Genomic DNA, 57324 nt, shown 5'->3' with positions numbered 1-57324 from the left:
TCTATTCAATCTATTGAACTTGCTGAATCTTTAGGGATGAAAGTGAAAAATTTAGAAGAAGTAGACCGTATAGATATTTGTATTGATGGTGTTGATGAAATAGATAAAGACTTTAATGCTATTAAAGGTGGAGGTGCAGCTTTATTTAGAGAAAAAATAGTTGCTGATATTGCTGAACATGTAGTATGGATATATGATGAGTCTAAAGATGTGGAAAAATTAGGAGCCTTTAATTTACCGGTTGAAATTTTACCTTTTGCTTATAATCATACTATAAGAAAAATGGAAGAATTAGGGCTAAAACCTGTATTAAGATATAAGGATGATAAAGTTTTAGTTACTGATAATGGTAATTTTATAGTGGATTTACATCTTGGTTATGGATTTGACATAAAATCTGTAGAAAATAAACTGGCTAGTGTAGTAGGGCTTGTTGAGCATGGTCTCTTTTTAAATACTTGTAAACACTGTATAAAAGGAACTCCTGATGGACCGATAATAATAGAAAATCCAAATAAATAATAGATAATTAGAAGGGTATAAGTCCCTTCTTTTTTGTTGGAATTTTATGTTTAATTAAGATTACTAGAATTTTGAAAAGATATTTGATATAATAATTACTTGTTATAAAAACAGCTTAATTATATTTATAATCAGAAAGGACATTTAAAATGTTAAAAGAATTTAAAGAGTTTGCTTTAAAAGGTAATGTATTGGACTTAGCTATAGGGGTAGTAATTGCAGGTGCTTTCGGGAAGATTGTTTCATCATTAGTTGCTGATATCATTATGCCACTAATCATGTTATTATTCCCAACGAGACCAGATTTTACATCATTGGTATGGAATGGAATTACATATGGTAAGTTTATCCAAGTTTCAATTGATTTCTTAATCGTTGCATTTGCGATTTTTATGTTTGTTAAAGCTATTAATACAGCTAAAGCTAAAGTTTCTAAAGCTGAAGAAGAAGTGGAAGAAGAAGTTGATTCAAAAGAGGAATTATTAAGAGAAATTCGTGACTTATTGAAAAAGTAGCCTAAAGGATGATATAAAGGCTTTTTCAAAGTCTTAAAATCAAAATAATATAAAGGAAACATAAAAAATAACTATCTTGTGGGGTTGAGTTAGATCTTAAACCATAGATAGTTATTTTTATGTTTAAATTTTGTAAAAATACTCTAAAATAAATGGACTAGTTATTAAGTATCTTTGTTAAAACCCCATACCTTTTTATTAAAGAATTTTGAAATATGATTTTAATCTTCGCCTAAGGTATCGAGATACTCCAATCCCCAAGTTTCAACAGCATCTAAAACAGAACGAAATTTTTCGCCGATCTCTGTTAAACTATATTCCACTCTAGGTGGAACTTCTGCGTAGATTTTACGGCTGACAATATAATCTTTTTCTAATTGTCGTAAATGTCTAGTTAGAACAGTTTGCGTAATCTCTGGAATTAATTTTTGAAGTTCATTAAAACGTTTGGTCCCTGTACTTAGGTGATAAATAATCAGTAAACTCCACTTCCCTGTTAGAACGGTTTGGGTTGTAGCAAAAGGGCAAATTCTATATTCGTTAGTTTTTTTCATTTATTTCTCCTTTAATTTACAACAAAAGTATCGATTATGATACCTACTAACGCAAAATTACGTACTTGTCTTATTTTTTATTTCAATTATAATTATATCATATCAAAAAATTTAAAAGTAGGAGGACATATCATGTCGACAAATTTAGAAATTTTTCATTCTTACAATAATGCCTTAATAGAAGGGGACTTCCCAGCAGTTTTTGAAACAATGGCTGATGATATTATCTGGCATCAACCTGGTAATCATTCAACATCCGGAGTTAAAGTTGGTAAAGAAGTTCTTGGAGCACACTTAGCAAGTTTTGCAGAAAAAACAAATGGAACATTTAAGGTGGTAACTAACTGGGTATCAGCTAATGATAATCTTGTTGCTGCGAATGTAACGTTTCTTGGAACTAGAACAGATGGTGAAGGGTTAAATATGAGTGGTATAGATCTATTTCGTATTGAGAATGGTAAAATCAAGGAAGTTTGGTTATTCTCCTCTGACCAAGAAGTTGAAGATGCTTTTTGGGGATAGTTAGTTTTTCGTCTATCAATAGAGTAATAATTAAAAAGCACAATAAAAATGTGAGAAAAAGTTGATCTTTTAAGTGTTAAGTACTAATTATTTCATATTGTACATTTAACAGAAAAGTAAATAAAATCAGTTTTCTGACATCAGAATGCTGTATTGTTTGAATGATTTGATTTTTTAAAAAAACTTTTGTTGCGTAAAGTGTTTCGTGGTGTATTGAAAAAATAAGAAAATTTTCTAAGTAGCCTGTAAGGGTTACTTTTTTTATTTGTATTTTTATGCTATATTAGAGTAAATGTAGAGATAAAGAGGAGGATTATTTTTTTGAGAGAATTAGAAGCGGTTATTTTTGATTATGATGGGACCCTAGTAGATACAGAAGAAACCTACTATGAGGTTATGGAATATTTGGTAAAGAAATATACGGGAAAACAATTAGAAAAATTAAGTTACATTAGAAATGTATCTGGTACTAGTGTAGAACAGTGCAAAAAATACATAACAGAAACTTTTTCTATGACAGATGAAGAATATGATGTTTTAGAAGATGAATTAAGAGAAGGTATGGGAGAGAAATTAAAACGATCAGCCTTATTGCCTTATATAAAAGAAGTATTTGAATTGCTGAAGGAAAACTCTATAAAAATAGGGATCGCATCTAATGGACTGAAGAAACATATTGAATCTGGTTTAAAATATCATGGTTTATATGAATTGGTTGATGATATTGTTACCAAGTATGATGTAGATCGAGCTAAACCAGCTCCAGATATTTATTTGAAATCAGCTGATAGATTGGGTGTAAATATAAAAAATTGTGTAGCTGTTGAAGATTCTAAACCTGGAGCTACTGCAGCAGCAGCTTCAGGAGCTTATCTAATATTGCAAACAAATAGTATAACTAAACATATAGATTTTTCTGGTGTGAAATATAAGGAAAGAGATGTTAATCTATACGAAAGAATTGAATCTTTCCTAAAGGGAGGGATAGAGAATGTTTAAAGCTAAATCCAGTTTAAGTGAAGGTTTTGAAGTGTCGGCCTACAGTACAAATGATAATAATTATAAATTATTTTTTGGAAAAGAAAAAGATGGGCCTATGGACTTGTTTACAGTTGCCTTTTCTGCCTGTATACTTATGTGTGCTAAGGGATATTTTGTAAGACGTTATAATGATAGAAGTGTAGAGATCGACATTGAGTTAGATGTAGATTATGAAAAAAGGTTGTGTAATTCCAAATTAATAGTTAATTATCCGAATTTATCAGAAGGTGATGAGAAGGGAATATTAGAAAATATAAAGTTACGTTGTAAAGTATCTCATTTTTTATCTGATGATATTGAAAAGAATTATAAAATAGTAAAAAAAGAAGAAGTATAATCTTCTTCTTTTTGTTTTTGGATATTATTTGATTTATTTTCTATTATTATAATATAATAGAGTCAGAGTCTAAAGAATTTTTATATTTTACTTAAAAAATATAAAAAGACCTTGCATTAAGTTATGTAATAGTGTATAATAATAATGTTGGTCTTTACCAAAAGACTTGCGATGAAGCGAAAGGTTACTGACACGCCCGGCCGCTTTGCCATGGCATGGCGTTGCTGGAGAACTTTCGTGGAGAAGTCATTGCTATGACGATGGCGAATATACATATATAGGAGGAAAATGATGGCAAAACAAAGAATACGTATCCGTTTAAAAGGATATGATCACAGATTAGTAGACCAAAGTGCAGAAAAAATCGTTGAAACTGCAAAACGTTCAGGAGCAAAGGTATCAGGACCAATTCCGTTACCAACTGAAAAAGCAGTATACACAATCTTACGTTCAGTTCACATCTATAAAGATAGCCGTGAGCAATTTGAACAACGTACTCACAAACGTCTAATAGATATTATTGAGCCAACACAAAAAACAGTTGATTCTCTAATGAGTTTAAACTTACCATCAGGTGTTGACATCGAATTAAAATTATAAAAATCAGGAGGTGACTTTCGATGACTAAAGGTATCTTAGGAAGAAAAGTTGGTATGACTCAAGTTTTCGCTGAGAACGGAGAATTAATTCCAGTAACAGTAGTTGAAGCTAAAGGAAATGTCGTACTACAAAAGAAAACAGAAGAAGTAGAAGGATACAACGCAATCCAATTAGGATTTGATGACAAACGTCCTTACGATAAAGAACGTAAAGATCGTTTGGTAAAAGTAGCTAACAAACCAGAGCAAGGACATGCTGCAAAAGCTAATACTGCTCCAAAACGTTTTGTTCGTGAAATTAGAAACGCTGATTTATCAGCATATGAATTAGGTCAAGAAGTCCAAGTTGATATTTTTGCAACAGGAGACTTAGTTGACGTAACAGGAGTAAGTAAAGGTAAAGGATTCCAAGGGGCAATCAAGCGTCACGGACAAAGTCGTGGACCTATGGCTCACGGTTCTCGTTACCACCGTCGTCCTGGGTCAATGGGACCTGTAGCACCTAACCGTGTATTTAAAGGTAAAGCATTACCTGGACAAATGGGTGGAGTTACAGTAACCACTCAAAATCTAGAAGTTGTAGCTGTAGACGTAGAAAACGGAGTTATCTTAATCAAAGGATGTATCCCAGGATCTAAGAAAGGTTTCGTGAAAATCCAATCAGCAGTGAAATCTGCTAAATAAGAAATACACGGAAGGAGGAAATAGCACATGACACAATTAGATTTATTTAAACAAGATGGTACTAAAGTAGGTGTGGTTGAAGCTAATGATGCAGTATTTGCAATCGAACCAAATCAACACGTATTATTCCAAGCTGTTACATTGCAAAGAGCATCACTACGTCAAGGTACTCACAAAACTAAAGGACGTTCTGAAGTTTCAGGTGGTGGTCGTAAACCATGGCGTCAAAAAGGAACAGGACGTGCTCGTCACGGGTCTATCCGTTCACCACAATGGCGTGGAGGTGGAGTTGTATTTGGACCGACACCACGTGATTATGGATTCAAAATGCCACGTAAAATGCGTCGTCTAGCCCTGCGTTCAGCTTTATCTTCTAAAGTTGCAGCTAACGAAGTATTTGCATTAGAATCATTATCATTTGATTCTATTAAAACTAAAAACTTTAAAAACATGTTATCAGGTTTAAACCTAGATAAAAAGGTATTATTCGTAGTATCTGAATACGAAGAAAATGCATTATTATCAGGAAGAAACATTCCAGGAGTTACAATTGTTGAATCTACAGGATTAAACGTAGTAGACATTTTAGGACACAACAAAGTTGTATTTACTAAAGATGCAGTAGAAAAAGTTGGGGAGGTATTAGCATAATGGAAGCTAGAGATGTTATCAAACGCCCTGTACTAACTGAAAGATCGTATTTGTTAATGCAAGAAAATAAATACACTTTCTTAGTAGACACAAGAGCTCACAAAACTCAAATTAAGCAAGCTATCGAAGAAATCTTCGGAGTTAAAGTTGAAAAAGTGAATGTAATGAACTACAAGGCTAAATTCCGTCGTGTTGGAAGACATGCTGGATATACAGCTAAAAAACGTAAAGCTATAGTTAAATTAGCTGAAGGACAAACGATCGAAGGATTATTTGCATAATCTAAATAAACATAAACCATTATGGAGGAAAATGACAAATGGCTATTAAAGTATATAAAGCTATAACTAATGGTCGTCGTAACATGACATCATTAGACTTTGCAGAAATAACTGCAACAAAACCAGAAAAGTCATTATTAGCGCCGCTACCGAAAAAAGCGGGAAGAAACAATCAAGGTAAAATTACTGTTCGTCACAATGGTGGAGGACACAAGAAACAATACCGTATTATTGACTTCAAGAGAAATAAAGATAACGTACCAGCAAAAGTTGCAACTGTAGAATACGATCCAAATCGTTCTGCCAACATCGCATTATTACACTATGCTGATGGAGAAAAACGTTACATCTTAGCTCCTAAAGAAATCGAAGTAGGACAAGTAGTAGTATCAGGATTAGAAGTGGATATCAAAGTTGGTAATGCATTACCATTAGCTAACATTCCAGTAGGTACATTGATCCACAATATTGAATTAAAACCTGGAAAAGGTGGACAATTAGTACGTTCTGCAGGAGCAAGTGCTCAAGTACTTGGTAAAGAAGGAAAATACGTATTAGTAAGACTTAAATCAGGTGAAGTAAGAATGATTTTAGCAACTTGCCGTGCTACAATCGGTGAAGTTGGTAATGAACAACACGGATTAGTTAACATCGGTAAAGCCGGAAGAACTCGTTGGTTAGGTAAAAGACCTACAGTTCGTGGATCTGTTATGAACCCTAACGATCACCCACACGGTGGAGGGGAAGGGCGTACATCAATCGGGCGTAAATCACCTATGTCACCATGGGGGAAACCTACTCTTGGTAAGAAAACTCGTTCTAAGAAAGCTCGTTCAAACAAATTTATCGTACGTGCTCGTAACAAATAGTAAAATAGCTAGATTTGGTAAGGAGCAAGAGCTCTTTACCGAATACAAAGCATATAGCATTCGAAAGGAGATAACACAATGGCTCGTAGCTTAAAAAAAGGAGCATTCGCTGATCACCACTTATTAGCAAAAGTTGAGAAAATGAATGCACAAGAAAAAAAGCAAGTAATTAAAACTTGGTCACGTCGTTCAACAATTTTCCCTTCTTTCATGGGACTAACTTTTGCTGTATATGACGGAAGAAAACATGTACCTGTATACGTAACTGAAGATATGGTAGGACACAAACTTGGAGAATTCGCTCCAACAAGAACTTACAAAGGTCACGTTGCAGACGACAAAAAAACAAGAAGAAAATAATTAATAAGATAATTCAAGGAGGCACCTCATGGAGTCAAAAGCAATCGCTAAGACTGTCCGCATAGCGCCGCGTAAAGTAAGATTAGTACTAGATTTAGTACGTGGTAAAAAAGTGGGCGAAGCATTAGGAATTTTAGAATTCACACCTAGAGCAGCTTCATTACCAGTAGCTAAAGTAATTAAATCAGCTGCTGCAAATGCTGAACATAACTACGGAATGAACGTAGAAGACTTAGTAGTATCACAAGCTTTTGCAAACGAAGGACCAACTCTTAAGAGATTCCGTCCACGTGCAAAAGGATCTGCAAGTGCAATTAACAAAAGAACAAGTCATATTACAATTGTATTAAGTGACAATAAATAATTTTTAGTATATCTAAAACTCAAAAGGAGGCAATACTGTGGGTCAAAAAGTACATCCAATAGGATTACGTGTTGGAGTTATTCGTGATTGGGATTCAAAATGGTATGCAGAAAAAGATTTCGCAGCTAACTTACACGAAGATTTCAGAATACGTGAATTCATCAGTAAACAATTAAAAGACGCTTCAGTTTCTAAAGTTGAAATTGAAAGATTTGATAAAAAAGTAAATATCTCAGTTCACACTGGTAAACCAGGAATGGTAATCGGTAAAGGTGGAGCTGAAATCGATAAATTAAGATTATCATTAAACAAATTAACTGGAAAAAGAGTACACATCAATGTAGTGGAAATTAAAAAAGTTGATATCGATGCTAAACTAGTTGCGGAAAGCATTGCTCGTCAATTAGAGGCTCGTGTATCATTCCGTCGTGCTCAAAAACAAGCTATTCAAAGAGCAGTAAGAGCAGGAGCTAAAGGAATTAAAACTCAAGTATCAGGTCGTTTAGGAGGAGCAGATATGGCTCGTGCTGAAGGATATTCAGAAGGTTCTGTACCTTTACATACTTTAAGAGCTGATATTGATTATGCTCATGAAGAAGCTGATACTACTTACGGTAAACTTGGAGTTAAAGTTTGGATTAACCGTGGTGAAGTATTACCAACAAAAAAATCTGAAAAAGGAGGTAACTAATTTATGTTAATGCCTAAACGTGTAAAATATCGTCGTCAACATAGACAAACAACAAAAGGTAAAGCTAAAGGTGGAACAGTAGTAGATTTCGGTGAATTCGGATTACAAGCTACTAGTGCATCAAGAGTTACTTCTCGTCAAATTGAATCAGCACGTATCGCGATGACTCGTTATATGAAACGTGGTGGTAAAGTTTGGATTAAAATCTTCCCTCACATGCCTTACACTAAAAAACCATTAGAAGTACGTATGGGATCTGGTAAAGGTGCTGTTGAAGGATGGGTTGCAATTGTAAAACCAGGTAGAGTGATGTTTGAAGTTGCAGGAGTAAGTGAAGAGGTTGCTCGTGAAGCTTTAAGATTAGCATCTCACAAATTACCTGTTAGATGTAAATTTGTAAAACGTGAAGAAACAGGTGGTGAAGCATAATGAAAACAAGAGAATTCAAATCTATGATTAAAGAATTAACTTCACAAGAGTTAGAAACAAAAATCAAAGAATTAAAAGAAGAGCTTTTCAACTTACGCTTCCAATTGGCAACTGGTCAATTAGAAAATACAGCTCGTATTAGTCAAGTTAGAAAATCAATCGCTCGTATGAAAACTGTTATTCGCGAAAGAGAATTAGCGAATAAATAATATTGGAGGCAACTATGACTGAAAGAAATGATAGAAAAGTTTACGTTGGTAAAGTTGTTTCGACTAAAATGGAAAAAACAATTACTGTATTAGTAGAAACATACAAAAAACACCCATTATATGGAAAACGCGTAAAATATTCAAAAAAATTCAAGGCTCATGATGAAAATAATGTAGCAAAAATTAATGATATCGTTAAAATTATGGAAACTCGTCCATTATCTGCAACTAAGAACTTCCGTTTAGTAGAAGTTGTTGAAGAAGCAGTAATTATCTAAGAAAAGTATAAATATATACTCTAAGAAGGAGGCAAAAAGCGTATGATTCAACAAGAAACTCGCTTAAAAGTAGCTGATAACTCAGGAGCTAAAGAAGTTTTAACAATCAAAGTACTTGGTGGTTCAGGGCGTAAAATCGCAAATATTGGTGATGTAATTGTATGTTCTGTAAAGAAAGCAACACCAGGTGGAGTTGTTAAGAAAGGTGAAGTAGTTAAGGCTGTAGTAGTTCGTACAAAAACAGGAGCTCGTCGTAATGACGGTTCATACATTAAATTTGATGAAAATGCTTGTGTAATTATCCGTGATGATAAGAGTCCACGTGGTACACGTATCTTTGGACCAGTTGCTCGTGAATTAAGAGACGGGAACTATATGAAGATCGTATCACTAGCTCCAGAAGTATTATAATCACTTAAGTAAAAGTAGAAATAAAGAAGGAGGCTAACAAGACATGTTCATTAAAAAAGGTGACAAGGTCGTAGTAATTACCGGAAAAGATAAAGGTAAAGTTGGGATTGTAAAAGAAGCTTTACCAAAAGAAGATCGTGTAGTTGTTGAAGGTGTAAACATTGTTAAAAAACATACTAAATCATCTCAAGAAGCACCTCAAGGTGGAAGAATTGAGTTTGAAGCACCAGTTCACGTATCTAACGTAATGTTACAAGATCCTGAAACTGGAAAACCAACAAGAGTAGGTTTTGAAGTTAAAGATGGTAAAAAAGTACGTATATCTAAAAAATCTGGAAAAGAAATATAATTAAAAGTTGAGAAAGGAGGCACTATATTAGATGGCTCGTTTAGAAGATAAATTTAAAACAGAGATAACAAAAGAATTAATGACAAAATTCGGATACAAGAGCGTAATGCAAGTACCGAAGATTGATAAAATAGTAATTAACATGGGTGTAGGTGACGCAGTTCAAAACTCTAAAAACCTAGACAACGCAGTTGCAGAATTAACTTTAATATCTGGGCAAAAACCATTAGTAACTAAAGCTAAAAAATCTATAGCTACTTACCGTTTACGTGAAGGTATGCCAATCGGTACAAAAGTTACTTTACGTGGAGAAAGAATGTATGAATTCTTCGACAAATTAGTAACAGTTTCACTTCCACGTGTACGTGACTTCCATGGTGTTTCTAAAAAAGCATTTGATGGTCGTGGAAACTATACTCTAGGGGTTAAAGAACAATTAATTTTCCCAGAGATCGATTTCGATAAAGTAAGCAAAGTTCGTGGTATGGACATAGTAATAGTAACTACAGCTAACACTGATGAAGAAGCTCGTGAGTTATTAACACTTTGTGGAATGCCTTTTGCAAAATAATAATAGAGAGGTAATACAATGGCTAAAAAATCAATGGTAGAGCGTGAATTAAAACGCCAAAAATTAGTTGACAAATATGCAGCTAAGAGAGAAGAATTAAAAGCTAAAGGTGATTACATCGGATTAAGCAAACTTCCAAAAAACTCAGCGCCAGCAAGACTACGTAACCGTTGTTCAATAACTGGACGTCCACACGGATACATTGGAAAATTCGGGATTTCTCGTATTAAATTCCGTGAGTTAGCTTACAAAGGTCAAATCCCTGGAGTTAAAAAAGCATCTTGGTAATATAAAAAAAGAAAGGAGGATTTATCCTAATGACAATGACAGATCCTATCGCAGATTTACTTACTCGTATTCGTAATGCTAATATGGTTAAGCACGAATCATTAGAAGTGCCTGCATCAAATATTAAAAAACAAATCGTAGAAATCTTAAAACAAGAAGGTTTCGTTAGCGGTGTAGAATATATCGAAGATAACAAACAAGGAAAAATCAAAATCTTCCTAAAATACTCTAACAAAGGTGAAAGAGTTATTAAAGGAATCAAGAGAATTTCAAAACCTGGTCTACGTGTATACGCAAAAGCTGAAGAGCTTCCAAAAGTGTTGAACGGATTAGGGTTAGCAATTATCTCAACTTCAAATGGAGTTGTAACTGATAAAGTTGCTCGTAAAAATAACACAGGTGGAGAAGTATTAGCTTACATCTGGTAATATTAGAAGGAGGAGCCTTAAATGTCTCGTATAGGTAATAAAGTTATTACAGTACCTGCAGGTGTAGAAGTTAAGTTAGACAATAACCTAGCTGTTGTAAAAGGACCTAAAGGTGAATTAAAACAACAATTCGACGCTGAATTAACATTTAACGTAGAAGAAAACCAAATAACAGTAGTACGTCCAAGCGATTCTAAAAGACACCGTACAATTCACGGAACAACTCGTGCTTTATTAGCAAACATGGTCGAAGGTGTTTCTAACGGATTCAAGAAAGAATTAGAATTAATCGGGGTTGGTTACCGTGCTCAAATGCAAGGAACTAAATTAGTACTAAGTGTTGGATACTCTCACCCAGTTGAATTTGAACAAATTGAAGGAATTAAATTAGGTGTAGAAGGAAACACTAAAGTAAGTATCGAAGGGATTAACAAAGAACTAGTAGGACAATATGCTGCTAAAGTTCGTGCTGTACGTCCTCCAGAGCCTTACAAAGGTAAAGGTATTCGCTATGTTGGTGAGTATGTACGCCGTAAAGAAGGAAAAACTGGTAAATAATAGATAACTAATAAGAAAGGAGTGTTTCAATATGATTACGAAACTTGACAAAAATAAAGTTCGTAAAAAAAGACATGCAAGAGTTCGTGTAAAAATTCAAGGAACTAGCGAAGTACCACGTTTAAACGTATATCGTTCAAACACAAACATTTATGCACAAATCATTGACGATGTAGCTGGAGTAACTTTAGCTCAAGCATCATCATTAAAATTAGCAGAAGTATCTAAATCAAGTGTAGCTGCGGCAACTGAAGTTGGAAAACTTGTAGCGGAAGCAGCAAAAGCAAAGGGAATTACAAAAGTTGTTTTCGACCGTGGAGGTTACTTATACCACGGACGTGTTAAAGCTTTAGCAGAAGCTGCACGTGAAAATGGACTAGTATTCTAATAAGGAGGGAAATAGATAGATGCGCCAAGAAGAAATCAAAAAAGAATTTGAAGAACGTGTAGTTGCCATTCGTCGTGTAGCTAAAGTTGTTAAAGGTGGACGTCGTTTCCGTTTCTCTGCTTTAGTAGTAGTGGGTGACAAAAACGGACGTGTAGGATTTGGAACTGGTAAAGCCCAAGAGGTACCAGATGCAATCAAGAAAGCAGTTGAAGCTGCTAAACGTAACCTAGTTAAGGTGCCAATCGTTAATGGTACAACTCCACACGAAATTACAGGACGTTTCGGTGCTGGATATGTATTAATTAAACCAGCTGCACCAGGTACAGGGGTTATCGCTGGTGGACCTGTTCGTGCCGTATTAGAATTAGCAGGAATTTCTAACATTCTTTCTAAATCTTTAGGTTCAAATACACCGGTTAACATGGTTCGTGCAACAATCGAAGGATTAACTAGATTACAAACAGTTGAACACGTAGCGGCTTTACGTGGAAAATCTGTTGAAGAATTATTAGGATAAGAGGAGGGAATAGAATATGACAATTAAAGTAACCCTAACTCGTAGTACGATAGGTCGTCCAGAAAAACAAAGAAAAGTTGTTCAAGCTTTAGGTTTATCAAAAATGAATCAAACAGTAGAACACAAAGATAACGCTGCTATTCGTGGTATGATTAACAAAGTATCACACTTAGTAACAGTAGAAAAATAATATAAGGAGGAACCAGTCTAAATGAGATTACATGAATTACAACCAGTAGAAGGTTCTCGTAAAGAGCGTAACAGAGTAGGTCGTGGAATTGGATCAGGAAATGGTAAAACATCAGGACGTGGACAAAAAGGTCAAAAAGCACGTAGTGGTGGAGGAGTTCGTCCAGGATTTGAAGGGGGACAAAACCCATTATTCAGACGTATTCCAAAGCGTGGATTCAATAATGTTAACAGAAAAGAATATGCTCTTGTTAACTTATCTGACTTAAACAAATTTGAAGATGGTTCAGTAGTAACAGTTGAGGCTCTATTAGAGGCTAAAGTTATTAAAAAAGAACTTTCAGGTCTTAAAGTGTTAGCAACTGGTAAGTTAGAGAAAAAACTTACAGTTAAAGCTCACAAATTCTCGTCTTCAGCAAAAGAAGCTATTGAAGCAGCTGGAGGAGTTTGCGAGGTGCTATAATAAATGCTTAGTGCCTTTTTCAACTTATTTCGTTTAAAAGAAACACGTAATAAGATATTATTTACATTCTTCATGATTATAATATTCCGTATAGGGACATATATACCAGTTCCTGGTGTGGATTCTCAGGTTTTAAAAACTGAGGATTCAGGGATATTTAGTGTCTTTAACACATTTGCGGGTGGAGCACTTGCTCAATTTTCTGTATTTGCTATGGGTATTATGCCATATATTACAGCATCTATTGTAGTGCAACTTATGCAAATGGATGTTAGTCCTACTTTAACCGAGTGGTCAAAACAGGGAGAGGTGGGTCAGAAGAAAATACAAAAACTAGTACGTGTATTAGCTATTATACTAGCCTTTATTCAATCTTTAGTTATGTCTTATGGATTTAACAGAGTTTATGCTGGATTGATTAAAGATACATCAATATTAGGATTTGTAACAATAGCAATAGTACTGACAGCTGGAACAGCTTTCTTACTTTGGATGGGTGATTTGATTACTCAAAAAGGAGTAGGAAATGGGATTTCGATTATAATCTTATCAGGTATTATTGCAGGACTTCCAGTAGGCTTTATACAAGTATATGAATCACAAATTAAAGGTGCAGCAAACATTACGTTAGCAGTACTTAAAATTGGTGTGGTAGTATTAGTTGTATTAGCAATAATTATGGGAGTTGTATATTTTCAAGAAGCATTACGTAAAATTCCAATTCAATATGCACAAGCTAGAGCTGGAAGAAAAATGTTAGGAGCACGTTCAACATACTTACCGTTGAAAGTTAATGGTGCTGGAGTTATTCCAGTAATCTTCGCTGTTGCATTTTTACAAATTCCGCGTACTGTCACAATTTTTTGGAATAACGAAAAAGCTCAAAAAATAGCTTCATATTTCGATATGAGCCACTGGATAGGAATTACATTATATGTTGCATTGATAATAGCTTTTGCTTATTTCTATGTTATTGTACAAGTAAATCCTGAAAAAATGGCTGATAATTTGAGAAAACAAGGGAGTTATGTACCGGGTATTAGACCGGGTAAAAGTACAGAAGAATATATCACTAGAGTACTGTATAGATTAACTTTTGTTGGATCTATATTCTTAGCGGCAATTGCTACTCTTCCAACTATGTTCGCTACTATGGCAAATTTACCAGCAACTGTTCAGATTGGTGGAACGAGTTTAATAATTGTAGTAAGTGTAGCACTTGAAACAGTTAAACAACTTAATACACAGTTAACAGAAAAAAATTATTCTGGATTTATTAAATTTAGAAAAAGATAAGAGGTAAATTATGAACATATTATTAATGGGTCTACCAGGAGCTGGTAAGGGAACGCAAGCTGAACAAATAAAAGCAAATTATCCATTGCCACATATCTCTACTGGAGATATGTTCAGAGCAGCGATAAAAAATGAAACGCCACTAGGTCTAGAAGCAAAATCTTATATTGATATGGGACAATTAGTACCAGATAGTGTTACTATTGGTCTTGTTGAAGAAAGATTAAATCAAGAAGATGCAAAAAAAGGCTTTTTACTTGATGGATTTCCTAGAACAGTAGAACAAGCTGTAGCCCTTGATGAAATTTTGGCTAAATCAGATAGAAAAATTGAAAAAGTATTAAACATAGATGTTGATGCAAGTATCTTGCTACCACGTTTAACTGGTAGAAGAATTTGTAAATCTTGTGGAAATACTTATCACTTAATCTTTAACCCTACAAAAGTAGATGGTGTATGTGATAACTGCCAAGGTGAATTATATCAAAGAAGTGATGATAACGAAGAAACTGTTGGAAAAAGATTAGAAGTAAATATTAAACAAACAAAGCCTCTTTTAGAGTTTTATTCAAAAAAAGAAGGTGTTGTTGAAAATATTAACGGTGATCGTGAAATCCAAGAAGTGTTTGGAGATATCAGAAATATACTAGATACACTAAAATAATCAGGGAGGAAGAATATGGCAAAAGATGTCATTGAAGTAGAAGGTTTAGTAGTAGAGAACTTGCCTAATGCAATGTTTAAAGTAGAATTAGAAAATGGTCATATTATTTTAGCTCACGTTTCTGGGAAAATCAGAATGAATTACATCAGAATTTTGCCTGGAGATAAAGTAACAGTTGAAATGAGTCCCTATGACCTAACTAAAGGTAGAATAACTTACCGATTCAAGTAGGTTATAATCTCAAGGAGGAATAACGATGAAAGTAAGACCATCAGTTAAAAAAATCTGTGACAAATGTAAAGTCATTCGTCGTGGTGGTAAAGTATTAGTGATTTGCGAAAACGCAAAACATAAACAAAAACAAGGATAATAGGAGGTGCAGAATTAATGGCACGTATCGCAGGTGTTGATATACCTCGTGAAAAACGAGTTGTAATATCATTAACATATGTATATGGTATAGGTTTAAAAACTTCTCAAAAAATCTTAGCAGAAGCAGGGGTTTCTGAAGATGTAAGAGTAAAAGATTTATCAGGGGAACAACTTGATAAAATTCGTGAAATCGTAGATAACTACAAAACAGAAGGTGATTTACGTCGTGAAGTTTCATTAAACATTAAACGTCTAATGGAAATCGGATGTTTCAGAGGAATCCGTCACCGTCGTGGACTTCCAGTACGTGGACAAAACACTAAAAACAACGCTCGTACTAGAAAAGGTCCTAAGAAAACAGTAGCGAACAAGAAAAAATAAGATAAGATAGGAGGAGAATAAACACTATGGCTCGTAAACAACAATCACGTAAACGTCGTGTGAAAAAGAATATACAAAACGGTGTAGCTCACATTCGTTCAACATTTAATAACTCAATAGTAACAATTACAGATGAGCACGGAAATGCAGTATCTTGGTCAAGTGCTGGTGCGTTAGGATTTAAAGGTTCAAGAAAATCTACTCCATATGCAGCACAAATGGCAAGTGAAGCAGCAGCTAAAGCAGCTATGGAACACGGAATGAAATTTGTAGATGTGACTGTAAAAGGTCCAGGAGCTGGACGTGAAGCAGCTATCCGTGCATTACAATCAGCTGGATTGGAAGTAACATCAATTAAAGATGTAACACCAGTTCCTCACAATGGTTGCCGCCCACCTAAACGTCGTCGTGTATAATAATTAACATAGACAAAATTTAGAGGAGGTTTAACATAATGTTAGCAATAGAAAAACCAAAAATACAAATCGTTGAATTATCAGAAGATGGTAAATTCGGTCGTTTTGTAGTAGAACCATTAGAGCGTGGTTACGGAACTACATTAGGTAATTCATTGAGAAGAATGTTAATCTCATCATTACCAGGTGCAGCAGCAAGAAGTATAGATATTACTGGAGTACAACATGAATTCTCTGCAGTAAACGGAGTAGTTGAAGACGTTACTGAAATTATTATGAACGTAAAAAATATTGCTTTTAAATCACATGTAGATGAAGAAAAAGTTGTCTCGATAAATGTAACAGGACCAAAAGTAGTTACAGCAGCAGATATTGAGCTTGATTCTGATATTGAAGTTTTCAACCCAGATCAGTATATCGCTACAGTAGCTGAAGGTGGTAAATTTGAAATGCTAATTTATGTTGGCAAAGGAAGAGGTTTTGTTCCAGCTGATGGAAACAAACGTCGTGATTTGCCAATTGGTGTAATAGCAGTTGATTCAAATTATACACCTGTTGAAAAAGTAAACTATACAGTTGAAAAAACTAGAGTAAGACAAAGTACAGACTTTGATAAACTTACAATAGAAGTAAGCACAAATGGAACTATAACAGCTCAAGATGCTCTAGGATTAGCCTCAAAAATCTTAATTTCTCACTTGGAGTTATTTATGGAGATGTCTGAAGAAGCAGTTAATGCTAGTATATTAGTTGCAAAAGAAGAAGACACTACAGGTCAAATGCTAGAAATGTCAATAGAAGAATTAGATTTATCAGTACGTTCTTACAACGGGTTAAAGCGTGCAGGAATCAATACAATTCAAGAACTTGCTTCTAAGACAGAGCAAGAAATGATTAAAATACGTAACTTTGGTAAAAAATCATTTGATGAAGTACGTATTAAACTAGAAGAACTAAACTTAGGTTTTAAAGAAGAATAATAAGGAGGAAGACTAATGGGTTACAGAAAATTAGGACGTACATCAGCTCACCGTAAAGCGATGTTAAGAAACTTAGTTACTGCATTAATCGTTCACGGAAGAATCGAAACAACTGTTACAAGAGCGAAAGAAGTTCGTTCATTAGCAGAAAAAATGATTACATTTGGTAAAAAAGGTGATTTATCAGCAAGACGTAATGCAGCTAAATTTATGCAACCAGTAGCAGTAGCTACGGCTGAAGGTACTAGCCAATTAGCGCTTAAAAAATTATTTGAAGAAGTTGCGCCAAAATATGCTGATCGTAACGGTGGGTACACTCGTATTCTACGTGTTGGACCACGTCGTGGTGATGGTGCAGAAACTGCAATTATCGAATTAGTTTAATATATAATTTTTCATACAACAATAACATACTACATACACACAATACAACACAACATACAACAACTTATTAAACTAACTTGTTGGCCAAAAGAGTGCTTGAAATGACTAGCTTAAGCCTAGATCGTCTAGCTCTATTCAGTATCCTGGTTTATATTATTACCGGGATACGCTTTTGTCCCGCAAATTTTCTAATTATACTTTAAAAGATTACTCAGGCAGTAGTCTTTTTTATTTTATTTTAAAGTATATATAATTTAATCTAGTTATAATGGCAATGAATACATTTACACGAGGATTATTTATGAAAGTTTTAAAATATATATTAGTATTAATTTTTATATTTTTATTAAGAGAAGATTATAGTGTTGGACTTGCTAGTAATAAATATTATTTAGAAGCAGAAAGTCTTGTTTATGAAAGTGCAGAAGATGCACTTAGAAATGAAAATCCAAAAATAATATATCCAACAGGGGAATATTATATTTATAAAGAATCACAAGGTATGCTTAATATATCAAAAAATAGTGGACTTATAGGTGGCTGGATAAATCCAAATACTAATATTATGTATGATAGTCATAATCAGGATGATACAAAATTAATGGAAGATCTAGAAATTTATTCTGTACAGAATAAAGTAAAAACTTATGAGACATCAAACAAGGCTGAAGATAAAGAAAAATCTGATACAGACTACAACTCAGGAATTTATTATGTATATAAAGAAGAAAAAGCTATGTTGAATATATCTCCTGAACAAGGAAAAGAAGACTTGTGGATAAATCCTACTGATGAAGAAAACACTTTATTTACTGGATATGATAATAATAAATTTTATGTAGAGAATACTTTAGCAAATGGCTGGTATAATGATGGAAATGATGAATATTTCTTTTATTTAGGTGAAAAATATACGGGCTATGCTATGGATTCTACTGGATTTAAATATTTTAATAATGGAAAATATAGTGATAAAAAAAGTAGTAAAAAGAATATTAGTCGAACAAAAGATAGAAATCTAGCTATAAATTTTTTTCAATATATGAAACTTGATACTACTACAATATATAATGAAGGAGAACTAAATAGAGCAATAGAAAAATTTGCTGGTCCAAATAGTAAGTTTTATGCTAAGGGTCAGATTTTTAAGGAAGCAGAAGAAAAATATAGAGTAAATGCTTTGTATTTGTTAGCACACGCAGCCATAGAAACTTCTTGGGGACATAGTGAAATTGCACAGGATAAAAATAATTTTTATGGAATAGGAGCATATGATGACACACCCTATAAGTCTGCAAGTTCATTTGAAAGTATAGAAGATGGTATTTTAAAGGGAGCAGAATGGATTAGTTCTAGATACATACACTCATCTTTATATCCAGCTGATGGAGCATTTTTAGGTAATAAGACAGAGGGTATGAATAAAAATTATGCAACAGATGTAAGATGGGGAAGAAATATAGCTAGACTAATGAAAGAAATAAATAACTATTTAGGTAATAAGGAAAAGTAAAGAGAAGCTTTTCCTTGTTTTACAGGATTATTTGCCTAAACAAGATCAATGATTTATAATTATAAGTATTCTAATAGGAGTTTAAATTTATGAAAATATCAAACAAAAAAATAATAATGAGTTTGAGCGTTTTATCTACGCCATTTGTAGTAGATAATCTGATAACAGAAAATATAGCTAATGCTAATACTAAATATAATTTAACTGAGAGTGCCAAAGTCTATGGAACAGCTCAGAATGCAGAAAAACAAACAAATTCAACTAGAACATATGATAAGGGGACATACTATCTATATAAAGAACACAATGGTATGATTAATATTTCAAGAACAGAAGGAAAAGCAGGAGCTTGGATAAACCCCAAACTAAATAATAAAGTAGAAGCAAATTCGACAAGAAATCAACAGGCTACCGTATCGACTAGTTCAAAAGAAACAAAAGTAGTTTCAAAAGCGAGCACTCAACAAGCGCCTGTATCGACTAGTTCAAAAGAAACAAAAGTAGTTTCAAAAGCGAGCACTCAACAAGCGCCTGTATCGACTAATCCAAAAGAAACAAAAGTAGTTTCAAAAACGAGCACTCAGCAGGTAGCTGTACAGACTAGTTCTCAAGAAACAAAAAATTCATCTACAGCTAGAGAAAATACATACACATTAAATAATAATGTAAAAACTTATCAGAATTCGGAAGCAGCCAAGAAGCAAAGAGGAGCTATAGCTACATACAAGACGGGAAATTATTTTATCTTTAAAGAATTTAATGGAATGATGAATATATCTAAGGTTGCGGGAAGAGCAGGAGCTTGGATAAATCCAGGAGAAAATAAGGCAATACTTGCAAAAGATGGAGGTTTAGTAAATTCTAATCAAAAAATAGAAGAAAAAAAGGCATTAAATCAGCTTGAAACAATAAGTAATACAGTAAACAATAGTGAATTAAAAGCAGGTTCAATTTATAGATTGAATAAAAAACTAAATGTATATTCAAATGCTATTGATGCAAAAAATTTAAAAAATTCAAGAAATACTTATGACCAAGGAAATTATTATATATATAAAATTCATAATGGAATGATAAATATTTCAAGAACAAGAGGTAGTGCAGGAGCATGGATTAATCCAGGTAATGATTTAGGAACAAATACAAGAATTAATAAGGTAACTGAAACAAAAACTACTAATAAACAAAATATAGGAGATCTTTCTAAATACTCAGATAAAAGATTTTCTTGGTCATGGAATTATCCATCAAAAGAAGGATTAAAAGTATTAGAATCTAATGGTGGTTTATATAAGTACTACACAAATAAAAAAGAATTGTATTTAACTTTTGATAATGGATATGAAGCTGGGTATACAAGTAAAATATTAGATAGCTTAAAAAATAATGGAGTTAAAGCAGTATTCTTTGTAACAGGGACTTATATACAAGCTAATCGTGATCTAGTTAAGAGAATGGAAGCCGAAGGGCATATTGTGGCTAACCATACATTAAATCACTATAGTGCAGCTAATACTAGTGCAAATGTTATCGCAAAAGATATAAAGGATTGGGAGAATGTCTATATTAAATACATGGGTAAAAAACCTACAACAAATCTGTACAGACCGGCAACAGGAGCTTTTTCTGAAAGAACAGTAAAAGGAGCAGCTTCACATGGCTATAAATTAGTGCAGTGGTCGTACGCTTATAAAGATTGGATAGAGACAGCACAACCACAGGTTAAATCTTCAAGAGACAAGCTAATAAATAATTCTAAGCCAGGAGATATTATTTTACTACATTCGATTTCTAAGACAAATAAAGATTTATTAGATGGATATATTAAAGAAATGAAATCTAGGGGCTATACTTTTAAGCAGGTTAGATAATTAATAATTAAAAAAATACTATGTCAAAAATATGACATAGTATTTTTTTAAATAAATATTTATTATGATAGTTAGAAAAGCAAGGCAATAATATTAAGAATTAGGAATAAAGTTATGAATTAAATTCATAGTCCTCAATATTAATATATCAGCAAGTTAGTTTTCTTTTACTAGTGTTTCTTTCCAAATATTTTCTTTAAAACCTTGTAAGAAGATTTTTTTATTAAAGTCATAAGCTAAAGGCCTTTTAATTAACATACCATCGCTTAAGAGAATCTTGATTTGTTCATCTTGTGATAAAGTAGGTAACTTATCTTTAAGACCTAATTCTCTGTACATATTACCAGAAGTATTAAACAAACTTTTAAGTTCGACATTAAAGGTATCTAGGATTGTATTAATATCTTCCTTACTAGGACAGCTAGATTTTATATCGACAAAATCAGCTTTAATATTATTTGCATTAATAAATTTTTTGGCAGATCTACAGGTAGAACATTTTGGATATTCATAAATTTTCATATAAAAAACTCCTATATATTTTTCTTATATTATACCATAAAATAATTTAATAATATTTATTTAAAAAATTCGAAAAATTTGATATAATTATTATAATATTTTATTGGAGGATAATTATGATATTAGAAGAAAGAATTAAGAATTATGCAGATGTTGTTGCGAAAATAGGTATCAACGTACAAGAAGGACAAGAAATTGTGATTCGCTCAAGTATCGAAGTCAGGGACTATACGCTAATTTTATCAGAATCTTGCTATCAAGCGGGGGCAGCTAAAGTATCAATTGAGTGGATGGATCAAAAATCACAAAAACAATTACTAACTTATGCTAGCGAGGAAACGATTTCAGATGTACCTCAATGGTTTTCAGATAGATATGAAGATGCAGCAGCAAGAAAATCAGGATTTATATCTGTAATTTCTGATGATCCAGATGGTTTAGCAGGGATAGACTCAAGAAAACTTAAGGCAGCGATGACATCACGCTCAAAAGCTTTAAGAAATTATATGAAGATAATTATGAATAATGAGAATCCATGGTGTGTTACTGCAGCATCTTCAGTAGCTTGGGCTAAAAAATTATTTCCAGAATTAGAGGATGAAGAAGCTTATCTAAAATTATGGGATTTAATCTTAAATGCATGCCGTGTTGATGGAGATGGACTTGCTAACTGGGAAGAACACATAAAAGTTTTAGATGAAAAAGCAAGATTTTTAAACGATTCTCAATTTGAAAAAGTTCATATTACAAGTGAAAATGGAACTGATTTATATCTGGGTCTTCCAAATAACCATATTTGGCAGTCAGCGGGCTCAATAGCTTCTAAAACAGGGCAGCGATTTGTTGCTAATATTCCAACTGAAGAAGTATTCACCTTACCAAATAAAGATGTAGCAGAAGGAATAGTTTATAATACTAAACCTTTAAATTATGGAGGAGTATTAATCAATGGATTTTGGCTAAAATTTGAAGGTGGAAAGATAGTAGATTTTGGTGCAGAAAAAGGAAAAGAAGTGCTTGAGAATCTATTAAATACAGACGAAGGTTCTAGAAGAGTAGGAGAATTGGCCTTAGTACCATTTCATTCACCAATTTCTAATACTAATATTTTATTTTTAGAAACACTTTTTGATGAAAATGCATCATGTCACCTAGCCTTAGGAAAGGCATATCCAACATGTTTAGTCAATGGAGAGAATATGACAGAAGAAGAACTTAAAGCAGCAGGAGCTAACGATAGCCTAATTCACGTTGATTTTATGATCGGAGATGCTAGCACTAAAGTTACAGCTATTACAAAAAACGGTGAAGAAGTAGCTATTTTTAGGGATGGTAACTGGATATAATAAAAAATAATATTTGATAAACTTCCCTTTATATGTAATAATAATATACATGTAAAGAGAGGTTTATTTTATGCGTTTAGATAAATTTTTAAAAGTTTCCAGAATAATAAAAAGACGTACAATAGCAAATGAAGTTTGCTCAAAAGGATATATATCAATAAATGGTAAAACAGCTAAAGCATCAACAAGCTTAAAGTTAGGAGATAAGATAACGATTTTTTTTGCTGCAAAAGAAGTCGAGTATGAAATTTTAGAACTTAAAGATTCGACAAAAAAAGAAGATGCAACAAAAATGTTTAAAATAATATCAGAAAAATCTAGAAAAGAAGAGTAATTATTAAAAAAGAAGGAATGGTGGTGAAATAATGGCTAGGGGAATCCGACCTAAAACAAGGATTAGAAAAGATGATAGAAATTTTAGAAGAGATGTTATCAAGGCTAAAATGGAATATAGAAAAAAGCGTACATATATCATTTTGACTATAGCCCTTATTTTACTATCTTTTATTTTTATAAGAACATACTTTTATTCTAGGGAGAAAGCAGAATTAGAAAATAATTTAAGAATACAGGAAGCCGAGATTGTAAATCTACAAAATGATTCTAAGGTTAATACAATATTGATTGCTAAATTAAAAGATCCTAATTTCATTATAGATTTTGTAAGGCAAGAGTATTATATAGGTTATCCAGGAGAAATTTTGTTCAATATGCCGTCTAGAGAAAATTATCTAGAAAATGCTAGAAAATCTATAATGTCAGAAGATTTGGATAAACAAATAGCAGAGATTTCTCAATCAAGACTACTGAATGAAAATCAGATTAAATCTATTATGCAAGAAAAAAAAGAAGAGAAGAAACGGATAGAAGAGGCCAATATAAAATTAGCTGATGAACAGAAAGAAAAAAGTGTGGAAGAACTATTAGCCGAAGAAAGTATGGTTACAGAAAGTAATAGAGAGATTAGAGGTCTTGAACTACTTACAAGCCAAAGTACAGAAAATAGTAGCACTACAAGAAGTAGAACAAGTAGATAGATTTTTCAGACAATTAAATTAAAAAAATACAAAAAAAGTATTGACATTTAGAAAAACATGTGATATCATATAAACAAGTTAGATATAAACCGATATTCAAATAAGTACTTTTTACGATCATTTAGCAGAGAGTGTATGTAGCTGAAATTACACAATGGGAAGAATTAGGAAAATGGTTTGAGTGGTTAAAAGTTGTGAGTATTTAAATATGAACTTCTTTCGTCCTTGTGTTACGTTATAAGCACTCATTATAAGCATTGAATTCTAGATAGATGTTAGTAGTGGTTGAGTTTCGTTTTATTACGTAAAGTAAGGTGGTACCGTGAAATTTTTTCGCCCTTATTCTCCGAAGGAGAGTAGGGGTCTTTTTTATTTGAAGAAGGTTATCTACAAAAATACAATTTAAAATGAGAGGAAAAATAGAATGAAAAAATTTTTAAAAGCATTTGCAGCAACAACGTTATTATCAGTATCATTAGTAGGGTCAACAGCATTAGCTGATGAAAAGAAAGGGATTGATGTAGATACACTAGATCCATCTAAGCCCGTAACAGTTAAAATTGGAGCATCTAATGTTCCTCATGCTGAGTTACTTGAAGAAGTAGCACCAAAATTGGAAAAAGAGGGGATTAAGTTAGATATAGTTCCTTATCAAGATTACTATCTACCAAACAAAAACTTAAATGAAAAAGAAATAGATTTAAACTATTTCCAACACGTACCATTCTTAAATAAAGAAGTCGAGGAAAAAGGATATAAATTAGATAATGCTGGAGCAATCCATATCGAGCCAATAGGTCTATATTCTAAAAAAGTAAAATCTTTATCGGAATTAGAAGAAGGAGCTAAAGTTTTAGTTTCTAACAATAAATCTGAGTGGGGTCGCGTTCTGAAATTGTTACAAGACAATGGTTTAGTTAAGATTAAAGATGGTGTAGATGTGGTAACGGCTACATTTGATGATGTTGTGGAAAATCCAAAGAAATTAGAATTTAAATATGACAATGATCCAGCAATCATGGTTCAATACTACAATAACAATGAGGGTGACTTAATTTCGATCAATACTAATTTTGCAGTAGATGCAGGGATCACGCCTAAAGATGATGCAATTGCATTAGAATCTGGTGAAAATAATCCTTATGGAAATATCATTGTTACAAGAGCTGGAGATAAAGATAAGGTAGTTACTAAGAAAATTGTAGAAGCTCTTAAGTCAGAAGAAACAGTTAAATTTATTGAAGAAAAATACAAAGGTGCAGTATTACCTGTAAAATAATTTTGTAGGTGAAAATTTAAAAAATATTATTATATTTTAAATTTTATTTAAGGAAAGTTGATAAAAGAAGAAACTAGTTGAATCTTGATTTAGAGAAGCATGAGCAGTTATAGCTAAATTATACTAGTAGAAGTTGAATATAAAACAAAACTGTAAGATAATTTATTCTTACAGTTTTGTTTTGTCTAAATTTTCATACATTTCATTCACTAGTTTTTGGAAAGGAATAGATTTTAAAGATGTGAATAAATCTTCTTTAATTTTATCAAAATTAGGATTAACAACTGCATGGACAACTTGACCAACAGGGCAATCTACATTGGGATTTTCATGTTTTTTAAAAAGATCTTTGTCTGTATCCTCAACTGCTTTGAAAATATCAAATAGGCTGAAATCATTTGGAGATTTATTTAAATATGCTCCACCAACACCACTTTTAACATAGATTAGATCAGCTTTTTTTAATTTCTGGAGTAAGTTTCTTATTATTACCGGATTAACATTTATACTATCAGCTAGATTTATAGAAGTTTGTTTTTCCTCTTTTTCAAACCTAACTATTGCTAAAAGAATGTGTATAGACGTACTAAATTTACTAGAATATGCCATAATTATCACCTCTAAGTATATTATAACATAAATAAACTTTTAAAATCATAGCTAATAACTTTAAAATATATTGTGATTTAATTATTGACATTGAAGGAGAAATATAATATACTATAGTTGTAATAAAAAAGATTACAACTATAGTATAAAATTAAGGAGATTAATATGAAAATAGCAGTAGTAGCAGCAAATGGTGGAGCGGGTAAATTAATTGTAAAAGAAGCATTGAGAAGAGGTTTTGATGTAACAGCGATAGCAAGAGGTGATAACAAAACAGATGCTAAGAATTTTTTAAGAAAAGATTTATTTGAATTAACAAAAGAGGATTTAGTAGGATTTGATGTAGTAGTTGATGCTTTTGGTGTATTTAAGGATGAATTGTTGGATTTACATAGCAAAGCAACCGCATATTTATCTGATTTATTAGCAGGAACAGATATACGATTACTTATTGTTGGAGGAGCAGGAAGTCTGTACCTAGACGACAAATTGACTACACAACTGCTAGAAAAAGAAGATTTCCCAGCAGAATTTTATCCATTAGCTAAAGCTAAGTCTGACGAATTAGCTTTATTAAGAAAACGTGATGATGTAAATTGGTTATACATAAGTCCAGCAGCAGATTTTGAATTAGATTATCTATCAAAAGGTGAATACATACAAGCAGGAGAAGTATATACAACGAATTCAGCAGGTGAAAGTAAAATTTCATATGCAGATTATGCTCTAGCCTTAGTTGATGAAATAGCAGCTAAGAAATTTAATAAGACAAGAATACATTTTATAGAAAAATAAAAATGTGGAAAATAAAAAAATAACAGGAAAGATTTTTCCTGTTATTTTTCTTTATTATTCTGCTTTTCTATTTTTTATAGTTAGTAATCCTGCTGCAAGTAGGATAGCTGCAAGCTCTGCTGGAAGTGCTGAATTGCTAGCATTAGATGAAGATGTTTTTGGTAAGACTTTTGCTTTTTTGTTAGTCTCAGTAGATAATTTTTTATCAGTTTTAGTTGAATTTAACTTAGATTTTGAAGAGACTGAGTTTTGTGAATCTTTAGTTAATTTTATTTTATCAGCAGAAGATGTTGGATGTGACGATGAAACTGCTTGTGACATATTTTTCTCAGCCTGAGTAAGTGGAGATATTGTTTCTGTCTTAGTTTTATCACTAGGAGTAAGTGGAGATATTGCCTTACCATCAGTTTTCTCAGTTGGTTTTACTGTAGATTGTGATATATTACTGTTTAATTTAGCAAATTCTTCTGAACTGATAGAAATTAAACGTGAGTTAGGATTAACTACAGAGTAGTCGCTCAGGTTAGCTGTTTTTATAAACTGAGCTAAAGCTTCGTCAACTGATGGGCCTTCCTTACGTGCTCCACCTAACATAGTATATCCATCTCCACCAGCAGCTAAGAAGTCGTTAGTTGCTAAACGGTAAGTCTTGTTTAGATCTAACTTTTCATAAAGTCCTGTATTTTGGTTAAGAATTTCAATATTAAGGATACGATTCTCTTTTTCTAAATTTGTGTCATAGTAAACTTTGGCACCAGAGATATGTAAGAATCCACCTAAGGCTTCTAATAAGGGTTGTCCATTTTCATCTTTGATCAATTCCCCAGTTTCTTTGTTCTTTTGAGTGGTCGATGCAAGGGAAACATTAAACATATCTTTAATTGCTTGACCTGTTACTTCGATTTGAGCAACTGAGTTACCGAATGGTAATACTTTGATAATATCAGCTTTTGTTACTTTGCTATCTTTCTTAATATCAGCACGGATACCTCCTCCGTTGAATACGGCTAGGTCAGTTGCTTGTTCAAATCCGCCTTTGTTACCGTAGTTATATAGTGCATCAGATACTAGGTTTCCTAGGTTAGTTTCCCTAACACGTACGTTCTCTCTAGCAGAACTTAATTCAACAGGGTTATTTTCAATAACAACTGCTGAATTGATTTTTTCAAAGTTTTCTTTTGCTGATTTAACTAAGTTAGCAATTTCAGTATTAGCAGTTAGTGAAGTAGCATCTTTTGCAGGGATCAAAGCAATGTTTGAAGTAGTAGATCCAGCAGTGAATGAAACTTTACCAACATTATTTAGGTAAGAACCAGTTTGAGTGTATGAAACATTACCGAATTTAGCATTTTCTATTGTGTGAGAATGTCCATCAATTACTATAACATTTTTATCTTTTAATAAAGGATTGGTAGACAAGGCTTTTGCTAATGTTGAGCCACGCCATGCTTCTAAAGTAGATGCATCATTACCCAGGTGAGCAAGTACTACGTAGTTTTTATAAGGAACTTTTGCTACAAGTTCTTTAACTATATTTTCAACTTCTGTAATAGGATCTTTAAATACTACACCTTGAACGTTACGTGGATGAGTCTTTGTTGCAGTTTCTGGAGTAGTGACCCCGATTACAACTAGTTCATCCCCTACAGCATCTTTATCTTTATCTAAAATCGTATGTGCTTCGAATAATCTTACATCATTAGCATATGTATTAGCACTTAAAATAGGGAATTTTAGGATTTCCTTATATTTTTTGGCAGTTTCTAAAGAAAAGTCAAACTCATGGTTACCGACAGCCATAGCATCGTAGCCAATTTTGTTCATAATATTAGCCATATCTTCTCCTTTAGATGCATTAGAAATAGGTAATCCTTGGAATGCATCTCCAGCGTCTAATAAATAAGTAGATTGTTTGTCTTTTGATTTTTCTTCTTTAACAATAGTGTCAAGTTTTGCTAATCCTACCACAGTAGTTTCAGTTTTATTACGGTTAGTTTCTTCTTCTAGACGGCCGTGGATATCGTTAGTGTGTAAAATTACGACTTCTTTTTCTTTAGTCTTAGATTCAGTTGGAGTTGTAGTTTTTACAGGTATAGCTACATTGGTAGATTCAGTTGATGATAGACTAGTACTAGTATTTTTTTCGGCAGGAGCCGGGCTTGTTGATGGAGTTTCAACAGATGTAGGAGCCGGACTTGTTAGTGATGTTTCAACAGATGTAGGAGCCGGACTTATTGGTGATGCTTCAACAGATTTAAGAGTCTCAGAAGTAACAGGAGTGCTTGTAGCTGATTTTGAAGGAGCAACTTCATTTGCTCTAGCCTCTGTTGATGATGCTAGAGCTGCTAATAATGTAAGTGAAGCAAGACTTCCAGCTTGGATTAATTTTTTATTTTTCATAGATGAGAATCTCCTTAATTTTATTAATTCTATTTAATATTATACATGAATTATACGTTTTTGGAAATAATTTTATGAATTTTTTAAAATAGAAAACCTTTGTAAGTCGTACCTTAAAAACTTAATATACAAATTAAAAAGTTAGACTAGATGTCTAACTTAATAAATTATTTTCTATATGATTTCTTTGAATTTTTTCATTATTGAAATAAAGGTTACTTTTTCTTCATCAGTAAGGATAGAATATAGTTTTTCTAAATCTTTTTTATGGTCAGGTAATATTTTTTCGAACAGTTTACGACCTTTCTCAGTAAGGCCAATCACAGAAACACGTTTATCTTTTGCATAGCAATTACGGTATATAAGACCATCTCTTTCCATATTCCTAAGTATTACGGTCATATTTCCAGAAGTGGCAAGAATTTTTTCTAAAAGACGACTAACTCTCATTTCTCCTTTAGTATATAGGATGTCTACAACAGAAAATTGAGAAGGAGTTAAATTATGATGACGTATTACTTTTTCGCTGTTTGCAGTTATAACTCGTTCAGCTTTCTTAAAAACTATATGAACGTGTGTTGCTGAATTCCTTTGCCATTTAGTATCCATAGTTGCTCCTTATTTTGTACTATATAGTAGTATTGTACTATTACTTTAAGTAGTGGTCAAGGAATAAGTTAAAGTATATTTATTTTTAAAATTTAAAAATTCATAGTAAAATTAGCTTATGAAAGATAGGAGCGACAACTATGAAAAATAATGATTATAGAAGTTTATATGTAGATTATTGCCAAGAAAACAAGCTACATATTGATGAGGGTTTGTTAAAAATATTATCAAAAGATGATATTTTAAGAAATTTAGAAAAGTATAATAAAAAAGAAGATATAGGCTACATACTAGAGAGAATTTGTGAAGACTTGATTGTAGAATCGGTTTCTAAGATGGAGAGAAGTGGTATGAAATTAGGTCTACATAGAATGTTTGATATGTTAGATATATATGGTAATCCACAAAAAAAATTAAAGGTTATTCACATAGCAGGAACAAATGGTAAAGGTTCAGTAGCTGCTTATTTAAAATCTATATTATCAAGTAAGTATAGAGTAGCTATGTATTCTAGCCCCAGTATGCTATCTTTCAATGATAGAATAAGAATTAATGATGATTTTATATCGTTTTATGAAATGTATATTTTATATAGGGATATAGAAGATAAATGGAGAGAAAATTTTGAATCTATTGATGATAAATTGAGTGTTTTTGAAATATTAACCCTAATTGCAATTTTATATTTTGCCAAGCAAGAAGCAGATTTTGTAATTATGGAAGTAGGGCTTGGAGGAAGGTTCGATGCCACTAATATTTTTTCATCAAAAATACTATCTATTATAAGTAAAATAGGCTTAGACCATACTCATATATTGGGAAATAGTCTTGATAAGATAGCTTTCGAAAAAGCAGGAATAATCGTAGAAAATGATAAGGTAATAGCATATCCATCTGATAGGGAAGCACTTGAATCGATTAGGAAGGTTTGTAAAATAAAGAATGCTAAATTAAGTATTTTAAATAAAGATGATATACATGTAGAGCAAGTAGGAAAAAAATCATCTAAATTTTCATATGGAAAATATAGGAATTTATCTATAAAAATGTTAGGAGAGCATCAAATTTATAATGCATCTTTAGCTTTAATGGTGATAGATAATTTAATATCAAGAAAATTAGTAGACTTGAGTGCTAAAGAAATAAAAGATGCTTTAGCTAAAACCACTTGGTTAGGGAGGCTTGAGTGGATAAAAGAAAATATATTAATAGATGGTGCCCATAATGTTGATGGTGTAAAGGCCTTAGTAAAATACCTTTTATCATATAAAGATAAGAAGATTAAGCTATTAGTAGGAATACTTGCAGATAAAGATTTTGCTCAGATGATAGAATTATTTGAAAATATAGCAGCAGAATTTAATGTTACAAGAGTTCCTATGGAAATCAAAGAAGCTAAAATTGATAACTTAGTAGAATCATTCACAAAAGATGTTACAGTATTCGATAACTATAAGGAAGCCATTGATAATTTACTTGGAAGTATAAAAAGAGATGAAATCCTTGTAATAACAGGTTCGCTATATCTAATTTCAGAAGTAAGAAAATATATATTAAAGGAAAATAAATAATGACAAAATTACATAAACTATTAACAGAAGAAAAATATTTAATTATGGGGATATTGAATTTTACACCAGATTCATTCTCTGATGGAGGAGATTTCTTTGATAAAGATAATGCTTTAAAGCAAGTTAGAAAAATGATAGAAGAAGGAGCCCATATAATTGATATTGGATGTGAATCGACAAGACCAGGATCTACCAAGTTAGAAGAAGAAGAGGAAATCGAAAGACTTAGAGCTATTTTACCAGCTATAAGGAAAGAATTTCCAAACATTTTAATAAGCATTGATACGTATAAAGCAAAAGTGGGAGAGATTGCTTTAGATTTAGGAGGCGACATTTTGAATGACGTTCTTGGAGCTAAGGGGAATGGTATGGCCGATCTTGCAGCTAAAAGAAATGTACCCATTATTGTAATGCATAATGGTGCCACACAAGAAGGTAGGGAAATTGAGAAACTATTAGTGGATTTGAAAGAATCTATTGAAATTTGTGAAGCTGCTGGTGTTCCGAAAGAAAATATTATCACGGATCCAGGAATTGGATTTGGAAAAACTGCAGAAGAAAATATTATTTTAACTAGGAATTTAGAAAGGATGAATGAATTAGGTTCTATAGTGCTATATGCAGCTAGCCGTAAGAGAACAACAGACTTTATTTTAGGTGGAAATACAAATCCAAAAGACAGGGATGTAGTGAGCGCGACACTTTCATTAGACGCAATAAGAAAAGGAGCAAAAATTGTAAGAATGCATAATGTTAAGGTTATGAAAGAAATGATTGCTACTCATAAATATTTAGAAAACTAATTTGCAAGATAATAATAAAAGACTTTAATAAATGACAAAAAGTTACTAGAAAATTTATCTAGTAACTTTTTTTGCTTATTATATTAGAATGTAGTTTTGAATACTCAGTTTCAAGGTAGTCTTTGTAAGAACCTGGGGAGATAACACCGGCAACTGCAAGAGTATTTATACCAATATTACCGACGATAAAGTCAGCGAGTAGAGCGCAGTTGGTAGTTAAAACAAAATATGTTTTAAATCTCGTTCTATGAAATTTATGTAATTTAACCTTAGTGTAGCTCACTAAACCACCTAGGTAGGATGCCATTTGACTTGGAGTATGAAAAGTAAATTCATAAGTATCTGTAAATAATTGTCGTATATTTTTCTCTACTATTTTCTTTTGTTCTTCTGTTAGACTTAGTCCGTATCTATAAGAAACTCTATTCTTATGATATTTCTGTATCCAAGTAGAGTAGTCTTCAGTGTCGACAACAAAGAGGACACCTGGCCCCATAGAACCAAATAATTTATTAGCGTCAACATCATAGTGCCCATAAGAAAAAGTTTGTCCTTTATAAGAAATATCTACGTGTCCAGCAGCATCTTCTAAATCACTACTAGTGTGTATCCAAATCTCTAGGTCAACATTCTTATCTTTATTAGTTTCAGCTTTTTTTTCAAGAAATTCTTGACTATATAAAGTTTCTGCTTTACTTTTTTTAAGAGTAAGGTAGGGTAAGAGTGCTGTTACAAAGATAGGAGCCTTAAAACGGAATTGCCTTTTAAGACTAGCATCTTGTCCTTTTTTGTTTATTCTAATAATATCAAATGTATAGGTAATAGCGAGTATTAACATATACCAACCAAGTCTAGTGTAAAGTATCTGAATATTTTCAAAGATCGTTACATCTGATGTGTAGACAGTAACTAAAGATGATATAGTTATCCATAATAGGAATAGACCTCTAAATAGAGTGAAGTAATGTCCTTCAATCTTATCGGATTTTAATAAATAAAAATTAAATAAGCAGACCAGACCTACTATAAACTGGTAGAAAATTATTAAGAAATAGACAATAACATTAGCAAAAACATAATTTAAAGAAAGAAATAAACCTAAAAATAGTAAAGTAATAGTTATGAAAATCAAGGATTTATCTATCTTTTTTCTTCTTCGAATTATTCTTACAAGATTACTTATTGATGTAAATAATAAGTATAGAGCAGTTAGTAAGAAAACTAGGGCGAGAAAATTATAAGAAAATAAAATCATCATAATTGCAAGGGCAAATAGTAAAATATTTCTTTTAATTCTAGAGTTTATATCAAGCATTAGGTTCTCCTTTAAAGTTTTATCCTTTCAGAATAACATAATAGTATAAAAAATTCAAAATATATTTTATGAGTATATTGTTATTTCACAGCTACATAAGTTCGAGCTGGCACTACTAAACCGTATTTAGTGAATATAAGATCCTTGTTAGAAAATAGCACAGTCCCCTCCTTGATACTTTCAATTATCTTAGCTTTATCTGTAATGTTAACGACACAATTTATAGAATTACGTTTATAGTGAATTAATCCGTTTTCTGCTGTAATGAAGTTGAATCCTGTAACAAAATCCTTTTTATTTTCAAATCTAAAAGTACTTAGTTTTTGATAGAAGGCTAATAAATCTTCATCAATATTGTTTCTATCAAAGCCTAATCTGTTATAAGGATCGGTAAATCCATACATACCAATCTCATCCCCATAGTAGATAGATGGAACCCCAGGTAATGTAAATTGTATAAAGGCTGCGAATTTAGATAAATCTTTTACTTCTGCATATTTTTCAGAAGATAATCTATATGTAGGTCTTTCGCTTAGTGGATACTCTTTGGCGTTATCAACAGCAAGGGCATTTAGTATTCTTGGCATATCATGACTTGATAGTAGATTCATAAGAGAATCTAATGCTTGGACGGGATAATTCTCTACAAGGCTATGAATTTGATAGATAAATTCTTCTGCATCATGATATTTAACGAAGTTAATAATTGCTTCGCGCCAAGGATAATTCATTACTGAATCAAGTTGATCTCCTTGGAAATATCTTCTCCTTTGATTGTAAGCCATTTTGTTAGAAGCATCTTCCCAAACCTCACCTATAATTAGAGACTCTTTATCATAAGATTTGGCTGATCGTCTGATTTCATCTAAGAATTTATCGGGGAATTCATCTGCTACATCAAGTCGCCAACCAGCTATTCCAAGTTTTTGCCAGAAGTTTACAACGCCATCATCATCTTTAGTAATAAAATTTAAAAAATCTTCATTATCTTTATTTACTGTTGGAAGATTACCGAATCCCCACCAAGAATTGTAAGAATTAGGGTAAGAGTTAAAGTCAAACCAAGGGTAGAACCTAGACTCTTTAGAGTTATAAGCACCTACAGAATCATAGTTATTGTCTTTGTTGAAATAAATAGAGTCAGAACCGGTGTGACTGAAGACACCATCAAGAATTATAGAAATATCTTTTTCTTTAAATTCTGTACAAAATTTAAGGAAATCTTCATTAGTCCCGAACCAAGGATCAAGTTTGAAATAATCGGCAGTTGAGTATCTATGATTCTCTGCGGATTCTACAATAGGGTTTAAATAAATAGATTCAACATTTAATTTTTTAAAGTAGTCTATCTCTTCTCGGATTCCCTCTAGATTTCCCTTGTAGAAATCTTTAGCTGCGTAATTTTTATGGGTTATAGAAGAATGGGGGATAGCATTCCAGTCTTCGTGAACAAATCTGTCAGATTCATTTTTTACAATATCTTTGGCTGTGTAATTAGGTGATTTTTTAAAACGATCTGGGAAAATTTGGTACATAATCCCCCCCTTGAACCAACTTGGAGTAGAAAATTCAGCCTTGTGCACACTAAGTTGCCACATAGGAAAGTGGTCAAAGCTTTCTGTTAAAACAGCATTTAATTTGTTGTTAGTTATATAGGCAGAAGAATTTGAAAAGAAAATTTTGAAATAATAAAAATATATTCCGGCTGGAAGTGCATCTATCTGTAAATGGTATATAAAATAATCTCCCTTTTCCTTATTAGACTTTATAAGTTTTTCTTCGACTAAAGTATTAGAATAATCATCCTTTAACACAAGATTAATCTTTTCTAAGTAGAAATTTTTCTTTATAAAAATCTCAAAGGAAATTTTCTTATTATCTGCGACAGAACCAAGTGGTTTTTTATTATAAATTGGATTAAAAATTATGTGTTGCATAAGTACTCCTAAATAAAAAATATATAATATATACTCCCTTACTGAAAGCATTTTCTTAATTATACAATAAAATTTAAAAAAATGCCATAAATTTTAAGTAAATAAAATGTATATACACTATCATTAATAGTATAAAGAAAGCGGTTGTAAAACGAAAAATATTTTTTGAATTCAGTTAATTGTTGATAATTTTTGTTTCATTTTATGAAAAAACAATGAAAAAGTATATACATTATTTGAGAAATATTATAAAATAATAAGTAATATAGGTTAATTAGGAGGGGTGAAGATGAAAAATTCTGACAATAAAGCAGAATACTATTTCCATAAAGGGATAAATTATAAAAGTTATGAATATCTAGGGTCTTTCTTAGAAGAAGATAAATGTACGTTTAGGGTCTGGGCTCCTAATGCAAAAGAAGTGTATGTAACGGGGGATTTTTGTGATTGGGATAAGAGGAGATTTTCTTTAGAAAGACTGAATGATACAGGAATATTTGAGACAAGTGTGTATGGTTTAAAAGAATATGATACTTATAAATACGTAATTGTGACTCATGATGGTAGAGAATTATTGAAGGCTGATCCTTATGCTTATCATAATGAAACTAGGCCTCATACAGCTAGTAAAGTCTATAAGTTAGACGGCTATGATTGGAAAGATTCTAAATGGCTGAACAAGAGAGAGACGCCTTATACAAAAGCTATGAATATATACGAGGTTCACTTAGGCTCATGGATTAAGAACGGAGAAGAATTTTGTTCTTATAGGGAACTTGCGGATAGGCTAGTGGCTTATGTGAAGAAGATGAATTATACACATATTGAATTACTTCCGATAACGGAATATCCTTATGATAAGTCTTGGGGTTATCAAGTAACAGGGTATTTTGCACCTACTTCGAGATATGGTACACCACATGATTTTATGTATTTTGTTGATAAAATGCATCAAAATAATATAGGGGTAATTCTGGATTGGGTTCCAGGACACTTTACTAAAGATGCTCATGGTCTATATGAATTTGATGGTACTTGCTGTTATGAATATTCAGATACAAGAAAACGAGAGCATAAAGGATGGGGAACGAGAGCTTTTGATTTTGGTAGAAATGAGGTGAAATCATTCTTAATTTCATCGGCGACATATTGGTTTGATAAATATCATATTGATGGAATAAGAGTAGATGCAGTATCGTCTATGATATATTTAAACTATTGTAGAGAAGAGCATGAGGCTGCTAGAAATATTTATGGAGGATTTGAAAATTTAGAGGCCATTGAATTATTACAAAACTTGAATAAATATGTAAAATCAGAATTCAAGGGAATTTCTATGATTGCAGAAGAATCTACCAGTTATCCTAAAGTTACAGAAGATCCATCTGTTGGAGGTTTAGGATTTGATTTTAAATGGAATATGGGTTGGATGAATGACTCCTTAGAATATTTAGAAACAGATCCATACTTTAGAAAAGGGGTCCATAATAAAATGACTTTTTCTATGACCTATGCCTTTTCAGAAAATTATGTTTTACCTATTTCTCACGATGAAGTGGTACATGGTAAAAAATCCTTATTAGATAGATCGCCAGTTTCGTATGAAGATAAATTCGCTAATCTAAAAGCCTTTTTAGGTTATATGTATGCTCATCCTGGTAAAAAATTGAATTTTATGGGAATAGATATAGCTCAATTTTCAGAGTGGAATGAAGAAAAAGAATTAGAATGGTTCTTGTTAGAATATCCAAAGCACCATGATAATCAGAGATATATTAGTGAATTAAATAAAGTATATAAAGACAACTCTCCTTTTTGGAAAGATGAAAGATCTTGGGAGGGATTTAGATGGCATGTTGTGGATGACGGAAATAACAATGTGTTTGCATTTTCTAGAATAGATAGGGAAAATAAGAAAGAAGTATTGGTAGTTTCTAACTTTTCATCGCAGATTTTAAAAGGATACGGAATAGGAGTTACTGAGTGGGGAAATTACAAAATATTGTTAAATTCTGATGCCAAGAAATTTGGTGGATCAGCTTTAGCTAACAGAGTGTTAAGAACAAGCAAAGATAAATGTAATGGATTTGATTATACATTGAAAGTCAATATACCACCTTACTCAACAATATATATAGTGAAAAAATACTAAACTTAAGAAAAAATTACTAGGAGAGAACAGTTATGGTAAGAAAAAAAGAAATAGTTGCAATGCTACTTGCAGGTGGTCAAGGTACTAGGCTACATGCTTTAACAAAAGACATGGCTAAGCCAGCCGTTCCATTTGGAGGTAAATATAGAATTATTGATTTTCCTTTATCGAATTGTGTTAACTCAGGGATTTCAACAGTAGGGGTGCTTACGCAATTTATGCCTCTAGAACTTAATTCTTATATGGGTAATGGACAACCGTGGGATTTAGATAGAATGCACGGTGGATTATCTATACTTCCACCTTACACAGCAGGGAAATCAGGTGAATGGTATAAGGGTACAGCCAATGCTATTTATCAAAATATTAAATATTTAGAGCAATATGATCCTGAATATGTGCTAATTTTATCGGGAGATCACATTTATAAAATGAATTATGATCAAATGTTAAAATTTCACAAGATGAAAAATGCCGATTTAACTATTGCGCATATTGATGTAAGTATAGAAGAGGCTAAACGCTTTGGTATATTAAATACTAATCATGAATTGAGAGTGGAGGCTTTCGTTGAGAAACCGGAACATCCAATTTCAACAAAAGCATCTATGGGTATCTACATTTTCAATTGGAAAGTATTGAAAGATGCGCTTATTAATGATGAAGCTGATGAAATGAGTGAGAAAGATTTCGGAAAAAATATTATTCCAACTTTATTATCACAAGGCAAATCAATCTATGCATATCCATTTAGTGGTTATTGGAAAGATGTAGGGACAATTGAGTCTTTATGGGAAGCGAATATGGATTTAATTAAGAATACAGGGAATTTCAATATCCAAGATCCATTATGGAGAATTTACTGCAGACACTCTCAAAAAGCACCACAATTTATTGGAAGTGCAGCAAAGATAAAAAGTTCTTTAATTCCAGATGGTGCTACTGTTAAAGGGAACTTAACAGAAACAATTTTATCATCAGGTGTAAAGATTGAGGAAGAAGCGGAAGTTGTAGGATCTATAATAATGGAAAATGCTGTAGTAGAATCAGGTGCCAAAGTATATAATTCAATTATTGCGGAAGGTGCGATTATTAAGTCAGGAGTTACAGTAGGACATAAAGAAATTGAGTTAGGTAAAGATATGATTACTGTAGTTCCGAGTAATGAAGTAGTTACAGAAGATCTAGCGGCAAAATAGGAGGGGAAATAATGAACGCATTTAGTATTTTATTATCTGATAACTTCAGGGGAGATGACTTATTAGGTTTAACAAAAAAAAGAACGTTAGCATCTATTCCGATAGGATCACGTTACAGACTAATAGATTTTATTTTATCATCACTAGTGAAAGCAAATATTTCTAATATTGGACTTGTTGTGAATAATAATTATAATTCATTAGTAGACCATGTAGGATGGGGAAAAGATTGGGATTTAAATAGGAAAAATGCTGGATTAAAAATTATCACACCTATGTCTGATACAGGTTTAAAAGCAGTTAATGCTAATAAATTTGATGCTTTAGCTAATGCATTATTCTATTTAGATTATGTACTACAAGATTATGTTATTCTAGCAGATGCTAATATAGTAGCAAATATTAATTTTGAAGAAATGCTAGAATATCATAAGAGAACTGGAGCGGATATAACTGTAGCTTATACATACAAAGAACCATCTGCAAGGGATACTCAGATAGTTTTCAACGATAGAGGAAAAATATATGATTCTTATTATCATATAAATGGTCATAATGAGGTGGTTGCAACACAGCTAAAAGTACATATCTTATCTAAGCAATTATTGAAAGAGGTAATTAATAGAGGTCTTACTTTAGGTTGGGAAGATATGATGAGAGATTATATCTCTAAGAATTACAATAAACTTAATGTTCAAGCCTATAGAGTACATGGATACTGTAAAGTAATCAACAATATTCAAGATTACTATAATTTTAATATGGACTTGTTACATGATGATGTTAGGGAAGAACTATTCTTATCTGGAACAGAAATTCTTACTAGAGTAAAAGATAGCGTTCCATCATTTTATTCAGAAACTGCAGAAGTGAGTAATTCAGTATTAGCAGATGGATGTACTATCAAAGGTAAGGTAGAAAATTCTATCATTTCTCGTGGAGTTGTAATAGAAGAAGGTGTTGTAGTTAGGAATTCTATTATAATGAATGGTTGTGTGATTGGAAAAAATTCTGATATTAACCACACTATAATTGATAGACGTGCATCGGTTTCTGAAGGGACACGTGTATCAGGAACACACAAAGAACCATATATAGTACATAAAGAAGTAAGTTTATAATAGTAAATATATAGGGGATATTCAAAATTTGAATATTCTCTATAACTGTGTTTTAAAATAGTAGGAGAAAATAGTTATGAAATTATATTTTATAGCAGCAGAAGCGGCCCCTTTTATTAAGGTAGGAGGCTTAGGTGATGTTATAGGATCATTGCCTAAAGCCTTAAAAGAAGAGGGAGCAGAGGCAAGGGTGGTATTACCACTATATAAGTCAATTGATAGAGAGAAATATTCTTTGAGATATGTGAAATATATATTTGTTAATTTAGGTTGGAGACACACTTACTGCGGAATTTTTGAAGCCGAAGTCGATGGAATAAAATTTTATTTTATTGATAATGAATATTATTTTGGAAGAGATGCGACCTATGGTGAATATGACGATGCAGAAAGATTTGCTTTCTTCTCTAAAGCTGCTTTGGAAATTTTACCGCATGTAGACTATAGGCCTGATGTAATCAATGCCAACGATTGGCATGCAGCCTTATCAATTGTTTATTTAGATTATTTCAAATCGTGCGGAAGTCAGTACTTTGCTAATACAAAAACTTTATTATCAATTCATAATATTGAATTCCAAGGTCAGTTTGATCCACTAACCTTAGGTTCATTATTCGGACTAGAGAATAAGTATTATGATGCCTTAATCTATAAAGGAACGCTTAATTTGTTGAAAGGTGCTATTCAATTAGCAGATAGAGTTAATACGGTAAGTGAAACTTACGCACATGAAATTCTAACACCAACTTATTCTTATGGTCTAGATTCAATTTTAAATATTGAAAAAGGTAAGTTATATGGTATTGTAAATGGTATAGATGTTGAAAAATTCAACTCTAAAATAGATCCATTAATCGTCAAAAATTTTGATGTAAAGACATTGAACTTTAAGAAGGATAATAAACTAGCCTTCCAGAAAGAATTGGGACTAGAAGTTAATGAAAATATTCCTATGATTGGTATGGTTACAAGGTTAACTCATCAAAAAGGAATTGATTTAGTTCTTCATGTAGCAGATGAAATTTTAAATACAGGTGCTCAATTAGTAGTTTTAGGTACTGGAGCAAGTGCTTATGAAGATGCTCTGAGAGCAATAGAAGCTCGTAGACCCGATAGGGCAAGAGCTTTAATTATGTTTTCTAATGAAGTATCATCTAAAGTATATTCATCTTGCGACATGTTACTAATGCCATCTAAGACAGAACCTTGTGGTTTGTCGCAGTTAATATCTATGAGGTATGCTACAATTCCTGTGGTTCATTCTGTAGGAGGATTAAAAGATACAGTAGAGGCCTATAATCCAAAGACAAAAAAAGGTCGTGGATTTACTTTTCAATCTTACAATGCACACGATATGTTAGGTGCAGTTGAAAGAGCGGTTGATCTTTTCTATAAACATAAAGGTGATTGGAAACAACTTATGTCCAATGCTATCACATATGATGTGTCTTGGAAAAAATCAGCTAAAAAATATATGGAGATATTTAATTCACTGATATAGTATATTGATAAATGACCATATAATTTTTTCACTTTGAAATATCTCCGATATTAAGATAGTGGAATATAAGTGTTTTGATTTAGTGACGATCATAAGCTGGGTGTATGACTGCCAACAAAGGATTGTACAAGTATTGACTTACATTATAAAAATCAGCATCTTCAGGTGCTGATTTTTATAATGAACATATAATTTTTAATTTATTTTAAAATGTGCTACTATATTAAGTAGAAAGAAAAATTAAAACTAGGAGATATTAATTGAGGAAATTAGCAAATATACAGAAATATATACTTATAGTAATTGGATCTATAATATATGCAGCAGGACTAGAGTTTTTTTTAGTACCTAATAAGATTCTAGATGGTGGAGTTGTAGGGATTTCTATGATAGCACAGCATTATCTACATCTGCCTTTAGGTATATTTTTAGTAGTGTTAAATATGCCCTTTGTTTATCTAGGATACAAACAGATAGGGACATCATTTGCATTAGCGTCTATTTTTGGTATTATTACCATGTCTATTTTTACAAATATTTTCCATCCCTATCCGCCATTGATAGTGGATCCTTTCTTGGCATGTATTTTTGGTGGTATTACTTTAGGGTTAGGAGCAGGATTAGTAATTAGAGCAGGTGGAACTCTAGATGGAACGGATATGTTCTCTATATATGCCACAAAGAAATTACCTATTTCTGTGGGAGAAATGGTTCTTATGATTAGTGTGGTAATATTTATTATTTCTGGTTTTGTTTTCACGTGGGAAGCAGCTCTTTATGCAATGATATCATATTTTATAGCAGCTAAGGTTATGGATATTGTTATTGAGGGTATTAATGAATCTAAATCTATTATGATTATTTCTAAAGAATATAGACAAATAACTGAGTACATACAGACGCAGTTAGGGAGAGGAGTTACTTTACTGAAGGCAGAAGGTGGTTATAGTGGAGATGACACTAAAGTTATATTCTGTGTAATTACACGTATTGAGGAAACGACGTTAAAAGAAATAGTGACAAGTATAGATCCGAATGCTTTCTTATCCATAGGGAATATTTCAGAAGTAGCTGGTGCTAACTTCAAGAAAAGAGATATACATTAAAAATAAGAGAAGATATTATATCTTCTCTTATTTTTATAGGTAGTTTCAATACACCGATGTTATATTTTCTAACGCATATTATATAATTTTAATAGAATATAGTAAAATTATAATCAACTAGTCAAACTTGTTAGATTAACTAGTGAATTCTGTATGAAAGGAAGTATTTATTATGTTAGAAATAAAGATGAATATGGTTCAGACCATAGGTTTAGCAGTACTTGCACTTGTTGTAGGTAGCTTATTGAAAAAAAATGTAAAATTCTTTGAAACTTATCACATACCCTCTCCGGTAATAGGGGGATTCTTATTTGCCCTTATCCATTTACTTTTACGAACAGCAGGATTAGTAAGTTTTAATTTTGATAGCACATTACAAACATTCTTTATGACAATGTTCTTTACAAGTATAGGATTTAATGCATCTTGGAAATTACTAAAAGTTGGGGGAAGGAAGGTTGTTCTTTTCTTAATTGCGGCTATAGGGCTAGTGGTTGCTCAAAACTTTACAGCAGTTGGATTAGGTACTTTATTAGGACTTGATCCATTATTAGCTTTAATGACAGGTTCTACACCAATGACAGGGGGGCATGGAACTTCGGCTGCAGTAGCACCACAAGTAGAAGCATTAGGAATTCAAGGTGCTTCAACAATTGCTATAGCAGCAGCGACATTTGGTTTGATTGCTGGTTCTTCATTGGGGGGACCTTTAGCTAAATCCTTAATTAAGAGAAAAAATATAAAAGTTGAAACTGAAGATTCAAAAAATACTACAGATGAAAATGATGAGTTGTTATTTGGAAAAGAAGTTAAAACACTAGATGGTGAAAACTTTACTAAAGCATTCTTTATAATTTTATTTGCTATGTTTGTTGGTACTTATTTATCGGATTTTATTAATCAATTTTTAAAATTCCCAGCTTACATTGGACCGATGCTTGTAGCTGCGATTGTCAGAAATATTGCTGATAATACAAATAGATTTTCACTTCATTATGAGGAAATTAGAATTATTGAAGATGTGTCATTAAATTTATTCCTAGGAATGGCAATGATTACTCTTAAAGTTTGGGAACTTGCAGGAGTTGCAGGTTCATTAGTAATCTTACTACTTGCTCAAACTGTAGTGGCTTGGTTATATATCTATTTCGTAACTTTCAGAATTATGGGTTCTAACTATGACGCAGTAGTAATGTCAGCAGGGCACATGGGATTCGGTATGGGAGCTACTCCGAACGGGATGGCAAATATGAAATCTGTTTGTGAAAAATATACCTACTCAAGGGTTGCTTTTTTCGTATTGCCGATTGTAGGAGCGCTATTTATTGACTTTTTCAATATCACGATAATTTCAAGTTTCTTATCTTGGTTATCATAACAAAAAATGAGTTGATCAACTCATTTTTTTTAATTGGCAATTTTTTGTAAAATATAGAAAATAAGCAGGATAGAGCTATAGCTAAGTTATCTGAAACTACAAATAGTTTTATTATAATTTAGAATGTTATTGTTGATAATATAGCAAGTATAGATTGAACAAAAGATTTTTAAACAATAAAGTTACACCTGATGATATTATTCCTAAGAAAGTTTGTTATTTATTGTAGGGTGTATTATAAAAGGTTTACAATTGAATTTGTTACTGTATTAGTTAATTAAGTTTTTTAAAAGACTTTATGTTATAATAGTATTATTAAATTAAAGGATAAAAATAATGAAAAAAATACTTTTATTGGATGGAAATTCACTAATATATAGAGCTTTTTATGCAATGCCTGCTCTGAAAAACAAAAAAGGATTATATACAAATGCGGTTTATGGTTTTTCACTAATGTTAGATAAATTACTGGAAGATGTGAAACCTGACCAAGTTTTAGTTGCTTTCGATAGAGGGAAGGCTACTTTTAGACATCAAGCTTATGAAGGATACAAGGGAACGCGTGACAAAACACCGAGTGAATTAGTGGAACAATTTTCTTATGTTAGGGAACTCCTGGATTCTTATGGAGTAATTTATGAAGATAGTGATGAGTATGAAGCCGACGATATTATTGGTACTTATTCTCTTTTGGCAGAGGAGAATGGATATGAAGTTATTGTAGTATCTGGAGATAAGGATTTAACACAATTAGCAAGTGATAAAGTTACAGTATACTATACAAAACGAGGGGTTACGGATATTGATTACTATACTCCTACATTTATTGATGAAAAATATGGAATTAAACCACTTCAAATTATTGATATGAAAGGACTTATGGGAGATAAATCAGATAACATCCCAGGAATTGCTGGAATTGGAGAGAAGACCGCTCTTAAACTTCTTAAGGAATACTCTAGTCTTGAGGAAGTTCTTAATAATATAGACAATATATCTGGTGCCAAATTGAAAGAAAGATTAACAAATGGCCGTGAGGATGCTTTACTATCTAAAAAATTGGCAACTATTTACAGACAGGTACCTGTAGAGAAATCTTTGGGAGAACTGACTTTTAAAGAAGATATAGATAAGAAAATAGCCCTATATGAAAAACTAGAATTTTCTTCATTTCTTAAAAAGTTACAAGCCGAAACTAAGGACAAAGAGCAAGTTGCAGTAGAGGTAATATTAGCAGATAAATCTACGGAGTTAAAATTAGACAAGGCAGCCATTCATTTAGAAGCTTATACAGATGATTACCATAAGTCTGATGTTTTGGCAGTTGCAGTTTTTGAAGATAATAAGTCTTATATTTTTTCAGAAGATGATTTTTTTGCTCATAAAGATATGTTAGAATATCTAACAAGTGATAAAGAAAAGATAATTTATGATTACAAAAAAATACTATACAGGGCAAAATTACGTGGTATAGATATTAATACCAAAGTCTTTGATCCAAGAATAGCTAATTATTTAGCAGATGTAACAGTAGCAGATAAATTAGATAAGATGGCAATGTATCATCTGGGGGAAAATTTAGCTAATGAAGAAGAGATATATGGAAAAGGTGCTAAGAGAAAAGTACCCGATAAAGATGTTTTAAATATTTATCTTGCCCAAGTGGTAAAAATTGTTTTTCAATTGAGAGATGTATTATATACTTCACTTGAAGAACAAAATATGTTAAGCCTTTATGAGGAGATAGAACTACCAACGGCTAGAGTTCTTGCTGACATGGAATTTACAGGAATAAATGTAAGTAATTTAGTATTAGAAGAAATTTCTAATGATTTGGATGATAGGACAAAAATTTTAGAACAAGAAATTTATGATTATGCAGAAAAAGAGTTCAATATTGCTTCTCCTAAGCAATTAGGAACAGTTTTATTTGAAGATATGGGACTACCAGTTATTAAGAAAACGAAGACAGGTTATTCAACTGCTGCAGAAATTTTAGAAATTCTGCAAGATAAGCACCCAATAATTCCATTAATTATGGATTATAGACTTATAACTAAATTGAATTCAACTTATGCTAAAGGATTAGTGAAGGATATAAGTAGTCAAGGAAAAATTCACACGCGTTATGAACAAACGCTTGCACAAACAGGGAGGTTGTCATCAATAAATCCTAACTTACAAAATATACCAGTAAGAATGGAGGAAGGTAAGAAGATAAGATATGCTTTTATTCCTTCATCAAAAGACCACAAAATCCTATCAATAGATTATTCACAAATTGAACTTAGGGTATTAGCTCATATAGCAGACGATCCAGTAATGATTGAAGCATTCAATAAAGATCAAGATATTCATACCAGAACAGCCTCACAGGTAAATGGAGTTCCTTTATCAGATGTTACTGACTCGATGCGTCGTGAAGCAAAGGCTGTAAATTTTGGTATTGTTTATGGTATTTCTGATTTTGGATTGGCGACTAATCTAGGTATTACTCGTAAACGTGCCAAAGAATTTATTGAAAAATATTTAGAAACCTTTTACGGAGTGAAAAACTATATGGATAGTATAGTGGATTTTGCAAAAGAGCATGAATATGTAGAAACATTATTTTCAAGACGTAGAAGACTTCCTGATATAAATTCTAAAAACAAGATGATAGTAAGCTTAAATAGCCGTATTGCTATGAATTCTCCGATTCAAGGAACGGCAGCAGACATTATTAAAATAGCAATGATTAGGGTTTATGAATATTTGGAAAAATCTAATATAAGAGCTAAACTACTATTACAAGTTCACGATGAACTTATATTTGATGTACATAAAGATGACAGAGAGAAATTAGAAAAAGTGGTAAGAGAATTAATGGAGAGTGCTGCAGAACTAAAAGTGAAATTAGTTGCTGATTCATCATATGGTGATAATTGGTATGAAGCAAAATAAAAATAGTTTGAAAAGACAATCAAAAGATTGTCTTTTTATTATATATTTTCAATGTTTGGATTATTAAGAGTAGATATTAGGAAGAAATGTCAATAAATATAGAAAAATTTTATACTTTAAAGGTATTTGTAATCTGCCCAGTGTTCGACAATTAAGGGAAAGAAATGATATAATTAATATAAACAAATTCCAAATTTCAGAGGATAATGATTATGAAAAAAGAATTGGTAATAATAACAGGTATAAGTGGTGCCGGTAAGAATACAGCTTTAGATGTGTTTGAAGATTTTGGATATTTTTGTATAGATAATATTCCATCTCTATTAGTGGCTTCTTTTTTGAAACTATTAAAAGAAAAAGGTATAGAGAAAGCTGCAGTTATTATTGATATTAGGAGTAAGAATTTTAATTTAGAATTGAACTCACTTCTTCAAGATATATTAAAAGATGATGATTTCTTAGTTAAGATAATTTATATTGACTGCTGTGATGAGGTTTTAGTAAATAGATTTAAGGAAACGAGAAAAAATCATCCTCTATCAGCAACAACAAGTCTATTAGAGGGGATAAAATCAGAACGTGAAATAATGGCTCCTTTTAAAGTTTTTGCAAATTATGTTTATGATACGAGTGATTATAAAGCAAAAGATTTTGTTGCTAAATTATCAGCTGATTTTTTAATTAAAAAAGAAGATAGATATCATGTAAGTATCTCTTCTTTTGGATATAAGTACGGTATGCCTATAGATGCTGATAATGTAATTGATGTTAGATTTTTAAATAATCCATTCTATATAGAGGAACTTAGAGAAAAAACTGGGCTTGATGATGAAGTCTACAATTTTGTAATGTCGGAAGATTTAACAAAAGATTTTTATGGAAAACTAAAAAATTTAATCTTATTCCTAGTGGACAAGTATAAGTATGAAGGTCGAGATAAGGTGGCAATTGCGATTGGATGTACGGGTGGTAGACATCGTTCTGTATCTATAGCAAGAAGACTTTTTGCAGATATTGAAGCGGCAGGCTATAAAACTTATATTAGTCATAGGGATATAAATAAGGTGAAATAAATGAGTCTAGTTAAAGTAGTATGTATAGGGGGAGGGACAGGCCTTTCTGTTCTTCTTCGAGGATTAAAAAATTATCCACTTGAACTAACTGCCCTAGTTACAGTTGCTGATGATGGAGGATCTTCTGGAAAAATAAGAAGTGATATGAATATTCCTTCACCAGGAGATCTACGTAATGTAATTGCAGCCTTGTCAGATGTAGAGCCAGAATTAGAGAAAATGTTTCAATATCGCTTTGATAGTGGTCAAATTTCGGGTCACCCAGTAGGAAATCTTATGATTGCAGCTATGGCTGATATACATGGAGATTTTTCAACAGCTATTAAGTATATGAGTAAGATACTTAATGTTAAGGGAACAGTATTACCTACGACAAATGATATAGCCCATCTCAATGCTATAATGAAAGATGGAACACTTGTAAAAGGAGAATCTGCCATTAGCAAATTCGGTGGTAAGATAGATAGAGTTTACATAACGCCTCAGGATGTAAAAACAACTAATTATGTTTTTGAAGCTATTGAAGAAGCGGATTATATAATAATGGGACCAGGTTCCTTATATACATCAATAATCCCTAATCTAGTAATAGACAAAATAGGGGAAAAAATCGCAGAATCTTCTGCTAAAAAAATATACGTTTCTAATATAATGACCCAACCAGGTGAAACAGATGGTTTTGCAGTATCAGATCACATAAAGGCTATCAATAAACATCTTAATAGTAATATTTTTGATATGGTAATTGCTAATGATAGAGAGATTTCTCCGCAAACTTTGGTTAATTATCAAGCTAAGAACCAGAATGTCGTAGCTTTAGATGAAAATGAAATAAAGAAATTAGGCATAGAAATTATTGCTCATGACGATGTTATAATTGAAAAAAATTATCTAATTAGGCACAATACTCATAAAATAGCAGAATTAATATTCAATTATATATTGAAAACAAAAGGGTAGAAAAATTAAAATTTTAGTATTTACATTATTAAATAAATACCGTAAAATTATATACATAACAATATAAAAATGGAAGGAGAATAATCATGCATTTAAAATTTGATTACTCAAAAGCCTCAAACTTCTTTAATGAACAAGAAGTAAAAAACATGGCAGAATATGTAAAGGTTGCCCATAAACAATTACATGAAAAAACAGGAGCAGGAAATGATTTTCTAGGATGGCTAGACTTGCCAACAAGCTACGATAAAAAAGAGTTCGCTCGCATAAAAAAAGCAGCTGAAAAAATTCAAAATGATTCTGAAGTATTAGTAGTTATTGGTATAGGGGGTTCTTACTTAGGTGCAAGGGCTGCTATTGAAATGCTTAATGATTCATTTTATAACTTCTATGACAAAGATAGAAAAACTCCTCAAGTATTCTTTGCAGGACACACTATTTCTTCAACATATACACAAGAATTAGTAAACTTTTTAAAAACAACAGGTAAAGATTTCTCAGTTAACGTAATTTCTAAATCGGGAACAACAACAGAGCCGGCTATCGCTTTCCGTGTATTCAAAGAATTACTAGAAGAAAAATATGGAAAAGAAGCAGCCAAATCAAGAATTTATGCAACGACAGATAGAGCACGTGGAGCTTTAAAGACTCTAGCAGATAGTGAAGGCTATGAAACTTTTGTAGTACCTGATGATGTAGGAGGACGTTTCACAGTTCTTACGGCAGTTGGATTATTACCAATTGCAGTATCAGGTGTTAATATTGATAAAATGATGGAGGGTGCAAAACTTGCTCAAGATCAATTATCAAGTGATGATTTATCTACTAACATTGCTTACCAATATGCAGTAATGAGAAATATTTTACAACAAAAAGGTAAGTTAATTGAATTATTAGTTACTTACGAGCCATCAATGGTATATTTCAATGAGTGGTGGAAACAATTATACGGAGAATCAGAAGGTAAAGATGGAAAAGCATTATATCCATCAAGCGTATGTTTCTCAACAGATTTACACTCAATGGGGCAATATATTCAAGAAGGACGTCGTATTTTATTAGAAACAGTTCTTAAAGTGAAATCACCTAATAGTGATATTACTTTAAAGGCGGAAGAAACAGATTTAGACGGGCTAAACTATCTTGCGGGGCAAACAATGGATTTCGTTAATACAAAAGCATTTGAGGGAACATTGCTAGCACATACAGATGGTGGGGTACCTAACTTCGTACTAGAATTACCAGATATGTCGGAATTTACATTTGGATATTTAGTTTACTTCTTTGAAAAAGCTGTAGCGATTTCTGGTTACTTACAAGGATTAAACCCATTTGATCAACCGGGAGTTGAAGCATACAAGAAAAATATGTTTGCTTTATTAGGAAAACCAGGATTTGAAGATTTGAAAAAAGAATTAGAAGATAGATTATAATAAATCTAAAAAACTTACTAGGAATTAGAAGTTTCTAGTAAGTTTTTTTCTTAAAATAAAATATTATAAATTAAATTCATGCTTTGATATAAGGTTAAAGTGATAAGATTTAAATAGATGTTTTAAAATTTTTATTAAAATAATAGACTCATTGTATTTTATAAAAAATATGTAAACAAGTAAATTAGAGTTTATCCTTAATTTTTTTAAATTAATAAAAAATATGGTAATATAAATATTATCTTTTAGGAGGATATATTAATGTATAAGAAAGAAGATTTAATAAGAGAAAAGCTAAATTTAGAAATTGAAGATACCAAAGAGAGTAAGGTAATAAGATTTTTAGGCGGAAAATTAAGTATTTATGTCCTAGCGATTTTAATCTTATTATTTACGACTATATGGCTATATAATCAAATATCTGGAATATTAGAACCTGTTAGTATAATCTTTAATATTCTAGTAACTCCTGTTTTAATTGCATATATACTTTTCTATGTATTAAGACCAGTTCATAAAATATTGAATGGAAAATTCAAGGTTTCAGCTGGTATATCTGCAATTTTATCCATTATTTTTGGTTTAGTAGTTATTACTTCGATTTTTGTAGGGGTTATACCTGTAATGGTGGAACAGACTCAGAGTTTAATTATCTCAGTTCCTAGATATGTGGAAACGATAAGAACTTATGCAGAGGCAAATTCTGATAATGCAATAGTTCACTATATGGTAGACTATATAAATACAAGTCTTAATGTAAGTCAACTATCATCAACAGCTTTTGATATATTTTCAAAATTTGTATCTAATGCGACAGGTGTGGTATCATCTATGGCTACTATTATTGTAACGGCTCCTTTTGTACTCTTTTATTTGTTAAAAGATTCTACTAAATTTAGAAAGTATGTTATAGATCATTTACCAAAATACTATAAGGAAGAAGTTGATGGAATTATCTCTGAAATTGATGACAAAGTGGGTTCATATATTTCTGGTCAGATGCTGGTATCCTTATGTATAGGGGTCCTATTATTTATAGGATATACAATAATTGGACTAGATTATGCCATGTCATTAGCAACATTAGCTGCAGTTTTATCAATAATTCCCTACTTGGGTCCGGCATTAGCAATCTTACCGGCGGTTATAGTTGCTTTAGCTACATCATGGGTCATGCTTATTAAAATAGCTGTAGTTTGGGCAGTGGTTCAGTTCTTAGAAGGGAACTTTATTTCTCCTAATATTATGGGACACAGTTTGAAAATTCATCCACTGACAGTAATTTTTATTATTTTAATAGCAACTTCAACATTCGGAATTGTAGGGGCGATAGTTGGAATTCCAGCTTATGCTATTATTAAAATATTAGTAACTAAATTTATAATAGCTCTAAGGGGTAGATACAGTAGAATTTTCCATCTAGAATATAATGATGAAGATTTAGTAAAGGAAAATAAAGAAGATTAGAATTTCTAATCTTCTTTATTTTTTACGCAAACAATTTCTGGGGCATAAAAGTCACTATTTAATAAGTTTAATGATCCATCATTATTTCTTTCAAATAATGTAAGGTTATCAGAATCTTGGTGGGCAACAATAAGGAACTTTTCATTAGAAGAGATAGCAAAATCACGTGGAACTAAGCCATTTGTTTTGTAGGTTGCTAATTTTTTTAATCTGGCATTCTCTAGAATAGAGTAAGCTAGGATAAGATCATAGCCTCTGTTTGAAGCATATAAGAATTTTCCATCTTTTGTTAATTTAATAGCTGCAGCCCATTTTTTGTCACTTTCATTTTCTAGTAAATTTACTTTTTCAATAAGTTCAAAAGAACCATTTTCTTTTGAATAGGAAAGGACTTCAATAGAAGCGTCTAGTTCGCAAATAAGATAAGCAATATCTAAAGTTGGATGGAAGGTAAGGTGTCTAGGACCAGCTCCTTTTTTAGTTTTGTAAGTTGAAACTAATTCAAATTTGTTGTTATTTAACTTATATGTTAATAAAGTGTCCTTACCTAAATCACAAGCTAATATATATTTTTTATCCTTAGACCAATCAGAGTAGTGAATATGAGATTTTTTTTCATCCTTATCTTCATTATGTTCTACTATATCAAGAATTTCTAGTTTATTATCACTTACTTTATAGGCTATTAAACTTGCTGTATGATAGTTGGCAGTGAGAATAATATCTTTATTTAAAGCAACATAGCAAGGGACAGCATCTTCTGTATAAGACTCAAGGATGATGGCATTATCTGTATACAAAATACCTCCCTTACCATTCTTTCCAGACACCATTACCAATTTTTTTTCTTTATTATCTAGGTAAGTAGGATTATTAGTTTCTTTTTCGATTTTTAAATCAAGTAATTCTTTTTTTTCTGTATCTAAAACAACAGAGTAAAGGCCCTTACTTTCCCTTTTTGTATAAGATCCTAAATAAAATTTTTCTAGCATAAAAGTAGCTCCCTTCATTAATATAATTTTATTATAATATAAAATTCTTAAATAGAAAATTTTTAAAATTAGTTGACATAAAGATGGATTCCACGTATAATAAACACATGTATTTTTAGAAAAAACAAAGGAGAAAAATTATGTCTTTATATTCAAGAATTCCTCTACTAGCTAGATTAGTATTGGCTTTAGTACTAGGGGTTATATTTGGGAATATTTTACCAGAAGTATTAATTAAAGTGCTAGTTACTTTTTCAGGTTTGTTCTCGTCATTTTTAAAATTTGCAATCCCATTAATTATAATTGCCTTTATTATACCGGGAATTAGTCAAATTTCATCTAATGCAGGAAAATTATTAGGTCTTTCTACTGGAATTGCCTATGTTTCTACATTACTTGCAGGAACTTTAGCTTTCTTAGCTTCACAAGCTGTAATTCCTAATATTTTGCAAGGCTCTGCCCTACAATCATTAGCTAATCCAGAAGATTTATTAATTTCTGGTTATCTTTCTTTAGAAATACAACCGGTATTTAGTGTAATGACAGCCTTAGCTTTATCGTTCGTAATAGGTATTGGAATTTCGGTCTTAAAGTTAGAATCTATGAAAAAAGCATTTGATGATTTTGGTAAGATTATAGAATTATTACTGAATAAATTAATTATTCCCTTATTACCATTTTATATTTTAGGTGTGTTTACTAACCTTACAAAATCAGGTGAAGTATTTAAAATTTTAAAAGTTTTTGCTTTAGTATTCATACTTATTTTGATACTGCATGCAATTATTATCTTATTCCAATACTTTGTAGCAGGAGGAATAAGTGGGCAAAATCCATTCAAAATGCTTGCTAAGATTATACCGGCTTACATTACAGCAATAGGGACTCAATCATCAGCAACAACAATCCCAGTAACATTAGAATCTACAAAGAAAATGGGTGTTGATAAGTCGGTAGCAGGATTTACTGTCCCATTATTTGCAACTATTCACTTATCAGGATCTACAATTACTTTAACTACTTGTGCAACTGCTGTTTACTGGCTACAAAATGGATACCAGTTTCCTGACGCAGCAACAATGGTTAAATTCTTAATTCTGTTAGGAATTACGATGGTTGCAGCACCAGGAGTTCCTGGAGGGGGAGTAATGGCAGCATTAGGACTATTGCAAACAGTCCTTGGATTTAATGAAGTGATGTCGTCACTAATGATAGCTTTATATATTTCTCAAGATTCATTTGGAACAGCTGCTAACATTGCAGGAGATGGTGCCCTATCATCAATTGTAGATAGAGTTAATAAAAAGTTTTTTAAAGAGTAGGCAATAGCCTGCTTTTTTATTTTATTAAATAAACTTTTAATGAAAATTGAAAAATAGTATTTTATATGTTACTATAGTCAAAGATTTATATTAAGAAAGGAGAGAATATGAATAGCGTATTAAGAATTTTTAAAAGAGATAAGTTGCGAGTTTTCCTTGTTATATGTACATCCATGTTAGGTAATTTACTTACCTTGTATCCCATAACTAGAGTATCTTATATAGTAGACTCAATAGCTAATTCTACACTTACATTTGATGATGTTATAAGGGAAATATATATATTAATTTTAATAGGAATAAGCAAATATATAATTTCTTCTATAAGTGACTATTTTACATTCATAGGATATTACAATACTATGAAGAATGTCAGTGAAGATGTACAAAAATCAGTCTACAAACATACACCTATTTTATTTAATCGTATTAGTCCAGGAGAACTTATAAGTAGGTCTACTAATGATATTGTAGATTATATCAGTCCGATTGCTTCTTTTGGATTGTTTTGTTTTATGGAGGGGGTTGTCTATAATTCTTATATTACGGTCTTGATTTTTTCTAAATCAACTTTGATCTACACTTTATTAATTATAGCTCCTTACGTAATTCAAACAATATACTTATACAGAAGAAAGTCATATCAAGAAGTTTACTATGATAAAATGTTAAAAACTATGGATAAAATTACTGATGAAACCTTAGAAAATGTTAAGGGAGTAAGAGTAATTAGAACTTATAATTTACTAGCTAAAGTTAGAAAATCATTTGTTTCTAAATTGAATATCTATACAGACAATAATTTAGAATATATGAAAAAGGTAAAGTTATTCCAACCAATCAATATGCTTTCAACAGCAGTATCTTATATGATAGCTGTGATTTATGGTTTTTATTTAATTAAAAATGGAGAGATGACAATTGGTGGTATGATGTCAATTTTCTTAGTTCTAACTTTGATACAATGGCCTTATATTGCTTTATCACAATTTATTATTTCATTTATTGAAACTAAAAAAGGAATGCAACGTATAGAGGAAATTGAAAATCAAGAAGTATTAGTAAATAACAAAGAGGCTAAATATGAACTTAACTTTCAAGAAAAGATTGAATTCAAAGATTTTAATTTCAAATATGAAGACAAGCTAGTTCTTAAGAATATCAACTTGACTATTGGAAAGGGAAAGACTATAGGAATTGTGGGTAAGACTGGTTCTGGGAAATCAACTCTTATTAAGCAGTTATTAAGACTATATCCAATACAAAATCAATCAATTTTCATTGATAATAAGGCTATTGAAGAATATTATGACTATTCAATAAGAAATTCTATGTCAGTAGCTTTCCAAGAATATCAATTATTCTCTAAAAGTCTAAAAGACAATATATTATTCTATAGAGAAAATTTAGAAGATAAGTTAGAAGAAGCATTAGTTAATGCTGATTTAAAGAAAGACGTAGATAAGTTTACTGAAGGAGTGGATACCCTAATAGGAGAGAATGGATTATCTCTGTCTGGGGGACAAAAACAAAGGATAGCTATAGCTAGATCCTTGATTTCAAATCCAGAAATTTTAATCTTGGATGATTCATTGTCTGCAGTAGATGCTGCAACAGAAAAAAATATTATAGAAAATATTAAAAATGAAAGACAAGGGAAAACTAATATTATAGTGGCACATAGAGTTTCCGCGGTAAGACATGCTGATAAAATAGTAGTTTTATCAGATGGAGAGATTATTGGTCAAGGTAGGCATGAGGAACTTATAGAAACTTGCGACTGGTATAGAGAACTTGATGAATATCAAAATAAGGAGGCAAAGAAAAATGAAGAAGAATAAGAATAATGCGAGTTTACTTTTTCAATTTGTACCTTATATGAAAAAGGCAAAAAAAGACTATTTTATAGGTCTTGTTACGGCCTTATTAGCTGTATTAGGGTCTGTTATAGCAGTCTACTTACTATCAAAAGTTTTTGATAAGGTAGAAGGAACAATCACTGAACAAATAATTTATAGATCCCTAATCATAGCAGCAGGATATGGAGCAACTCTGATTTTATCTGGGTTATTGACTTATGTAAGAAATATTTATCTAATTAAGGGAGCTAATGCTGTATATGTAGCTATTCAAGAAAAAATTTATGACCATATCCAAAACTTACCGATTTCATATTTTGATAATATGCCGGCAGGGTCGGTAGTATCACGTATTACATCAGATGCCAATGTTATTAGGAACTTTTTTGTTAATACTTTTGTAAATATATTGGTAGTAGTTTTAAAATTGATATTTATTTATACAGCTTTATTCCTAGTAGATATATATTTCGCATTAGTAATGCTTCTACTAATACCTTTGATGTATCTTCTAATGTTTATATACAATAAAATCACAGCTGATACTATAATTGAGTATAGAAGAACATATTCAACAGCCAATGCTATAATCAATGAGTCTTATCAAAATTTAGAAGTAATAAAATCATTTAATAAAGAAGAGGAGAGTTTAAGGTACTGGCAAAAGGTAAATGACGAAAGATATAGTTTGGGTTCAAAAATCAATAGAGCAGATGCAACTCTACTTCATACATTCACAGGTTTTCTGCAAATAATGATTTTTACAGGGATAATTTTCTACTATGCTTATTCATACTTTCATGATAATGTATTTGGATTAACGCTAGGGGTAATTTATTTATTTGTAGCCTACACACAAGATATTATATATCGTATAACGGATTTTACTGCAGAAATTTCTGTATATACAAGAGCGGTAGGGGCAGCAGTTAATATTAACGAAGTTTTGAAGCTTGAAAGGGAAGATGATGATGGAAAAATTTCTGAAAAGGACAATTTCCAAGGAAATATTGAATTCAAAGATGTCTACTTCGCTTACAAAGATGATAGATATGTCCTAAAAAATATTAATCTAGAAATTAAGGAAAATCAAACAGTAGCTTTTGTAGGTTCAACGGGATCGGGTAAATCTACAATTATGAACCTACTTATAAAATTTTATGAAGCAAATAAAGGACAGGTTAAAATTTCAGGTATTGATGTAAAAGATTATACCAGAAGCTACTTAAGAGAAGAGGTTGCAATAGTTCTGCAAGATTCTTTTCTATTCGAAGGAACTTTACTGGATAATATATCTCCTAAAGGGGATAAAAAGCTAGCAAAAGAGGCACTAGAAAGAGTGGGTGGAGCTTTTATTTTAGAAAATAGAAGTCTAGACTCAAAAGTAGAGGTAGGGGGAGCCAACTTCTCGACAGGAGAGAAGCAACTTATCTGCTTAGCTAGAGCCCTGGCAAAGAATCCAAAAATTTTAATATTAGATGAATCAACAGCTAATGTTGACAGTGAAACAGAGCAATATGTGGGTAGAGCTATTGAAGAATTGAAACAGGGACGTACAACTTTAATAATTGCCCATAGGTTGTCAACAATTAAAAATGCTGATAAAATATTTGTTCTTCATTACGGAGAAATAGTAGAGTCAGGAAGCCA

The 57324-nt window shown here is 31.7% G+C and carries 65 protein-coding genes (2 of these 65 running past the window's edge); 57 read left to right on the top strand and 8 right to left on the bottom strand.

The window, feature by feature from the left end; genetic code table 11:
* Positions 1 to 522, top strand: the 3' portion of a protein-coding gene (gene rpiA, locus HZY82_RS01700; protein WP_135156406.1) for a ribose-5-phosphate isomerase RpiA. 153 nt of this gene lie to the left of the window's left edge; the window shows 522 of its 675 coding nt (coding positions 154–675); the start codon falls outside the window, past its left edge; its stop codon occupies positions 520 to 522.
* 149 nt (positions 523 to 671) lie between these two features.
* Complete coding sequence (gene mscL / locus HZY82_RS01695) at positions 672 to 1037, top strand: large conductance mechanosensitive channel protein MscL (protein WP_135156407.1); 366 nt, start codon at positions 672 to 674, stop codon at positions 1035 to 1037.
* A 221-nt stretch (positions 1038 to 1258) separates the two neighbouring features.
* Here the strand turns inward: mscL and HZY82_RS01690 are convergent, their stop codons facing one another.
* Entirely contained in the window at positions 1259 to 1591 is a 333-nt protein-coding gene (locus HZY82_RS01690; RefSeq protein WP_179938491.1) for a winged helix-turn-helix transcriptional regulator, read from the bottom strand.
* 132 nt (positions 1592 to 1723) lie between these two features.
* Between HZY82_RS01690 and HZY82_RS01685 the strand changes: the two genes are divergently transcribed.
* The 34 genes from HZY82_RS01685 (at position 1724) to HZY82_RS01520 (ending at position 20945) form a co-directional block, all read left to right on the top strand.
* Complete coding sequence (locus HZY82_RS01685) at positions 1724 to 2113, top strand: nuclear transport factor 2 family protein (protein WP_135156409.1); 390 nt, start codon at positions 1724 to 1726, stop codon at positions 2111 to 2113.
* Between the two features lie 321 nt (positions 2114 to 2434).
* Positions 2435 to 3112: an HAD family hydrolase gene (locus tag HZY82_RS01680; RefSeq protein ID WP_135156410.1), complete on the top strand. Its 678-nt coding sequence runs from the start codon at positions 2435 to 2437 to the stop codon at positions 3110 to 3112.
* Complete coding sequence (locus tag HZY82_RS01675; protein ID WP_135156411.1) at positions 3105 to 3491, top strand: OsmC family protein; 387 nt, start codon at positions 3105 to 3107, stop codon at positions 3489 to 3491. The genes HZY82_RS01680 and HZY82_RS01675 overlap by 8 nt, the downstream gene beginning before the upstream one ends.
* A 291-nt stretch (positions 3492 to 3782) precedes the next feature.
* Positions 3783 to 4091, top strand: a complete 309-nt coding sequence (rpsJ, locus tag HZY82_RS01670) for a 30S ribosomal protein S10 (protein WP_135156412.1) — start codon at positions 3783 to 3785, stop codon at positions 4089 to 4091.
* A gap of 20 nt (positions 4092 to 4111) precedes the next feature.
* Positions 4112 to 4774 (top strand): 50S ribosomal protein L3, encoded by a 663-nt coding sequence (gene rplC / locus HZY82_RS01665; RefSeq protein ID WP_135156413.1) that lies wholly within the window; start codon positions 4112 to 4114, stop codon positions 4772 to 4774.
* A gap of 27 nt (positions 4775 to 4801) precedes the next feature.
* Positions 4802 to 5425, top strand: a complete 624-nt coding sequence (rplD, locus tag HZY82_RS01660) for a 50S ribosomal protein L4 (protein WP_179938489.1) — start codon at positions 4802 to 4804, stop codon at positions 5423 to 5425.
* A complete protein-coding gene (gene rplW / locus HZY82_RS01655) occupies positions 5425 to 5706 on the top strand; it encodes a 50S ribosomal protein L23 (protein ID WP_135156415.1) in 282 nt (93 codons plus the stop codon). Before rplD ends, rplW begins: the two co-directional genes overlap by 1 nt.
* Before the next feature lie 38 nt (positions 5707 to 5744).
* Positions 5745 to 6575, top strand: a complete 831-nt coding sequence (rplB, locus tag HZY82_RS01650; protein ID WP_135156416.1) for a 50S ribosomal protein L2 — start codon at positions 5745 to 5747, stop codon at positions 6573 to 6575.
* Between the two features lie 78 nt (positions 6576 to 6653).
* Complete coding sequence (gene rpsS / locus HZY82_RS01645; RefSeq protein ID WP_135156417.1) at positions 6654 to 6935, top strand: 30S ribosomal protein S19; 282 nt, start codon at positions 6654 to 6656, stop codon at positions 6933 to 6935.
* Positions 6936 to 6963: 28 nt separating this feature from the next.
* Positions 6964 to 7299, top strand: a complete 336-nt coding sequence (gene rplV / locus HZY82_RS01640; protein WP_135156418.1) for a 50S ribosomal protein L22 — start codon at positions 6964 to 6966, stop codon at positions 7297 to 7299.
* Between the two features lie 37 nt (positions 7300 to 7336).
* Positions 7337 to 7990, top strand: a complete 654-nt coding sequence (rpsC, locus tag HZY82_RS01635; protein ID WP_135156419.1) for a 30S ribosomal protein S3 — start codon at positions 7337 to 7339, stop codon at positions 7988 to 7990.
* A 3-nt stretch (positions 7991 to 7993) separates the two neighbouring features.
* Positions 7994 to 8419 (top strand): 50S ribosomal protein L16, encoded by a 426-nt coding sequence (gene rplP, locus HZY82_RS01630; RefSeq protein WP_179938487.1) that lies wholly within the window; start codon positions 7994 to 7996, stop codon positions 8417 to 8419.
* Positions 8419 to 8628: a 50S ribosomal protein L29 gene (rpmC, locus tag HZY82_RS01625; protein WP_135156421.1), complete on the top strand. Its 210-nt coding sequence runs from the start codon at positions 8419 to 8421 to the stop codon at positions 8626 to 8628. The genes rplP and rpmC overlap by 1 nt, the downstream gene beginning before the upstream one ends.
* 14 nt (positions 8629 to 8642) lie before the next feature.
* Positions 8643 to 8906, top strand: coding sequence for a 30S ribosomal protein S17 (gene rpsQ / locus HZY82_RS01620; protein ID WP_135156422.1), 264 nt, complete (start codon positions 8643 to 8645; stop codon positions 8904 to 8906).
* Between the two features lie 42 nt (positions 8907 to 8948).
* Positions 8949 to 9317, top strand: a complete 369-nt coding sequence (gene rplN / locus HZY82_RS01615; protein WP_135156423.1) for a 50S ribosomal protein L14 — start codon at positions 8949 to 8951, stop codon at positions 9315 to 9317.
* A 43-nt stretch (positions 9318 to 9360) separates the two neighbouring features.
* Positions 9361 to 9666: a 50S ribosomal protein L24 gene (gene rplX, locus HZY82_RS01610; protein ID WP_135156424.1), complete on the top strand. Its 306-nt coding sequence runs from the start codon at positions 9361 to 9363 to the stop codon at positions 9664 to 9666.
* Positions 9667 to 9697: 31 nt separating this feature from the next.
* Positions 9698 to 10237, top strand: a complete 540-nt coding sequence (gene rplE, locus HZY82_RS01605; RefSeq protein WP_135156425.1) for a 50S ribosomal protein L5 — start codon at positions 9698 to 9700, stop codon at positions 10235 to 10237.
* A gap of 18 nt (positions 10238 to 10255) precedes the next feature.
* Positions 10256 to 10525 carry a 30S ribosomal protein S14 gene (rpsN, locus tag HZY82_RS01600; protein ID WP_135156426.1) on the top strand — a complete coding sequence of 90 codons (270 nt, stop codon included), beginning with the start codon at positions 10256 to 10258 and terminating at the stop codon, positions 10523 to 10525.
* Between the two features lie 29 nt (positions 10526 to 10554).
* Positions 10555 to 10953, top strand: coding sequence for a 30S ribosomal protein S8 (gene rpsH, locus HZY82_RS01595; RefSeq protein ID WP_135156427.1), 399 nt, complete (start codon positions 10555 to 10557; stop codon positions 10951 to 10953).
* A gap of 21 nt (positions 10954 to 10974) precedes the next feature.
* Positions 10975 to 11511 carry a 50S ribosomal protein L6 gene (gene rplF, locus HZY82_RS01590; protein WP_135156428.1) on the top strand — a complete coding sequence of 179 codons (537 nt, stop codon included), beginning with the start codon at positions 10975 to 10977 and terminating at the stop codon, positions 11509 to 11511.
* A gap of 31 nt (positions 11512 to 11542) precedes the next feature.
* Entirely contained in the window at positions 11543 to 11899 is a 357-nt protein-coding gene (gene rplR / locus HZY82_RS01585) for a 50S ribosomal protein L18 (RefSeq protein ID WP_135156429.1), read from the top strand.
* Positions 11900 to 11918: 19 nt separating this feature from the next.
* Complete coding sequence (gene rpsE / locus HZY82_RS01580; RefSeq protein WP_135156430.1) at positions 11919 to 12416, top strand: 30S ribosomal protein S5; 498 nt, start codon at positions 11919 to 11921, stop codon at positions 12414 to 12416.
* A 16-nt stretch (positions 12417 to 12432) separates the two neighbouring features.
* A complete protein-coding gene (rpmD, locus tag HZY82_RS01575; protein ID WP_135156431.1) occupies positions 12433 to 12606 on the top strand; it encodes a 50S ribosomal protein L30 in 174 nt (57 codons plus the stop codon).
* Positions 12607 to 12627: 21 nt separating this feature from the next.
* Complete coding sequence (gene rplO / locus HZY82_RS01570) at positions 12628 to 13068, top strand: 50S ribosomal protein L15 (protein WP_135156432.1); 441 nt, start codon at positions 12628 to 12630, stop codon at positions 13066 to 13068.
* Positions 13069 to 13071: 3 nt separating this feature from the next.
* Entirely contained in the window at positions 13072 to 14364 is a 1293-nt protein-coding gene (gene secY / locus HZY82_RS01565; RefSeq protein ID WP_135156433.1) for a preprotein translocase subunit SecY, read from the top strand.
* 10 nt (positions 14365 to 14374) lie between these two features.
* Positions 14375 to 15028, top strand: coding sequence for an adenylate kinase (locus HZY82_RS01560; RefSeq protein WP_135156434.1), 654 nt, complete (start codon positions 14375 to 14377; stop codon positions 15026 to 15028).
* Between the two features lie 15 nt (positions 15029 to 15043).
* Complete coding sequence (gene infA, locus HZY82_RS01555) at positions 15044 to 15259, top strand: translation initiation factor IF-1 (RefSeq protein WP_003144387.1); 216 nt, start codon at positions 15044 to 15046, stop codon at positions 15257 to 15259.
* Positions 15260 to 15284: 25 nt separating this feature from the next.
* Complete coding sequence (gene rpmJ / locus HZY82_RS01550) at positions 15285 to 15398, top strand: 50S ribosomal protein L36 (RefSeq protein ID WP_003144208.1); 114 nt, start codon at positions 15285 to 15287, stop codon at positions 15396 to 15398.
* A gap of 17 nt (positions 15399 to 15415) precedes the next feature.
* Positions 15416 to 15781 carry a 30S ribosomal protein S13 gene (gene rpsM, locus HZY82_RS01545; protein WP_135156435.1) on the top strand — a complete coding sequence of 122 codons (366 nt, stop codon included), beginning with the start codon at positions 15416 to 15418 and terminating at the stop codon, positions 15779 to 15781.
* Between the two features lie 26 nt (positions 15782 to 15807).
* Positions 15808 to 16197, top strand: coding sequence for a 30S ribosomal protein S11 (rpsK, locus tag HZY82_RS01540; RefSeq protein WP_135156436.1), 390 nt, complete (start codon positions 15808 to 15810; stop codon positions 16195 to 16197).
* Between the two features lie 38 nt (positions 16198 to 16235).
* Positions 16236 to 17177, top strand: a complete 942-nt coding sequence (locus tag HZY82_RS01535) for a DNA-directed RNA polymerase subunit alpha (protein WP_135156437.1) — start codon at positions 16236 to 16238, stop codon at positions 17175 to 17177.
* Positions 17178 to 17192: 15 nt separating this feature from the next.
* The gene (gene rplQ, locus HZY82_RS01530; protein ID WP_135156438.1) at positions 17193 to 17561 is read left to right on the top strand and encodes a 50S ribosomal protein L17; all 369 of its coding nucleotides are present in this window, start codon (positions 17193 to 17195) and stop codon (positions 17559 to 17561) included.
* A gap of 301 nt (positions 17562 to 17862) precedes the next feature.
* Positions 17863 to 19074, top strand: a complete 1212-nt coding sequence (locus HZY82_RS01525; protein WP_179938485.1) for an N-acetylglucosaminidase — start codon at positions 17863 to 17865, stop codon at positions 19072 to 19074.
* Between the two features lie 89 nt (positions 19075 to 19163).
* A complete protein-coding gene (locus tag HZY82_RS01520; protein WP_179938483.1) occupies positions 19164 to 20945 on the top strand; it encodes a polysaccharide deacetylase family protein in 1782 nt (593 codons plus the stop codon).
* A gap of 156 nt (positions 20946 to 21101) precedes the next feature.
* On the opposite strand, the gene HZY82_RS01515 is transcribed toward HZY82_RS01520, so the two are convergent.
* Positions 21102 to 21467 (bottom strand): Spx/MgsR family RNA polymerase-binding regulatory protein, encoded by a 366-nt coding sequence (locus tag HZY82_RS01515; RefSeq protein WP_135156441.1) that lies wholly within the window; start codon positions 21465 to 21467, stop codon positions 21102 to 21104.
* Between the two features lie 116 nt (positions 21468 to 21583).
* Between HZY82_RS01515 and HZY82_RS01510 the strand changes: the two genes are divergently transcribed.
* The 4 genes from HZY82_RS01510 (at position 21584) to HZY82_RS01495 (ending at position 25129) form a co-directional block, all read left to right on the top strand.
* A complete protein-coding gene (locus HZY82_RS01510) occupies positions 21584 to 22813 on the top strand; it encodes an aminopeptidase (RefSeq protein WP_135156442.1) in 1230 nt (409 codons plus the stop codon).
* A gap of 70 nt (positions 22814 to 22883) precedes the next feature.
* Positions 22884 to 23147, top strand: a complete 264-nt coding sequence (locus HZY82_RS01505) for an RNA-binding S4 domain-containing protein (RefSeq protein WP_135156443.1) — start codon at positions 22884 to 22886, stop codon at positions 23145 to 23147.
* A gap of 31 nt (positions 23148 to 23178) precedes the next feature.
* On the top strand, positions 23179 to 23850 hold the full coding sequence (locus HZY82_RS01500) for a hypothetical protein (protein WP_135156444.1): 672 nt from the start codon (positions 23179 to 23181) through the stop codon (positions 23848 to 23850).
* A gap of 424 nt (positions 23851 to 24274) precedes the next feature.
* Positions 24275 to 25129, top strand: coding sequence for a MetQ/NlpA family ABC transporter substrate-binding protein (locus HZY82_RS01495; protein WP_135156445.1), 855 nt, complete (start codon positions 24275 to 24277; stop codon positions 25127 to 25129).
* 168 nt (positions 25130 to 25297) lie between these two features.
* Here HZY82_RS01495 and HZY82_RS01490 read toward each other — a convergent pair whose 3' ends face one another.
* Positions 25298 to 25738 (bottom strand): Rrf2 family transcriptional regulator, encoded by a 441-nt coding sequence (locus tag HZY82_RS01490; protein ID WP_179938481.1) that lies wholly within the window; start codon positions 25736 to 25738, stop codon positions 25298 to 25300.
* A 165-nt stretch (positions 25739 to 25903) separates the two neighbouring features.
* On the opposite strand from HZY82_RS01490, the gene HZY82_RS01485 reads away from it, so the two are divergent.
* Positions 25904 to 26533: an NAD(P)H-binding protein gene (locus tag HZY82_RS01485; RefSeq protein ID WP_135156447.1), complete on the top strand. Its 630-nt coding sequence runs from the start codon at positions 25904 to 25906 to the stop codon at positions 26531 to 26533.
* 54 nt (positions 26534 to 26587) lie between these two features.
* Here HZY82_RS01485 and HZY82_RS01480 read toward each other — a convergent pair whose 3' ends face one another.
* The gene (locus tag HZY82_RS01480; RefSeq protein ID WP_179938479.1) at positions 26588 to 28933 is read right to left on the bottom strand and encodes a 5'-nucleotidase C-terminal domain-containing protein; all 2346 of its coding nucleotides are present in this window, start codon (positions 28931 to 28933) and stop codon (positions 26588 to 26590) included.
* A gap of 174 nt (positions 28934 to 29107) precedes the next feature.
* A complete protein-coding gene (locus tag HZY82_RS01475) occupies positions 29108 to 29542 on the bottom strand; it encodes a MarR family winged helix-turn-helix transcriptional regulator (RefSeq protein WP_135156449.1) in 435 nt (144 codons plus the stop codon).
* 140 nt (positions 29543 to 29682) lie between these two features.
* Between HZY82_RS01475 and HZY82_RS01470 the strand changes: the two genes are divergently transcribed.
* Positions 29683 to 31113 (top strand): bifunctional folylpolyglutamate synthase/dihydrofolate synthase, encoded by a 1431-nt coding sequence (locus tag HZY82_RS01470; protein ID WP_135156450.1) that lies wholly within the window; start codon positions 29683 to 29685, stop codon positions 31111 to 31113.
* Positions 31113 to 31916, top strand: a complete 804-nt coding sequence (gene folP / locus HZY82_RS01465; protein WP_179938477.1) for a dihydropteroate synthase — start codon at positions 31113 to 31115, stop codon at positions 31914 to 31916. The genes HZY82_RS01470 and folP overlap by 1 nt, the downstream gene beginning before the upstream one ends.
* A 58-nt stretch (positions 31917 to 31974) precedes the next feature.
* Here folP and HZY82_RS01460 read toward each other — a convergent pair whose 3' ends face one another.
* Both HZY82_RS01460 and HZY82_RS01455 read right to left on the bottom strand, forming a co-directional pair.
* Positions 31975 to 33231 (bottom strand): hypothetical protein, encoded by a 1257-nt coding sequence (locus tag HZY82_RS01460; RefSeq protein ID WP_135156452.1) that lies wholly within the window; start codon positions 33229 to 33231, stop codon positions 31975 to 31977.
* Between the two features lie 80 nt (positions 33232 to 33311).
* The gene (locus tag HZY82_RS01455; protein ID WP_179938475.1) at positions 33312 to 35168 is read right to left on the bottom strand and encodes a glycoside hydrolase family 13 protein; all 1857 of its coding nucleotides are present in this window, start codon (positions 35166 to 35168) and stop codon (positions 33312 to 33314) included.
* Between the two features lie 289 nt (positions 35169 to 35457).
* Here HZY82_RS01455 and glgB point away from each other — a divergent pair, with 289 nt between their 5' ends.
* The 11 genes from glgB (at position 35458) to HZY82_RS01400 (ending at position 51501) form a co-directional block, all read left to right on the top strand.
* Positions 35458 to 37320 carry a 1,4-alpha-glucan branching protein GlgB gene (gene glgB, locus HZY82_RS01450; RefSeq protein WP_179938473.1) on the top strand — a complete coding sequence of 621 codons (1863 nt, stop codon included), beginning with the start codon at positions 35458 to 35460 and terminating at the stop codon, positions 37318 to 37320.
* A gap of 32 nt (positions 37321 to 37352) precedes the next feature.
* Positions 37353 to 38519, top strand: coding sequence for a glucose-1-phosphate adenylyltransferase (locus tag HZY82_RS01445; RefSeq protein WP_135156455.1), 1167 nt, complete (start codon positions 37353 to 37355; stop codon positions 38517 to 38519).
* A gap of 11 nt (positions 38520 to 38530) precedes the next feature.
* On the top strand, positions 38531 to 39640 hold the full coding sequence (gene glgD, locus HZY82_RS01440) for a glucose-1-phosphate adenylyltransferase subunit GlgD (RefSeq protein WP_135156456.1): 1110 nt from the start codon (positions 38531 to 38533) through the stop codon (positions 39638 to 39640).
* A 76-nt stretch (positions 39641 to 39716) separates the two neighbouring features.
* Positions 39717 to 41141, top strand: coding sequence for a glycogen synthase GlgA (glgA, locus tag HZY82_RS01435; protein ID WP_179938471.1), 1425 nt, complete (start codon positions 39717 to 39719; stop codon positions 41139 to 41141).
* Between the two features lie 260 nt (positions 41142 to 41401).
* The gene (locus HZY82_RS01430) at positions 41402 to 42247 is read left to right on the top strand and encodes a YitT family protein (RefSeq protein WP_179938469.1); all 846 of its coding nucleotides are present in this window, start codon (positions 41402 to 41404) and stop codon (positions 42245 to 42247) included.
* Positions 42248 to 42419: 172 nt separating this feature from the next.
* Complete coding sequence (gene gltS, locus HZY82_RS01425) at positions 42420 to 43625, top strand: sodium/glutamate symporter (protein ID WP_179938467.1); 1206 nt, start codon at positions 42420 to 42422, stop codon at positions 43623 to 43625.
* 336 nt (positions 43626 to 43961) lie between these two features.
* Positions 43962 to 46568 (top strand): DNA polymerase I, encoded by a 2607-nt coding sequence (polA, locus tag HZY82_RS01420; RefSeq protein ID WP_179938465.1) that lies wholly within the window; start codon positions 43962 to 43964, stop codon positions 46566 to 46568.
* A gap of 212 nt (positions 46569 to 46780) precedes the next feature.
* A complete protein-coding gene (gene rapZ, locus HZY82_RS01415) occupies positions 46781 to 47641 on the top strand; it encodes an RNase adapter RapZ (protein ID WP_135156461.1) in 861 nt (286 codons plus the stop codon).
* Entirely contained in the window at positions 47642 to 48601 is a 960-nt protein-coding gene (locus HZY82_RS01410) for a gluconeogenesis factor YvcK family protein (RefSeq protein WP_135156462.1), read from the top strand.
* An 83-nt stretch (positions 48602 to 48684) separates the two neighbouring features.
* On the top strand, positions 48685 to 50034 hold the full coding sequence (locus HZY82_RS01405) for a glucose-6-phosphate isomerase (RefSeq protein ID WP_245174673.1): 1350 nt from the start codon (positions 48685 to 48687) through the stop codon (positions 50032 to 50034).
* A 261-nt stretch (positions 50035 to 50295) separates the two neighbouring features.
* Positions 50296 to 51501: an AI-2E family transporter gene (locus HZY82_RS01400; protein ID WP_135156464.1), complete on the top strand. Its 1206-nt coding sequence runs from the start codon at positions 50296 to 50298 to the stop codon at positions 51499 to 51501.
* A gap of 5 nt (positions 51502 to 51506) precedes the next feature.
* On the opposite strand, the gene HZY82_RS01395 is transcribed toward HZY82_RS01400, so the two are convergent.
* Positions 51507 to 52493, bottom strand: a complete 987-nt coding sequence (locus HZY82_RS01395; RefSeq protein WP_135156465.1) for a lactonase family protein — start codon at positions 52491 to 52493, stop codon at positions 51507 to 51509.
* A 140-nt stretch (positions 52494 to 52633) separates the two neighbouring features.
* On the opposite strand from HZY82_RS01395, the gene HZY82_RS01390 reads away from it, so the two are divergent.
* The 3 genes from HZY82_RS01390 to HZY82_RS01380 form a co-directional block, all read left to right on the top strand.
* The gene (locus HZY82_RS01390) at positions 52634 to 53815 is read left to right on the top strand and encodes a cation:dicarboxylate symporter family transporter (protein WP_135156466.1); all 1182 of its coding nucleotides are present in this window, start codon (positions 52634 to 52636) and stop codon (positions 53813 to 53815) included.
* Between the two features lie 107 nt (positions 53816 to 53922).
* Positions 53923 to 55656, top strand: coding sequence for an ABC transporter ATP-binding protein (locus tag HZY82_RS01385; RefSeq protein WP_135156467.1), 1734 nt, complete (start codon positions 53923 to 53925; stop codon positions 55654 to 55656).
* A protein-coding gene (locus HZY82_RS01380) for an ABC transporter ATP-binding protein (protein ID WP_179938463.1) crosses the window boundary here: on the top strand, positions 55643 to 57324 show its 5' portion. It continues 64 nt past the right edge of the window; the window shows 1682 of its 1746 coding nt (coding positions 1–1682); it begins with the start codon at positions 55643 to 55645; its stop codon lies off the right edge, out of view. Before HZY82_RS01385 ends, HZY82_RS01380 begins: the two co-directional genes overlap by 14 nt.

This window comes from Gemella sp. GL1, from assembly GCF_013415365.1.
Classification (GTDB): Bacteria; Bacillota; Bacilli; order Staphylococcales; family Gemellaceae; genus Gemelliphila.
This window is presented reverse-complemented; position numbering and strand designations above follow the sequence as displayed.

Excerpts from the sequence above, each read along its gene's own strand:
- mscL (WP_135156407.1), top strand. The coding sequence starts at position 672 with ATGTTAAAAGAATTTAAAGAGTTTGCTTTAAAAGGTAATGTATTGGAC.
- HZY82_RS01690 (WP_179938491.1), bottom strand. The coding sequence starts at position 1,591 with ATGAAAAAAACTAACGAATATAGAATTTGCCCTTTTGCTACAACCCAA.
- HZY82_RS01390 (WP_135156466.1), top strand. The coding sequence starts at position 52,634 with ATGTCTTTATATTCAAGAATTCCTCTACTAGCTAGATTAGTATTGGCT.
- rplN (WP_135156423.1), top strand. The coding sequence starts at position 8,949 with ATGATTCAACAAGAAACTCGCTTAAAAGTAGCTGATAACTCAGGAGCT.
- rpsJ (WP_135156412.1), top strand. The coding sequence starts at position 3,783 with ATGGCAAAACAAAGAATACGTATCCGTTTAAAAGGATATGATCACAGA.
- HZY82_RS01480 (WP_179938479.1), bottom strand. The coding sequence starts at position 28,933 with ATGAAAAATAAAAAATTAATCCAAGCTGGAAGTCTTGCTTCACTTACA.
- HZY82_RS01525 (WP_179938485.1), top strand. The coding sequence starts at position 17,863 with ATGAAAGTTTTAAAATATATATTAGTATTAATTTTTATATTTTTATTA.
- HZY82_RS01515 (WP_135156441.1), bottom strand. The coding sequence starts at position 21,467 with ATGAAAATTTATGAATATCCAAAATGTTCTACCTGTAGATCTGCCAAA.
- rpsH (WP_135156427.1), top strand. The coding sequence starts at position 10,555 with ATGACAATGACAGATCCTATCGCAGATTTACTTACTCGTATTCGTAAT.
- HZY82_RS01675 (WP_135156411.1), top strand. The coding sequence starts at position 3,105 with ATGTTTAAAGCTAAATCCAGTTTAAGTGAAGGTTTTGAAGTGTCGGCC.
- glgD (WP_135156456.1), top strand. The coding sequence starts at position 38,531 with ATGAACGCATTTAGTATTTTATTATCTGATAACTTCAGGGGAGATGAC.
- rplD (WP_179938489.1), top strand. The coding sequence starts at position 4,802 with ATGACACAATTAGATTTATTTAAACAAGATGGTACTAAAGTAGGTGTG.
- rpsE (WP_135156430.1), top strand. The coding sequence starts at position 11,919 with ATGCGCCAAGAAGAAATCAAAAAAGAATTTGAAGAACGTGTAGTTGCC.
- folP (WP_179938477.1), top strand. The coding sequence starts at position 31,113 with ATGACAAAATTACATAAACTATTAACAGAAGAAAAATATTTAATTATG.
- rplF (WP_135156428.1), top strand. The coding sequence starts at position 10,975 with ATGTCTCGTATAGGTAATAAAGTTATTACAGTACCTGCAGGTGTAGAA.
- rplO (WP_135156432.1), top strand. The coding sequence starts at position 12,628 with ATGAGATTACATGAATTACAACCAGTAGAAGGTTCTCGTAAAGAGCGT.
- rplC (WP_135156413.1), top strand. The coding sequence starts at position 4,112 with ATGACTAAAGGTATCTTAGGAAGAAAAGTTGGTATGACTCAAGTTTTC.
- rplX (WP_135156424.1), top strand. The coding sequence starts at position 9,361 with ATGTTCATTAAAAAAGGTGACAAGGTCGTAGTAATTACCGGAAAAGAT.
- rpmJ (WP_003144208.1), top strand. The coding sequence starts at position 15,285 with ATGAAAGTAAGACCATCAGTTAAAAAAATCTGTGACAAATGTAAAGTC.
- HZY82_RS01470 (WP_135156450.1), top strand. The coding sequence starts at position 29,683 with ATGAAAAATAATGATTATAGAAGTTTATATGTAGATTATTGCCAAGAA.
- rpmC (WP_135156421.1), top strand. The coding sequence starts at position 8,419 with ATGAAAACAAGAGAATTCAAATCTATGATTAAAGAATTAACTTCACAA.
- infA (WP_003144387.1), top strand. The coding sequence starts at position 15,044 with ATGGCAAAAGATGTCATTGAAGTAGAAGGTTTAGTAGTAGAGAACTTG.
- HZY82_RS01455 (WP_179938475.1), bottom strand. The coding sequence starts at position 35,168 with ATGCAACACATAATTTTTAATCCAATTTATAATAAAAAACCACTTGGT.
- rpmD (WP_135156431.1), top strand. The coding sequence starts at position 12,433 with ATGACAATTAAAGTAACCCTAACTCGTAGTACGATAGGTCGTCCAGAA.
- HZY82_RS01495 (WP_135156445.1), top strand. The coding sequence starts at position 24,275 with ATGAAAAAATTTTTAAAAGCATTTGCAGCAACAACGTTATTATCAGTA.
- rpsK (WP_135156436.1), top strand. The coding sequence starts at position 15,808 with ATGGCTCGTAAACAACAATCACGTAAACGTCGTGTGAAAAAGAATATA.
- rpsQ (WP_135156422.1), top strand. The coding sequence starts at position 8,643 with ATGACTGAAAGAAATGATAGAAAAGTTTACGTTGGTAAAGTTGTTTCG.
- rpsM (WP_135156435.1), top strand. The coding sequence starts at position 15,416 with ATGGCACGTATCGCAGGTGTTGATATACCTCGTGAAAAACGAGTTGTA.
- rplB (WP_135156416.1), top strand. The coding sequence starts at position 5,745 with ATGGCTATTAAAGTATATAAAGCTATAACTAATGGTCGTCGTAACATG.
- HZY82_RS01460 (WP_135156452.1), bottom strand. The coding sequence starts at position 33,231 with ATGCTTGATATAAACTCTAGAATTAAAAGAAATATTTTACTATTTGCC.
- HZY82_RS01510 (WP_135156442.1), top strand. The coding sequence starts at position 21,584 with ATGATATTAGAAGAAAGAATTAAGAATTATGCAGATGTTGTTGCGAAA.
- HZY82_RS01485 (WP_135156447.1), top strand. The coding sequence starts at position 25,904 with ATGAAAATAGCAGTAGTAGCAGCAAATGGTGGAGCGGGTAAATTAATT.
- rplW (WP_135156415.1), top strand. The coding sequence starts at position 5,425 with ATGGAAGCTAGAGATGTTATCAAACGCCCTGTACTAACTGAAAGATCG.
- rplV (WP_135156418.1), top strand. The coding sequence starts at position 6,964 with ATGGAGTCAAAAGCAATCGCTAAGACTGTCCGCATAGCGCCGCGTAAA.
- glgA (WP_179938471.1), top strand. The coding sequence starts at position 39,717 with ATGAAATTATATTTTATAGCAGCAGAAGCGGCCCCTTTTATTAAGGTA.
- HZY82_RS01520 (WP_179938483.1), top strand. The coding sequence starts at position 19,164 with ATGAAAATATCAAACAAAAAAATAATAATGAGTTTGAGCGTTTTATCT.
- HZY82_RS01505 (WP_135156443.1), top strand. The coding sequence starts at position 22,884 with ATGCGTTTAGATAAATTTTTAAAAGTTTCCAGAATAATAAAAAGACGT.
- rpsS (WP_135156417.1), top strand. The coding sequence starts at position 6,654 with ATGGCTCGTAGCTTAAAAAAAGGAGCATTCGCTGATCACCACTTATTA.
- HZY82_RS01410 (WP_135156462.1), top strand. The coding sequence starts at position 47,642 with ATGAGTCTAGTTAAAGTAGTATGTATAGGGGGAGGGACAGGCCTTTCT.
- gltS (WP_179938467.1), top strand. The coding sequence starts at position 42,420 with ATGTTAGAAATAAAGATGAATATGGTTCAGACCATAGGTTTAGCAGTA.
- HZY82_RS01490 (WP_179938481.1), bottom strand. The coding sequence starts at position 25,738 with ATGGCATATTCTAGTAAATTTAGTACGTCTATACACATTCTTTTAGCA.
- HZY82_RS01445 (WP_135156455.1), top strand. The coding sequence starts at position 37,353 with ATGGTAAGAAAAAAAGAAATAGTTGCAATGCTACTTGCAGGTGGTCAA.
- rapZ (WP_135156461.1), top strand. The coding sequence starts at position 46,781 with ATGAAAAAAGAATTGGTAATAATAACAGGTATAAGTGGTGCCGGTAAG.
- rplQ (WP_135156438.1), top strand. The coding sequence starts at position 17,193 with ATGGGTTACAGAAAATTAGGACGTACATCAGCTCACCGTAAAGCGATG.
- rpsN (WP_135156426.1), top strand. The coding sequence starts at position 10,256 with ATGGCTAAAAAATCAATGGTAGAGCGTGAATTAAAACGCCAAAAATTA.
- rplE (WP_135156425.1), top strand. The coding sequence starts at position 9,698 with ATGGCTCGTTTAGAAGATAAATTTAAAACAGAGATAACAAAAGAATTA.
- glgB (WP_179938473.1), top strand. The coding sequence starts at position 35,458 with ATGAAAAATTCTGACAATAAAGCAGAATACTATTTCCATAAAGGGATA.
- HZY82_RS01395 (WP_135156465.1), bottom strand. The coding sequence starts at position 52,493 with ATGCTAGAAAAATTTTATTTAGGATCTTATACAAAAAGGGAAAGTAAG.
- HZY82_RS01400 (WP_135156464.1), top strand. The coding sequence starts at position 50,296 with ATGTATAAGAAAGAAGATTTAATAAGAGAAAAGCTAAATTTAGAAATT.
- rplP (WP_179938487.1), top strand. The coding sequence starts at position 7,994 with ATGTTAATGCCTAAACGTGTAAAATATCGTCGTCAACATAGACAAACA.
- HZY82_RS01685 (WP_135156409.1), top strand. The coding sequence starts at position 1,724 with ATGTCGACAAATTTAGAAATTTTTCATTCTTACAATAATGCCTTAATA.
- HZY82_RS01385 (WP_135156467.1), top strand. The coding sequence starts at position 53,923 with ATGAATAGCGTATTAAGAATTTTTAAAAGAGATAAGTTGCGAGTTTTC.
- secY (WP_135156433.1), top strand. The coding sequence starts at position 13,072 with ATGCTTAGTGCCTTTTTCAACTTATTTCGTTTAAAAGAAACACGTAAT.
- HZY82_RS01500 (WP_135156444.1), top strand. The coding sequence starts at position 23,179 with ATGGCTAGGGGAATCCGACCTAAAACAAGGATTAGAAAAGATGATAGA.
- HZY82_RS01535 (WP_135156437.1), top strand. The coding sequence starts at position 16,236 with ATGTTAGCAATAGAAAAACCAAAAATACAAATCGTTGAATTATCAGAA.
- polA (WP_179938465.1), top strand. The coding sequence starts at position 43,962 with ATGAAAAAAATACTTTTATTGGATGGAAATTCACTAATATATAGAGCT.
- HZY82_RS01475 (WP_135156449.1), bottom strand. The coding sequence starts at position 29,542 with ATGGATACTAAATGGCAAAGGAATTCAGCAACACACGTTCATATAGTT.
- rplR (WP_135156429.1), top strand. The coding sequence starts at position 11,543 with ATGATTACGAAACTTGACAAAAATAAAGTTCGTAAAAAAAGACATGCA.
- HZY82_RS01560 (WP_135156434.1), top strand. The coding sequence starts at position 14,375 with ATGAACATATTATTAATGGGTCTACCAGGAGCTGGTAAGGGAACGCAA.